The organism is Antrihabitans spumae, assembly GCF_043944905.1.
GTDB classification, from domain to species: domain Bacteria; phylum Actinomycetota; class Actinomycetes; order Mycobacteriales; family Mycobacteriaceae; genus Antrihabitans; species Antrihabitans spumae.
Genome location: NZ_JBIMSN010000002.1, coordinates 57672 through 111236 on the forward strand (window position 1 = coordinate 57672; position 53565 = coordinate 111236).

The following is a 53565-nucleotide window of genomic DNA, read 5'->3' on the forward strand; positions in this document are numbered from 1 at the left end:
CCTCGATCACGTCGTCGAGCCCCGGTGACTTCCTGAAAGCGCCGCCGCGGACCGCAGCGATTCCGGCCGAGGCGGCCATCACGTCGATCAACCGGCACATCCGTTATGCCGAACTCGACTCGCACGGCTACGGCGTCCTCGACGTCACTCCTGCTGCGGCGCAGATGGATTGGTTCTACGTCACCGACGTTGCCGATCCCAACGCGGCCGTCCGGCACGGCGCCTCGCTCGCAACCCAGTCCGGGATCGGCCGACTCCAGTCCCGATCGGCACCCGTACCGCAATAATTGTCGCCGCGGCGAAAACTTTCTCGATATTTCTCTTGCGAGGTTGTCGATTCCCGCGAACCCCGTTCGTCGGTACTGATACGCGGTCCGATCAGCGGGCCCCGAACAAGGAGTCGCAATGTCGCAATATCTCGTCCTCATCTACGAAAACGAAACCGGCTACGCGACGGCAAGCGATGCCGCCATCGGCGAGATCCTGGCTGAACATGTCAAATTCCAGGCCAATGTCGGCGCGGCCGTACAGGGCGGCGGCTGGTTGCAGCCGACGATGACAGCAACCTCGATTCGAACCGACGACGCAGGCGGGTTCGACGTGACCGACGCGCCGTTCGCCGAAGCCAAGGAGGCCCTCGGTGGCTACTACCTGATCGAGGCCGCCGATCTGGACGCGGCGATCGCGATCGCAAAGCAGGTCCCCGCCCGTTTCGGCGGCGTCGAAGTCCGCCCGCTGCGAGCTATGTAGCGAATCGTCCGACCTCCAGACGTGCAGGGCAGCGAGATGGTCGACGTCACGGCTGCTGTAGCGCAGGCGCACCGCCGCGAGTGGGCATACGTGCTCGCCGCGACGGTGCGCCTCACTCGGAACCTCGACCTCGCCGAAGAGTGTGTTCAGGATGCGTACTCGCGCGCACTCACCGACTGGCCGCGCAGCGGTATCCCGTCTAATCCGGCTGCCTGGCTGACAACCGACGCTCACCGCCTTGCCCTGGATGTGCTCCGCCGCGAAATGACCTTGCGGCGTGCGCTGCCGCTGCTCGTCGAGGACGAAGTCGGTTCCGACACAGCTGAACTCGCGCTGGACGCGATCGAGGTTGCACGCAGCATTCCCGACGATCGGCTGCGCCTGATCTGTACCTGCTGCCACCCGGCATTGGCACGCGAAGCTCAGGTCGCGTTGACGCTACGTCTGATGTGCGGAGTTACGACGGCAGAGGTCGCGCGTGCTTTTCTGGTGAGCGAATCGACGATGGCCGCAAGGATCACTCGAGCGAAGAAGAAGATCGCGATCGCACGCATTCCCTATCGGGTGCCGTCCGCCGCCGAACTGCCCGAGCGGGTGGATGCGATCTGCGCTGTGCTGCATCTGCTGTTCACAACCGGCCACACCGCGCCGTCGGGTGACGCGCTCGTCCGAAACGACCTCTGCGATCGCGCTGTGCAGCTCGCTCGCATGATGGCTGCGCTGACTCCCGACAACCCGACCGTGCAGGGTGTGCTTGCGCTGATGTTGCTCACCGATGCCCGCCGGTCGGCGCGGACCGCGCCCGACGGCCGCATGCTCACCCTCGCAGAACAGAATCGTGACGACTGGGATCGCGACGCCATCGCCGAGGGCGTCGCCCTTGTCCGCAGCGCACTTCCGCACGTCGATCGGTACACACTCCAGGCCGCGATCGCCGCCGTACACGCGGAGTCTCCGTCCTTCGACGAGACCGATTGGGTGGAAGTCACCGGTTTGTACGAGTTGCTGATCCGAGTTTGGCCGTCGCCGGTCGTCCACCTCAACCACGCGATCGCCGTCGGCTTCGCTCACGGTGCGGCGCGAGGTCTCGCCCTACTCGACGCGTTGGCAGGGGAACCAGCGCTGGCGGCCTACGGCTACTTCGAGGCGTCGCGGGCGCACTTCCTGTACGAACTCGGGCGCGTCGACGAATCGCAGACGGCGTATCGAACCGCGCTGCTTCTCACGGAGAACGAGGTCGAACGGCGGTACCTGCTCGACAAGCTCGACGGTACCTAGTCCTCCCCTGACCACCGCGAGTCCAGCTCTGCCGCAACACGTTCCGCGAGCGCGGCAAGGTGGCGGTCGCCTGCGGCGCCTGCCGATTCCGACAGCGACGCCCACCTCGACAACAACGCCTCGGACCGAGGCACCGACAGTCCGTGCGCGCGGACGGCGGCGATTCGAGCATGGTTGTCCGGCAGGAACCAATACGTCGACAACCACACCCAGATCAGTTTCGCGTCGAGCATCTTTCTGGCCAAGATCTTGTCTTCGGCCAGGAACGGCCAGATCCCGACGACCTCCGAACGCCACGCTTCGATCATCGCCTGCGCGCGCTCGGCCGACATCTCGAAATGACACAGGCAGCCGGGGTACGAGACGAGTGCGTAGGCGATATCGAGTGACGCGTCGCGATAGCCGCCCCACTCGTAATCGAGGAATCGGACACCGTCGTCGTTGACTATCACGTTGTCCGGGCACAGGTCCGACGGGCTGAACGCGCGTAGGCGGCCGCCACGGAAGAGTCGGAGGCAATGCCTCGACGCGTCGACAACAGCGTCCGACACCGTTATGCCGAGACTGTCGGCGAGCATGCCTGGCAAGCGCTCGACCGCGGTGACGGCCTGCGACGTCACACCGTCCGCGTGATGGGCAACCTCGGCGCGGCGGAGCAGAGCCGTGAAATCGGATTCGCGGCCGACCGTCGTCGAGTGCATACGTCCCAACGCCTGAGCGAACGCCATCAGCGAATTCTCCGCAGCGGCGTCGTCACCGCTTTGCAGTTGCGTCGTGAGGCGCACACCCTCGCCGAGATCGCTGATGATGAGAAGCCGCTCGTCGAGGTCGTGAGCAAGCAGATCGGGACCGGGTCTGTCCTCGATCGCAAGCGCCGTCGCGAACTGGTACGAGACTGCCTCACGGAGAAAAGCAGAGTCGACACTTGCGACGCCCGGCTCGAAACCGGGCCCGAACGTCGTGTCGAAGTCGCGAACTTTCTTGACGATCAGGGTTCGCGGTAGCGAAAAAGCGTTGTCCGCGACGCGGACCCGCAAAACAACGGTTCGCCCGCTACCGCCGAGTTCGGTCGGATCGACAAGTCTGACCGGTGCGCCCATTCGCCGCGCGAGCAGCTTCTCTGCTGCTGCGACGACCCCGGCTGCGCGGTCTGCCACTAATGCGCTCATCGACTTCCAACCTACCTGCCCGACGCGAACGCTGGGTTTCTTCGTTTCGCCCATGACGCCCGACCAGTACCGATACGGATCGGAGCGAAATTTGTGCCGCGTTGTTGTCGCATCGGCGCGTCGTTGTCGACATAGTAGATCGACGAACGTTCCGCCTCAGACAATCCAGACAATTCAGACAAGACTCGCGATCGAAACCCCCCATCGGGAAGGAACACGACATGACCGACTATCCGCCACCTCCGCAGGGTGGCCCCGGTGAAGGACCTGACACGACGAAAAGGTTCCCGCCCGGCAGCGATCCAGCAGGGAGCTATCCACCGCCGCAGTCGGGTGGGTATCCGCCTCCCCCCTCCGGCGGCTACCCGCCCCCTCCCGGCGGGTTCGGGCCTCCTCCCGGCGGTGGCTATCAACAACCTCCGGGTAACTACGGTCAACCCAACTACGCAGCGGATCCTTATCCGGCCGGTGGCGCAGGCTACGGCGGCGGCGTGCAACAGCTCAATGTCGGTGACGCACTGACCTACGGCTGGAACAAGTTCAAGGCGAACGCCGGAGTCTGGATCGGCATCTCGGTCATCGCCTTCGTTATCAGCCTTGTGATTCAGCTACCGACCGGCGGCCTCGCAGGCTTCGGCATCGGACCGGAAACGTCGGTGGCACTCAGCCTGTTCGGGTCATTGCTCAGCTGGATTGTCGGCATGATTCTCCAGGCCGCGTTCATCAACGGAGCGTTGCGCGAGGTCGACGGCAACAAGCCAGCGATCGGAGACTTCTTCCAGTTCCGCAACCTCGGCGCTGTCCTGATCGCCGCAATCCTGGTCGGCATCGTGACCACCATCGGCTTCATCCTCTTGGTCATTCCGGGCATCATCGCGACGTTCCTGCTCTGGTACACCCTGCAGTTCGTCATCGACCGCGATCAGGAACCGGTCGCCGCGATGAAGTCGAGTTTCGAGCTGACGTCGAAGAATGTCGGGCCGCTGCTGCTGCTCGCGCTGGCTTTGGTCGCCATCAACTTCGTCGGAGCCCTGCTGTGCGGACTCGGACTGCTGGTGACGATTCCGGTCACCTTGCTCGCCAGCACGTACGCGTACCGCTTTCTCACGCAGGGACCGATCTCGCCGGCGGTCTAGCTATTTCGATCGTCCCAAGACGTGATGCCGGGCTCTGGCCAACCAGGAATCGTGAGGTTCCGTGGTTGGCCGGAGCGCGAGCACGACAACCCCGGCGACAACGATCCCGACCAGATTCACGGCCAGCTGCCCCGTCGAGAGCAGAGCGATGCGCCACTCGCTGTTGGTCGCAGCGACAACGGCAAACCCAGCAGCCGGAACCGTCGTCACCGAAATGAAGACGCCGACGAGCGCTGCCGACTTCGCGGTGACGAGAGCGAGCATGCCTGCCGCACCGGCGAGCAGTGCAACAACCAGCGAAAACGGTCCGACCTTGTAGATGAAGTCGACCTGATCGAGCGTTTCGACAGAATCCAGCTCGATCCAGCCGATCGCTTCACCGAGCAGAGTTGCCAACCCGGTCGCCACCATCGCAACCGGAAAACCGAACAGCAATGCGATCATCGATCGCCGGGCCAGTGAGTACTTGCGTCGGACCAAGCTGACAGCGAGTGCCGCGAGCGGTCCGAACTCCGGACCCACGACCATGGCGCCGACAATCGTCACCGGCGAATCGGTGACCACACCGACCGCGGCAAGTAGGCACGCGATCGTCAGAAACGCCAGAAATGCACCGTTGAGCGTCGATTCTTCACGGGTGCGCGACAGCAGCTCTTCCCACACGACCGCGTCGGCTGGATCCCCGGGCGCGTCGTGTTCGGCTTTGACCGCCGCGTCGGACAACACCGTTTCCAACGGTTCGAGCGTCAATGCACCCGACTGTTCGAGGCCGAGCTTGCCCAGCTCCGCAAGGACATCGTTCGCGGCCTCGCGAGCGATGTCGGCTTGGACGGCATCGCCGACCGGCTGCACAGCGGCGCCACGAGACACGATGAGGTGTGTGACGCCGACGTGCTCGCGCAGAATCGTGAGCACGGCGTCGGTGTCCTCCGCCGGGCAGATCACGCGCAGGTGCAGCACCGTGAGCCCGCCGGATCAGGCTTTGGTTTCCGGTGTCGCGTCGGGCTCGACTTTCGCTTTCGGCTCGAGCTTCGCGTCGATACCCGATTCCTTGCGCTGCTGCGCTGTGATCGGCGCAGGCGCATCCGTCAGTGGGTCGACCCCGCCGCCGGACTTCGGGAATGCGATCACTTCGCGGATCGAATCAACGCCCGCAAGGAGAGCCGTGATGCGATCCCAGCCGAACGCGATGCCGCCGTGCGGCGGTGCACCGTAGGCGAAAGCGTCCAGCAGGAAGCCGAACTTCTCCTGGGCTTCCTCGTGCGAGATGCCCATCACCGCGAACACCCGCTCCTGGATGTCCTTGCGGTGGATACGGATGCTGCCGCCACCGATTTCGTTGCCGTTGCAGACGATGTCGTAGGCGTAGGCGAGAGCCGAACCCGGATCGGTGTCGAAGGTCTCGAGGGAGTCGGGCTTCGGCGAGGTGAATGCGTGGTGCACCGCGGTCCAGGCACTGTGGCCGAGCGCGACGTCACCACCTGCGACCGCTTCGGACGTCGGCTCGAACATCGGCGCATCGACGATCCAGACGAACGACCACGCCTTCTCGTCGATCAGACCTTGCTTGCGAGCGATCTCACCACGTGCGGCGCCGAGGAGCGCGCGCTGTGCCTTCGTCGGTCCGGCCGCGAAGAACACACAGTCGCCAGGCTTCGCACCGACGTGCGCGGCAAGACCGTCACGCTCGGACTCGGACAGATTCTTTGCAACGGGTCCACCGAGGGTGCCGTCTTCGGCGACGAGGACGTAGGCAAGCCCCTTCGCACCGCGTTGCTTTGCCCAGTCCTGCCACCGATCCAGCTCGCGGCGGGGTTGGTCGGCGCCGCCAGGCATGACCACGGCGCCGACGTAGGGCGCCTGAAACACGCGGAACGGCGTCTGCGCGAAATAGTCGGTGCATTCGACGATCTCGACGCCGAATCGCAGGTCGGGCTTGTCGGAACCGAACCGTCGCATCGCTTCGGCATAGGTCATCCGCTGGATCGACTTCTCGATCTTGTGACCGACCAGTTTCCACAGCGCCCGGAGCAGTTCCTCGGCGAGCAGGATCACGTCGTCCTGAGAAACGAAGCTCATTTCGATGTCGAGCTGAGTGAACTCCGGTTGGCGGTCCGCGCGGAAATCTTCGTCGCGATAGCAACGAGCGATTTGGTAGTACCGCTCGATACCGCCGACCATCAGCAGCTGCTTGAACAGCTGTGGGCTCTGCGGCAGTGCGTAGAAACTGCCGGGCTGCAGCCGAGCGGGCACCAGGAAGTCGCGGGCACCTTCCGGCGTCGACCGTGTCAGTGTCGGGGTCTCGACCTCGACGAATTCGTGGTGCGCGAGGACGGCGCGCGCAGCCGCATTGACCTTGGACCGCAAGCGAATCGTGTGTGCAGGACCTTCGCGTCGCAGGTCGAGGTAGCGGTACTTCAGCCGCGCTTCTTCGCCTGGTGTCTCGTCGAGTTGGAACGGCAGAGGCGCGCTCTCGTTGAGGACTACGAGCTCTTTGACGTCGACCTCGATCGCGCCGGTCTGGATCTCGTGGTTTTCGTTGCCTTGCGGCCGCAGCTCGACGGTGCCGGTGATGCGCACGCAATACTCGGCGCGGAGGCGGTGGGCCTGCTCGGCGGGTGCACCTTCGCGGAAGACCGCCTGCGCCACACCGGACGCGTCGCGGAGGTCGATGAAGATAACGCCACCGTGGTCGCGCCGCCTCGCCACCCAGCCGGTGAGAGTGACGGTGTGACCGGCGTGCTCGCTACGAAGCGAGCCGGCCAGGTGGGTACGCAGCACGATGTTCCCTTTCTCGGACTCGAGGGCGGTGGTCGGAAGAATCAGCTCCCTCGACACAACCGCACGAACGGCGGATGTCGGCAGCAAATCCTCGCAGCGCCGCGATCGTTCATGATGCCAGAGCAGGTCGAGGCTACCGCAGTCGGTTGCCCGCTCGACACCCGTTTTCAGCCCTGTAGTGCTGGTTTGCCAGCGTGCTGCTCGCCCGTCGTTACGACCTGCCGGTGCCAAATTTGCCGACCGCGGGCCACAGTCGCTCACACATGGAAAGGTGTAGCGCGACAGCGGCAATCGCTACGGCCTCCTCTGCAGAAAGAGTGACGACGATGACCTTCAACGAAGGCGCCCAGATCGACTCCGGTCGCGTATCCGTCGGCGGTGGGGGCGGGCCGGGCACCGGCGGCAAACTCGCGATCGGCGGCGGTGCAGGCGGTCTGATCTTGCTCGTCCTCACGCTGCTCTTCGGCGGCGACGCGGGCTCGGTGCTCGGCGATCTCACCGGTGCGCAGAACAGCGGTCAGTCCGGTGGCGGTGCCGCGACCCTGCAGGGGTGTGAAACGGGCGCCGACGCGAACCGGGACGTCAACTGCCGCGTCGCGTTCACAGCCGCAAGCCTCGACGACGTGTGGAACGCACAGTTGGAGATTCAAACCGGAGTTCAGTACATACCGCCCGGCATCACCCTGTTCTCCGGCTCGGTACGCACAGGTTGCGGCGCAGCGTCCAGCGAGGTCGGGCCGTTCTACTGCCCCGCCGATTCCACCGGCTACTTCGACACCAGCTTCTTCCAGCTGCTCGTCGACCGCTTCGGATCCAGCGGCGGGCCACTCGCGCAGGAGTACGTCGTCGCACACGAGGTCGGCCACCACATCCAGAACCAACTCGGCGACATCGGCCGCGCCCAGCAGGACCCGAGGGGCGAAGAGTCCGGTGCCGTCCGCACCGAGTTGCAAGCCGATTGCTACGCAGGAATCTGGGCACACTTCGCCGACAAGCAGCCCGCGCCCGGCGGTGGTCAGCCGCTGCTGGCTCCGTTGACGGACAGAGACATCTCCGACGCGCTCAGTGCCGCCCAGTCTGTCGGTGACGATCGCATCCAGCAGTCGACCAGCGGCCGCGTGAATCCCGAATCTTGGACTCACGGTTCGTCTGTGCAACGGCAGAAGTGGTTCCTTGCCGGCTACAACACCGGCCAGGTCAAGGCGTGCGACACGTACTCCGCGCGCGACCTCGACAACCCGCCCGGGCAGCGTTAGCCACTCCATGGTTCGGGCGCTCCGGCTTGCAGGTGCTGGCGTTGTCGTGTTGTCGTTGGTGTCCTGCACGACCACAACGACCGGCGCCGCGACGGCACCCTGCGTCGACGAGCCCCGGCCGAACAGCACTTCCCCGGGCGACACTCCCCCGCTGTTCACGTTGACCACGACGCCGAACGGCTGGGAAACCCGTATCGATCTCGGTCCGACGCTCGTCGTCTACGCCGATCTCCAAGCAGTCTCGACGCCGGGTGCCGTCGGGTCGGGTGGCGTACCGCCGACACCGCCGGAAAGGTTCGACGGGTATCTACCGAGTTGCACAGTCGAACAGGCAATCGCCGACACCGAAGCGCTACGGACCACCGACTTCGGCGAGCCCGGCATCACCGATCAGGGCGGACAGACCGTCGACTACACACCGCAGACCGGTGACCCCATCAAGCTCTATATCTACGCACCCGGTTTCGACGAATACATCACGGCCGAACAACGTGCAGCTCGAGACAGGTTCGAAGCGCTCAACACGTTGCTCGCAACCGGTTTCGTACCGAATTGACCGGCGCCGCCTAGCCGACAGTCCAGGTCTCGCGGCCGTTCAGCAACGCCTGCAACGCCTGTGACGCCTGTAATGCATCTGGACCCACTGGTCGCTGCGCACTTGCCTGCTGTAGTTGCGCGCGGGCGGCGTCGTCGTAGGTTGTTCGTTGGACACTGCGGAAGATTCCGGTCAGGACGTGTCGCAGGTCCTGATCGGAAAGCCGCGATAGCGCATGCGCATAGTCGGGGTCGTCGGTGTAGGCGTCGTGGACCACGATGTCGGACTCCGCAACCTCGGTGGTCGCGGCAATGTCGAGTCCGAATCCTTTTCGCACGACGCAGAATTCGCCGTCGGCACCGAAGCGAATCGGTGCGCCGTGTACCAACCGGATCAGCCGTTGTTCCGCATCTTCCTTGCGCAGGACGTCGAACGAGCCGTCGTTGAAGATCGGGCAATCCTGCAGGATTTCGACGAACGACGTTCCACGATGCGCGGCGGCCGCGCGCAGCACTTCGGTGAGGCCCTTGCGATCGGAGTCGAGTGCGCGGGCAGCGAAGGTGGCCTCGGCTCCCAGTGCGAGCGAGAGTGTGTTGAACGGGTGGTCGATCGACCCCATCGGCGTCGACTTCGTCACCATTCCGACCTGCGAGGTCGGCGAGTACTGCCCCTTCGTCAGACCGTAGATCCGGTTGTTGAACAGCAGGATCGTCAGGTTGACGTTGCGCCGCAGCGCGTGGATCAAATGGTTGCCACCGATCGAAAGCGCGTCACCGTCACCGGTCACAACCCACACCGACAGGTCGGGGCGAGTGACAGCGAGTCCTGTCGCGATCGCAGGCGCACGACCGTGAATGGAGTGAATGCCGTAGGCATCCAGGTAGTACGGAAACCGGCTCGAACAGCCGATGCCGGACACGAACATGAGGTTTTCGCGACGTAGTCCGAGTTCGGGCAGGAAGCTGCGAACCGTCGCGAGGATGACGTAGTCGCCGCAGCCCGGACACCACCGCACCTCTTGATCCGAGGTGAAGTCCTTGGCCTTCTGCGGGGTGTCGGTCGTCGGGACATCGGCGTAGGACGTCAGTCCCAGATCTGTTCCGACGAGCCGATTTTCGATCGTGGTCACGCCTGAGTCCCCCTGGTGTCGTGATAGGTGGCGCTGGCACGCGCAGCTCTCGATTTCGCCGATTCGAGATCGCCGAGCGAACCGTCCACCGCCGCGTCGATCACCCCGACAAGTTCCTGTGCGGAGAACGCGAGTCCCGCGACCTTGGTCCACGGCTGGACGTCGACGAGGTAGCGCGCCCGCAGCAGCATGGCGAGCTGGCCGAGATTCATTTCCGGTGCAACAACTTTCGGGTACCGCCGCAGCACCGACTCCAAGTTCGCTGGAAACGGATCGAGATGACGCAGGTGCGCGTGTGCGACAGCGATACCTTTGCGTCGCGCCCGACGGCAGGCCTCGCCGATCGGACCGTAGGAACTGCCCCAGCCGACGATCAACAGCTCGGCGGCACCGCTCGGATCGTCGACGATCAGGTCGGGCACAGCGATACCGTCGATCTTGGCCTGCCGAAGCCGAACCATCAGTTCGTGATTGGCGGGTTCGTAGGAGATGTTGCCGCTGCCGTCAGCTTTCTCCAGCCCGCCGATGCGGTGTTCGAGTCCAGGGGTACCTGGCACGGCCAACGGACGGGCAAGCGTCTCGGGGTCGCGGCTGTAAGGCACGAACTGGTGAGCCCCGTCGGGTGCGGGTTCGAAGGCGGCGTCGATAGGAACCAGATCCGCGGTCGACGGGATCGACCAGGGTTCGGAACCGTTCGCGATCGCACCGTCGGACAGCAACAACACCGGCGTCCGATAGGTCAGTGCGATTCGTGCGGCTTCGACGGCCGTATCGAAACAATCCGCAGGTGAACGTGGTGCGAGTACCGCGACCGGCGATTCTCCGTTGCGACCGAACATCGCCTGCAACAGGTCGGCCTGCTCGGTTTTCGTTGGAAGTCCGGTCGAGGGTCCGCCGCGTTGGACGTCGATGACGAGCAGAGGTAGTTCGGTCATCACGGCGAGACCGATCGTTTCGCTCTTCAGCGCGAGCCCCGGACCGGACGTGCTCGTGACACCGAGCGCGCCGCCGAACGACGCGCCGAGCGCAGCACCGATACCCGCGATTTCGTCTTCGGCCTGGAACGTCGTGACACCGAAATTTTTGTGTTTGCTCAACTCGTGCAGGATGTCCGACGCCGGGGTGATCGGGTACGTGCCGACGAAGATCGGCAGGCCGGCGAGTTGTCCCGCCGCGATCACGCCGTATGCGAGAGCGGTGTTGCCGGTGATCTGGCGGTAGGTTCCCGCAGGCAACGTCGCTGGTGCGATTTCGTAGGTGGTCGCGAAGCTTTCCGTCGTTTCGCCGTAGTTCCACCCCGCTTTGAACGCGAGAATGTTGCCTTCACCGATCTCCGGCTTGGTCGCGAACTTCTCCCGCATAAATCGCTCGGTCCCGCCGATCGGGCGGTGATACATCCAGGAAAGCAGTCCGAGCGCGAACATGTTCTTCGCCCGCTGGCCGTCTTTCTTGGCAAGTCCGGCCGGTTCGACGGCGCCGAGGGTCAGGGTCGTCATCGGAACCTGGTGGACCACGAAATCGGTCAACGAGTCGTCGTCGAGCGGATTGATCGTGTACCCGACCTTCGACAGATTCCGTTTGGTGAACTCGTCGGTGTTCACGATGATCGTCGCGTGGCGCGGCAGATCCGCGACGTTCGCCTTGAGCGCGGCCGGGTTCATCGCGACGAGTACGTCGGGCTGATCACCGGCGGTGAGGATGTCGTAGTCCGCGATCTGGATCTGAAACGACGACACTCCCGGCAGGGTGCCCTGTGGTGCGCGAATCTCGGCGGGAAAGTTGGGCTGCGTCGCGAGGTCGTTGCCGAATGCGGCGGCTTCGTGGGTGAAGCGGTCACCGGTCAGCTGCATGCCATCACCCGAGTCGCCCGCAAACCGGATTACGACCCGTTCCAACTTTTCGGCTTCGATGCCAACGGTCATCGACCGTCCACCTTTCGGGGGCCAACATGGTCGAACTACCTATCCGAGCCCACGCTACGTCAGGCCGATCGGCCTCGCCATCCGGGCCTGACCTCGCAGTCCGATCCCCGTCCTGCAACGTGTTTCACCGATCAGAACAGTGTCATCTCCGGCACCCGAACTCCTCCACCGTCGACGACCGCGGTCGCGAGCCCCTCGACACTCTGGCCACGCTCGCGGGCAAGACCGTGTTTGTCGACAAGCGGAGCGATCCGGGCCGCCAGCCAAGTCTTGTACTCCGGCGTCACGTACGCCCCGTGGCCGTAGAGCTGGCGGTACCGACGGACCAACGCGGGATGCTCGGTGGCGAGCCACGACAGAAACCACCCGCGGGTACTCCCGCGCAGGTGCATCGGAAACGCCGTGACGCCAACCGCACCGGCTGCCGCGATGTCACCGATCAGCCCGTCGAGATGCGCAACAGAATCGGTCAGATACGGAATGACCGGTGCAACCATCACATTCACTCCGAATCCCGCGTCGGCGATCGCCCGGATCAGCTCGAGTCGGGCTTTCGGCGACGGCGTTCCTGGCTCGATCTCCTTCTGCAACACCGGATCACCGATTGCAAGGGAGACACCGATGCGGACCCCGACCTCCTGTGCCGCAAGCGTGAGCAACGGAAGATCACGCCGCAGCAGCGTCCCCTTGGTCAGGATCGAGAAGGGAGTTCCTGACTCCGTCAGTGCTCGAATGATGCCTGGCATCAACCGATATCGACCTTCTGCCCGCTGATATGGGTCGGTGTTCGTGCCGAGCGCTACAGGATCGCGTCGCCACGACCGGCGCGCCAATTCCTTGCGAAGAACCGCCGCAACGTTCGTCTTGACAACAATCTGCGAGTCGAAGTCGCGTCCGGCATCGAGGTCCAGATACTCGTGCGTCGACCGCGCAAAGCAGTACCGGCAGGCATGGGAACACCCTCGCATTGGATTGACTGTCCAGTCGAAAGGTAACTTCGACTCCCCCGGCACCTTGTTGAGCGCGCTTTTGCACAAGACCTCGTGAAACGTGATTCCTTCGAATTCGGGTGTCTGGACGCTACGAACGAAGCCTGCGCGCTCGAGGCCAGGAAGCGCGCCGTCCTCGGCATCCAAGGTCTGGCCTTGCCATCGCATTGGCCAAGTCGAACATGCGTTCTATTCAGTGTCAAGCTGGGGGCCTGTGAGTTTCTCCCGACACCTGTCCGACCGGTCCGCTATATTCATCTCTGCGTGGCACAGGGGGTAGGCACAGGGGGTCGAGCCGCCACGCATCGGGGCGGGTCGCAGTGGGTTCGCAGCCGATCATCATTCACGAACGGGGGGTCGTATGACTGCGGTAAATGCCGAATTGGCAGGGATTCGAAACTATGGAAACAGCGCGGCGGAGGTGTCGAGTCGTATTGCGGGTGCAGGCGCGATCGATCTTGCCGCCAACATTGCCGCACTGACACCGGTCTTCGGTGCGATCGGCGCAGACTTTCTTGCGATGTTCGGTGTGGCGCAAGCCAATCACGCGAAATCGGTGCTGCAGCTAGCGGAGCACTACGGTGCGACGGCGGTCGCCGCACACAAGACCGCAGGCGAGTACGAGGGCATCGACGATGCGATCGTTGCCGACCTCGGCCGCGCTGGTGGTGAAACGGCATGAGCGCCAATGCAACTCAACCAGTAGTCACACCAGCTGGCACGGGTGAGCCAACGTCGGCGGCACCTCCGGTGACCGTGCTCGACGCGTTGGAGCAATCGCCGATCGGACCGTTCCTGCACCTACCGCTACCTCAACTGCCACCGCTCCCACAGCTTCCGGCGCTGCCACCGCTACCGCCGCTGCCGCCCAACCCGCTGGACGCCTTGCTCAGCGGTCAGATGCTGCCCGCGCTGCCGGGTGTCGACGAGATGCTGAAGCCGATCACCGATCTGGCAAGCGGCTTCGGTTCCGGAAAGCTGGGGTCGCTCGATCCGACCAAGCTCATCGACGACTCGGTACTGATGCTGAACTCCGCACTCGAAACCGGCATTGCAGCAATGAAGGTCATGGACGAGTTCTGGGGTGGCCAAACCTCCACCAACGCACAGGGACTCGGCACGCAGGCACAGGATGCGGGCACCGGCGTCAGCAACCGCGGTACGCAGATATCGTCGGTGACCCAGGACGCCGCAGCCACCGTCGCACGCGGGAACATGAACCTGATGTCCGTCGCGGAATCGTTCGCGGCCACTGCCATCGCTGCAGCGCCGCTTGCCTTCACACCGCCAGGTCAGGTCGTGCTCATGACGGCTGCAGCCGAGCACCTGGCGATGGCGATCGAAGTGGTGACCGGTACGCGGGCAGAACTCACGACTCACACCGCCCAGATGTCGACGCTCACCGATCCGGTACCCGTCCCAGCCGGACCCGATACCGGCATACCGTCGACACCCTCGGGGAAGTCTCAGTTCGCCTTCGCGGCGGCAATGTTGGAGAACGTCGGAAAACCGCTGATCGAGACTGGCAAAGCCGGAGTTCAGGTCGTCACCGACATCGTCGGTCTCGGAACGGAGGCTCTGCGGACCGACCCTGCGGCAACGGCCACCGATCCGGTGTCACCGAACTCGACCGGTCCGGCACCGAGTACGAACCCGAGCAGTGTCGCGCCCGGACAGCAAAGCGCAACTGCAACAACAGGTTTGCTGACAGGTGCTCCGACGGCCAGCGCACCGCGCCCGCTGACAGCAGCTCTCGGCGGACCCGGCGACATCCCTCCGGCAACGACCATGTCGAGCACGGGTGGGCCGAGCGGTCCCGGCAATACTCACGGACCGACCAGCCCCGCGGGAGCCGGGATGATGCCCATGGCCAACCGCGGTGCAGTCGGCGACAGCGACGCGCCGCGGTCGTCGTATCTGGTCTCCGCGGGAAACCGCACCGAGGTCGTAGGCGACCTCGGCACGGTTGTGGCGCCGGTTATCGGCGCCACCGACACCGACGACGACAGTTAGTCACTGACGTACCCCAGCTCGCGGACCGACTCGTATTCGTGCGCCAGTTCTGCGACCGAGGCGTCGATACGGCTGCGTGAGAAGTCGTTGATCTCGAGGTCGGGCACGATCGTGTACTCGCCGCCTGCGCAGGTGACGGGGAAGGACGAGATGAGCCCTTCCTGCACGCCGTACGAGCCGTCCGAGCACACGGCCATGGAAACCCAGTCGTCGGTGCGGGTGCCGCGAACCCAGTCACGCATGTGATTGATCGCGCCGTTGGCGGCACTCGCAGCCGAGGACGCTCCTCGGGCCTTGATGATCGCTGTACCACGTTCTTGCACAGTGGGTATGAAGTCGTCGACGAGCCAGTTCTCGTCATCGACGACGTCGACGGCCGGTTTTCCGTCGACGAGTGCGTGGAAGATGTCCGGGTACTGGGTGTTCGAGTGGTTGCCCCAGATGCCGACGCGATGAATGTGTGACGCGGGCGTACCGGTCTTCTTGGCGAGTTGAGCGATCGCACGATTGTGGTCGAGGCGTGTCAGTGCCGTGAATCGGGTACGTGGGACGTCGGGAGCGTTGTGCATTGCGATCAGAGCGTTGGTGTTCGCCGGGTTTCCGACGACGAGCACCTTGATATCGTCGGCGGCCGCGGCGTTGATCGCCGACCCGTGTTCGGTGAAGATCGCGCCGTTCGCCGAGAGCAGGTCGGATCGTTCCATGCCCTTCGTGCGGGGCCGCGCGCCGACGAGCATGGCAATGTTGGCGCCCTCGAAGGCAACTCGCGGATCGTCGGTGATGTCGATCGAGGACAGCAGCGGATAGGCGCCGTCTTCCAGTTCCATAGCGACGCCTTCGAGCGATCCGACCGCTGCCGGAATCTCGAGCAGCCGCAGTTTGATCGATGCATCAGCACCGAGCATCGCTCCGCCTGCGATACGGAAGAGCAGCCCGTAGGCGATCTGGCCGGATGCACCGGTGACGGTCACGGTTACTGGAACTGTCACAAATTCTCCTCGTTCGGGGGTGGATGAGACGTTCGGACGAGCGACCTCGCTAGTCGACGAGGCTCGCCACCTCGGCGTCGGTGAGTGTCGTCTGGCCGGACCTGCCTGCATCGAGGGCTACGCGCATCGCTCGGTACAGCGGCCGTTCACCGAGCACGGCGTCGCGCGCCTCGGCCCGGAGTTGTTGCACGAGAACCGATGCCATCGCGGCAGCAGGCACGAGATCGCCCGCAGCAAGGGCGTCGGCAAGCCCACGCTGGCCGCGGGCGTTGAGTTCGCGTCCGGCATCGTCGATGTACATCGCCAATCCGATGGTGGCACTGGAATTTTCGTCGCTGATGCGAAGCAACACGCGGTTGACCCTCGACACCCGGACGAGCAGTTCGACCGATACTGCCTTGGAGGCGTCGACGTGCCGAGATCCGAGCACGCGTCGCACATGGATCACGTTGTCCGTCAATGTGATCCGGACCCGGAGTCCCACGATCGATACGAGTACCAACGGTACCCCGACGATGAGGCCCGTGATGATCGCTGCCGTCGCCGATACGACGAAACTCAGCAGCACCGCAAGCAGCACGCCGACCGCGGTCGAGACGAGAGCGGTCTTCACCAGTCGTGGCGCAATCAGTTCGCGCGCTACGAGATCCAGGGACACAGGCTCATCCGGCAAGGATCGCTCCCGTCACTGCGACGATGTCGTCGATCGGCACCTGCTGCTGCTCCCCCGTACCGAGGTTCTTGACACCGATCGTCTCGTCGGCAAGGTCGCGTTCGCCGAGGACAAGCGCGATTTTCGCGCCCGAACGGTCCGCGGCCTTCATCGCACCCTTCACGCCGCGCCCGCCGTAGGCGAGATCGGTCCGAATGCCCTCGGCGCGTAGCCGTCCCGCGATCTCGACGAGCTTCGCCTTCGCGTCGTCACCGAGCGGGACACCGAAAACGTCGCACCGAGCGGGCACACCTGCCGACTTACCTTCCGCGGCGAGCGCAAGAATCGTGCGGTCGACACCGAGCCCGAACCCGATGCCGGACAATTCCTGACCGCCGAGTTGTGCCATCAGGCCGTCGTAACGACCGCCGCCGCCGATACCAGATTGTGCGCCGAGGCCGTCGTGCACGAACTCGAACGTCGTCTTCGTGTAGTAGTCCAGACCGCGGACCATACGTGGGTTGACGACGTACGGGACCCCGAGCGCATCGAGGTGACGCAGCACTTCGTCGAAGTGCGCCTTCGCCGTATCGGACAGGTGATCGATCATCAGCGGTGCGGCCGCGGTCATCTCCTTGACCTCAGGACGCTTGTCGTCGAGCACCCGCAGTGGGTTCAGCTCGGCACGACGGCGGGTGTCGTCGTCGAGGTCGAGCCCGAACAGGAACTCCTGCAACAGTTCCCGGTACTGCGGTCGGCAGGAATCGTCACCGAGCGAGGTGATCTCCAGCCGGAAACCGTCTAGCCCGAGGCCGCGGAAGCCGGCGTCGGCCACAGCGATGACCTCCGCGTCGAGTGCTGGATCGTCGACGCCGATCGCCTCGACGCCGACCTGCTGCAGTTGCCGGTAGCGCCCGGCCTGCGGTCGCTCGTACCGGAAGAACGGTCCCGCATAACTCAGCTTGACCGGCAGCGCACCCCGATCGAGGCCGTGCTCGATGACCGCCCGCATCACACCGGCCGTGCCCTCGGGTCGCAGTGTCACGCTGCGCTCACCGCGGTCGGCGAAGGTGTACATCTCCTTGCTCACGACATCGGTCGACTCTCCGACGCCACGGGCGAACAGTGCCGTGTCCTCGAACACCGGTAGCTCGATGTGGCTGTAGCCGGCCATTCTCGCAGCGCCAGTCAGTCCGTCGCGTACGGCGACGAACTCCGCGGACGCGGGCGGCACATAGTCGGGCACGCCCTTGGGCGCCGAAAAAGAACTTGGCTTGCTCACGATGGACTACCTTCCCGAATCTGAGGCGACATCGATGATCGCTCCGCAGCTACGCGACCGAGTCCAACGAGAAACGGGTTGCCCGCGCGCTCCCGGCCGATGGTTGTGGTCGTGCCGTGTCCCGGCAGTACGGTCGTCGCGTCGTCGAGGACAAGGAGTTTGGCTGCGATCGAACGCAGCAACTGCTCACCGTCGCCACCGGGCAGATCGCTTCTGCCGATCGAATCGGCGAACAGGGTATCGCCGGTGAAGACGAGGTCGGCCGAGCCGGCGTCGCTGTCGATTCGACTGCGTAGAACCACCGATCCCTGCGTATGGCCAGGGGTGTGGTCGATCCTGAAGGAGATCCCCGCAAGCTCGAGCACGTCGCCGTCTGCGAACTCCTCGACCAGTCGTGGTTCTGCGAACGTCATGCCCGCGATGAACTGCCCCATCTGCGGACCGACACCTGCCGTCGGATCGGCGAGCATGTGCCGGTCGGCTGCGTGAATGTAGGCCGCGACGTCGTGCTCGTCGCAGATTTCCTGTGCACTCCACGTGTGGTCGAGATGACCGTGCGTCAACAGCACCGCGGTCGGCGTGAGTGCCGACGACTCCAGGAATCGACGTAGAGGCTCGGCGGCGTCCTGTCCGGGATCGACGACAACGCATTCGGTTGCGTTGTCGTGCGCGATCACGTAGCAGTTCGTCTGGAACATTCCGGCCGGAAATCCAGTGACAAGCACGGGTGGGAAGCTCCTCGAGGTGGGCAGAGGTGGTTATCGGGGTCGAGCGTGATCCCGCGTTACAGCGTATGCGCAGCGACCCGCCAGGCTCGTCTCAGGTACGGATGGCAGACTCTAACCTCGGCCAGCATGATCAGGGTCGATTCGAAGCAGACACCCCGAAGACCAGGAGGACCGCGGCAGTGCCCACAAACGAACAGCGACGTGAGGCGGCGAAGCGCAAACTGGAGCGACAGCTCGAGCGACGCGCACAACGGGCGCGGAAGCGACAGCTACTCACAATCGCGGGTTCGGTACTTGCCGTCGTACTCGTGGCCGGCGGTGTCGCAGCGGTCTACTTCGTAACCAAGGGCGACGACAGCGCGACCGATACAGCCGCTGCCTGCGCCTACCCTTCGAGTCCCGAGCCCGCCGCCAAGCCGGTCGACCCGCCGAAGGCCGACGGGGTCGAGGCAACCGACGACACGATCACCGCAAGTATCGAGACGAACCAGGGCAATATCGGTCTCACGCTCGACAACTCCAAGTCGCCGTGCACCGTCAACAACTTCTACAGCCTCGCGAGCCAGGGCTACTACGACAACACGACCTGCCACCGAATCGTGAACGGCGCCAGCCTCAAGGTGCTGCAGTGTGGCGACCCGTCGGCAACGGGCGCAGGCGGACCCGGATACACCTTCGCCGACGAGTACCCGACGCCGCCCGGCGGACCCGATCCCACCGCGACGCAGCCGAGCGACCTGTACAAGCGGGGCGTCGTCGCAATGGCCAACGCCGGACCCGGAACCAACGGGAGCCAGTTCTTCCTCGTCTTCGGCGACTCGCAGCTGCCTGCCGCGTACACGATCTTCGGAACGGTCGACGAGACCGGCCTGCAAACCCTCGACAAGATCGCCGCCAACGGGGTCGCACCGCCGCCGAACACTCCGCCGGCACCCGAAGGATCGCCCGACCCCGAAGACGGCACGCCCAAGCAGCCCGTCGAGTTGACGTCGGTAAGGATGGACAACTGATGCGTCGCGCACTCCTCGCCGCCGCCGGCATCGGACTGCTGCTCGCCTCGGTGGGCTGCTCCGACGATTCCGGTTCGGCAACAGCCCAGGATTCTTCGGTCCGATCGACGGCCAAGGCAACGCCGAGCGAGTCTGCCTCGGCGACAACGACCAAGTCGACAACTCCGGGTGCAACCGAATGCGCGTACCCGTCGTCGCGGACGGCGTCGAAGCCTGTCGAGGCCCCGGGTTCCGAGGTCCCGCCTGCCGGCGCTGCGACACTCGTGAATCTCACGACGAGCCAGGGACCCATCGGGTTGACCCTCGATCCGGTCAAGGCACCGTGCACGGTCAACAGCTTCGTGAGCCTCGTCGACCAGCAGTATTTCGATTCGACGTCGTGCCACCGGCTCACCACCGCCGACTCACTGAAGGTGCTCCAATGCGGTGACCCGTCCGGCACCGGCGCAGGCGGACCCGGTTACAGCTTCGCCGACGAGTACCCGGCGACCGATCCAGCGCTGAGCAGCGACTCGACTCTGTACAAGCGCGGAACCCTCGCCATGGCCAATGCTGGACCCAACACGAACGGCAGCCAGTTCTTCCTCGTCTACGCGGACTCGCAGTTGCCGCCCGCCTACACGATCTTCGGCACGATCGACGAAGCTGGGCTTGCGACGCTCGACAAGGTCGCAGCAGCCGGTGTCGAGGCCAGTGCGCGCGGCACCGACGACGGCAAGCCGACCCTGCCTGTCGAGATCACAGCCGCACAAACAGCCTGAGGCCGCAAGCGGCTCGTGAGTCCTTTCGGAGGTTGGAACCTCCGAAAGGACTCACGAGGCGCGAAGGGCCCTACTGCGCTGAGGTGACCCGATAGACGTCGTACACGCCTTCTACATTGCGTACGACGTTGAGCACATGTCCCAGATGCTTCGGATCACCCATCTCGAAGGTGAACTTGCTGATCGCGACGCGGTCCCCCGAGGTTGTCACCGATGCCGACAGGATGTTGACCCGTTCGTCGGCAAGAACCTTGGTGACATCCGACAGCAGGCGGTGACGATCGAGTGCTTCGATCTGGATCGCGACCAGGAACACCGATGACGGCGACGGTGCCCATTCGACGGCGATGAAGCGTTCCTCTTGCTCTTTGAGCGAGCCGGCGTTCGTGCAGTCGGTGCGATGCACACTCACCGCACCGCCCCGTGTGACGAAGCCGAGGATCTCGTCGCCGGGCACCGGCGTGCAACACTTCGCGAGCTTCGCGACCGTTCCGGACGCACCGGGGATCAGCACACCGACATCGCCGGAGGTCCGCGGCCGAACCGGAACGTTCGACGGAGTCGACCGCTCGGCCAACTCCTCCTCGACCGCACCTACACCACCGAGTTGCGCGACGAGTCGCTGCACCACGTGTTGAGCCGAGACGTTCTTCTCACCGATCGCCGTATAGAGCGCGGAGACGTCGATGTATCGAAGTTCGTGCGCGATCGCGGACATCGATTCGGCATTCATCAAGCGCTGCAACGGAAGTCCGACTCTGCGGACCTCCTTGCCGATGGCTTCCTTGCCCGCTTCGAGTGCTTCTTCGCGACGTTCCTTCGCGAACCACTGCCGAATTTTCGCCTTGGCGCGCGGTGAGACGACGAACTGCTGCCAGTCCCTGCTCGGTCCGGCCGTTGCGGCCTTCGAGGTGAACACCTCGACGACCTCACCGTTTTCGAGTTCCCGTTCGAGCGCGACCAGACGACCGTTGACCCGTGCGCCGATACACCGGTGCCCGACCTCGGTGTGGACCGCGTACGCGAAGTCGACCGGCGTCGACCCCGCAGGCAACGTGATCACATCGCCCTTCGGGGTGAACACGAAGATCTCTTTGACCGCGAGATCGAAGCGCAGCGATTCGAGGAACTCCCCCGGATCGGCTGCTTCCCGCTGCCAATCGAGCAACTGTCGCATCCAGGCCATGTCGTCGACTTCGGTGCTGTCGCCGGTGTTCTTGCCTTTGGTTTCCTTGTAGCGCCAGTGCGCGGCAATGCCGAACTCGGCGGTGCGGTGCATGTCCGTCGTTCGGATCTGGACCTCGAGCGGCTTGCCTTCGGGTCCGACGACGGTGGTGTGCAGCGACTGATAAACCCCGTAGCGCGGCTGTGCGATGTAGTCCTTGAATCGGCCTGCCATCGGCTGCCACAGCGAATGCACGACGCCGACAGCGGCGTAGCAGTCACGGATCTCGTCGCACAGGATCCGCACACCGACCAGATCGTGAATGTCGTCGAAGTCGCGGCCCTTGACGATCATCTTCTGATAGATCGACCAGTAGTGCTTCGGGCGACCCTCGACGACCGCGCTGATCCTCGACTGGTTGAGAGTCGAATTGATTTCCGCCCGCACCTTGGCCAGATAGGTATCGCGCGATGGGGCACGGTCGGCGACCAGACGGACGATCTCGTCGTACTTCTTCGGATGCAGGATCGCGAACGACAGATCCTCCAGCTCCCACTTGACCGTCGCCATACCGAGCCTATGCGCGAGCGGCGCAATGACTTCGAGCGTTTCCTTCGCCTTGCGAGCCTGCTTCTCGGGAGGCAGGAACCGCATGGTCCGCATGTTGTGCAACCGGTCGGCAACCTTGATGACGAGAACGCGCGGATCGCGTGCCATCGCGATGATCATCTTGCGAATCGTTTCCGCTTCGGCAGCGTTCCCGAGGTTGACCTTGTCGAGTTTGGTGACGCCGTCGACAAGGTGCGCGACCTCGTCGCCGAAATCCTCGGTCAACTGCTGCAGCGAGTAACCGGTGTCTTCGACGGTGTCGTGAAGCAACGCGGCGACGAGGGTGATCGTGTCCATGCCGAGTTCGGCAAGAATGCTGGCAACCGCAAGAGGATGCGTGATGTACGGGTCGCCCGACTTCCGCATCTGATTCGCGTGCTTGTCGTCGGCGACGTCGTAGGCGCGCTGCAGCAACGCCAGGTTGGCCTTCGGATACAACTCGCGATGGACCGCGACGAGGGGCTCGAGCTGCGGTTTGACAGCGGCATGGCGTTGGGCCGTGATGCGGCGCGCAAGCCGGGCACGGACGCGTCTCGATGCCGAGGTCGGAACGGGTGCAGGCGTGGCAACCTCGGCCGCCGCGGGCTCGGGCGACTCCTTCGGCTCCTTGGTCTCGGCGCGTTCCACATGAGTGTTGTCCACCTCAGTGGTGTCCACGCTTGCGCCATCGAGATGCTGAGTCATGCCTCACCTCCTCATCCGCAGAGTGTTCGACCCCCGGTGCGCGACGACAACATCGCTTCGTTCAACTTTAGTCCCTCAGATCTGGACGAGAGACCGCAGAGGCATCGATGGCAGTTCGCGTTCGACCTTTTCGCGCCCCGCTAGTGCGTTGAGTTCGAGCACGACGGCTAGGGCAACTACTTCGGCACCCGCGTCGGTCAGCAACTCCGCGGCTGCGACGAGGGTGCCGCCGGTGGCGAGGACGTCGTCGAGAAGCAATACCTTGCGGCCGCGAAGATCGACGCCGTCGGCGGGAATTTCGAGCGTCGCCGTGCCGTACTCGAGTGCATATTGCCTGGCGATGACCGGCGGCGGAAGTTTGCCGCTCTTCCGCACGGCGAGTACGCCGCAGCGTTTTGCGACAGCGACCGCTCCACCGATGAGAAAGCCCCGTGCGTCGATGCCTGCGACGACATCTGCATCGGGTGCGAGTTCGGCAAGCGGACGGACTAGAGCATCGAATCCTGCAGCGTCGGCGAACACCGGCGTCAGGTCGGCGAACCGCACGCCCGGCACCGGAAAATCGGGTGCCCAGCGCGTGAGCCGCTCGACCGCCTGCGCCGCGCTCTCGGTCATTTCTTCAGGACCCAGCGATCCATGTTCCAGCCGGCGCCTGCTTTGGTCGGATTGACGACGCCGGACGCCAAACCTTCTGCGAAGGCGAACGTCCGCGGCGAATCGAACAGCGGTATCGACGGCATCTCACTCCACAGCAGTGCTTCTGCCTCGCTGGACAGTCGCATCTGGACGTCGCCTGCGCCGTTGGTCAGCAGTTGGTCGACGAGGTCGTTGTAGCGCGGGTTGTCGAACTTCGAATAGTTGATTCCCGCACCGCTACGCAGCGAAACCAACGCATCGGTGTTGACGCCCGACCCCGCCGGCCCCTCGACCGAGGCGGTTCCGCCGAGCAACGCATCGACCTGACCGTCGCGCAGTGCAAGCGGCGTGAACTGCGGCGACGATACGTCCTGCACCGTGATGCCCGCGTCCCTACATGCCTCTGTGATGACCCGAACCGTTTGCGCTCGACGTTCGTCGGGTGCGGTGTAACCGATTCGGACAGTTGGGTTCTGCTCGCCGGCCGCGGCAAGCGCTGCGGTCGAACCGGGAACGTCTGCGTTGCTGTACTTTCCGCCTTCTGCGGCGGCGACGGGTCCGTAGATCAAAGTGTCGGACTGCACGGTCCGCGAGTTGAGCACCCCCGAGCCGAGGCCCTGGGTCCGGTTGTAGTCGGGGTGACCGAGTTCGTCGAAGAGTTTCTTCCGCGGCACACACAGCGCGAATGCCCTACGCGCATCGACGGATTGGAATACACCCGAGGTCGCGAGCATCAACTGTTCGGAACTGCGGGACGGTTCGTTGGACGCATCGAACCCTGAAAGGTCGAGGTCGCCGACCGACTTCGCGCCGATGTCGAGAACCTCGACGGCGTTGGCCTCGATCTTGGCCTTCACGTCGTTGTTCCTGCCGAACAACACGATTCGTGGCGTCGCCGGCGCGTTACCCCACCAGCGTTCGTTCGCCACGAGCACCAAACCGTCTTCCGCGCTGAAGGATTCGACTCGATACGGACCCGAGGACGGTAGCAGCGACAGATCGAGTGGACCCGGAGTCAGCTTCCAGCCGTTGTTCCAGAAGTCGGCGATCCTGCCGAGCGCGTCGTTGTCACCGGACTGCAACACAGAGACGATGTTCGCGACCCCCGCGACCCGTGTCGCGACGTGCGCGGGCAGCAATTCCGTTGCACCGAAAAGCGACTTCCACTCCGCGAACCCTCTGCCTGGCCGGAAGACGACCTTGGCGTCTTTCGATCCTGGCTGGCAATCGACACGTTCGATATCGGAGTAGCCCGCGGTCGAGGCCGCGTCGAACATCGGCACCAGGTCGCCGTCGTCGTTGGTGCGCGTGAACTTTCCGCTGCGCGCAGCCCACGCCAGTGCCATGTCCTCGCACGAGGTGGGTATGCCGTCTGAGTACACGCCCGCCGGATCGAGGCGGTACTGAATTGTCAGTGCTTCCCCGGGTACGACGCTTGCCGTGCCGTAGTCGGTGTCCATCAACGTCCCACCCTGCGGACCCGTGTAGCTGAAGCCCGTCAGCACCCGCGGAAACGCTTGTGCCGCAGCGCTGAAGGCACCTTCGGCCGTATTTCCGTTGTAGGTGGTGATCACGCTGTCGACCGCGTACCCGATGGACGGAACTTGGCTTTCACTCGAACAACCGGTAACCGTGCCGGCGGCCAGGGCACCGGCAGCGATCAGACTCACGTACGCGCGGCGCATGTCAGTGCCTCTTCTTGTGTCGCTTTCCCGTTGGTCTCGCACCAGGTCGCGGCGACCGCGCCGTCGTCCGGTCGGTGGGTCCGGAGGCGGACGGGGTCGCCTTCGTGATCGTCACCGTGGATCCGGAGCCTGCGACGGAAGTGCCTGCGGTCGCAGCGTTCGGAGTGCCGTTCACGGCAGCTTCCCTACGAGCGAGCACCTTCTTGGTGTGTGCGGCCACAGGTCCCCAGCGCTCCTTAATGGACACCAGCAACGGCGTCGCGAAGAAGATCGACGAATACGCGCCGACGATCATGCCGACGAGTTGGACCAAGGCTAGATCCTTGAGGGTGCCGACACCGAGCAGCCACACCGCAATGACCATCAATCCGACGACAGGCAGCACACCGATCAATGTGGTGTTGATCGATCGCATCAACGTCTGGTTGATCGCGAGGTTGGCTTGTTCGGCATAGGTGCGTTTGTTCAGGTGCAGCACACCTCGGGTGTTTTCTTCGACCTTGTCGAACACGACCACGGAGTCGTAGAGCGAGAAACCGAGAATCGTCAGCAGGCCGATCACCGTCGCGGGTGTCACCTCGAATCCGACGAGCGAATAGAACCCGGCGGTGACGACCATGTCGAAGAACAGCGCAGCCAATGCTGCTGCGGCCATGCCTCGTTCGTAACGCAGCGCGATGTAGGCGGTGACGAGCACGAGGAAGACAGCGAGCGCGATCAAAGCCTTGCGGGTGATCTGGCCACCCCACGTCTCACTGACATCGGAGGTACTGATCTCGTTGATGTTCGGTACGCCGTTGCCGTCTCGGGGCTGGAACGCGTCGAACAACGCTTTCTGCAGTGTGTTCACCTGGTCGAGGTCGAGCGCTTCCGACCGGATCTGGAAGGTTTCGGAGCTGCCCGACCCGACTGTCTGGACCGACACCGGATCGCTTCCGATGACGGTCGAGTACACGTCCTCGACCTGTGAGGTGCTGATGCCATCGCCCGCCGGGAACTGGACCTTGGAACCGCCCTCGAAGTCGATGCCGAGTGTGAATCCGCGGAATACGATGGCCAGCAACGAGATCAAGACGATTGCAGCCGTGATGATGTAGAAGATCCGTCGTCTTCCGACTACCTCGAAAGCACCCGTTCCGGTGTAGAGCCGCGAGAAGAACGAGTGGTGCGGCGCCGCGGTTGTCTTGGGTTCTGTGATCGTCGATTCGCTCATCTCAGAACTCCTTCACTGCGGCGCCGGCTGCGACGGCCTTGCGCTCACGGGCAACCTGCTGAACGGCACCGAGTCCGTTGATCTGCGGTTTCGACCAGAACGTCGAGCGCGACGCCAGATATACGAGCGGCCAGGTTACGAGGAACACGACGGCAACGTCGAGAACCGTTGTCAGGCCGAGGGTGAAGGCGAAGCCCTTGACCTGTCCGGCGGCAAGTACGTAGAGCACAGCAGAGGCGATGAAGCTGACAGCGTTGCCGGACAGAATCGTCCGTTTGGCGCGTTCCCAACCACGTGGCACCGCCGATCTGAAGCTTCTCCCCTCCCTGATCTCGTCCTTTATTCGTTCGAAGAAGACGACGAAGGAGTCGGCGGTCATGCCGATGCCGATGATCAAACCGGCGATGCCGGAGAGGTCGAGGGTGAAGTTCATGTAGCGGCCGAGCAGCACGAGGATGCCGAAGACCATGATTCCGGACGCGATCAGCGACAACGCTGTGAGCAGTCCGAGCATGCGGTAGTAGAACAGGCAGTACAGCAGGACGACCGCGAGACCGATCGCACCGGCAAGCAACCCGGCTCGCAACGACGAGAGTCCGAGCGACGCCGACACCGTCTCCGCTTCCGACGACGAGAACGAGAGCGGCAGCGAGCCGTACTTCAGCGTGTTCGCCAGTTCTTTGGCGGCACTCGGCGTGAAGTCGCCGGTGATCTGTGTCGCGCTGCCCTCAGGTGTCGCACCCTGGATGACCGGTGCGCTGACGACCTTGGAATCCAGCGTGAAAGCTGCGCGCTTCTGCAGGTTCTCCGACGTGAACTTCGCCCACGTCTTGCTGCCTGCCGCATCGAATTCGAGGCTCACGACGTTCCGGGCCTGCTGCTGCTCGTAGTACGAGGAGGCGTCCGCGATGTCCTGGCCGTCGATGATGCTCGGTCCGAGCAGGAACTTCTCGCCCTGCTCACCACAGGTGACCAGCGGCAGGGCTGGGTCGTCGTTACCTTGCAGCGGATCGGGGGCGTTGCAGTCCAGCGCGGCGAAGGCAGCTGCCTGAATTGCGGGATCGAGACTCTGCCGCGCATTTTTGGCGTCGGTGATTTCCTTCGCGGCCTGGTCGGGCCCGGAAAGCGGTGGCGGCTCGTTCGACGCGGTGGTCGGCGGTGCACTGGGGGCTGAGGTCGGTTCGGACCCGTCTGTCGGGGCCGGTACGTCGGTCGGCGGGTCCTGCGCCGGGAACGGACGGCTCTGCGGCTGCTGTTCGGTCGGTGGCGTGGCAGGCACCGGCGCGGAGTCCGCTGGTGCGGGAGGTGTGGCCGCGGGTGGCGCCGCTGCGGCGGGCGGATCGAGCACCGGCCGGATGTAGAGGCGTGCGGTCTGACCGAGTGTGCGGGCTTGCGAACTGTCGTCACCAGGCACCGTAATGACGAGGTTGTCGCCGTCGATGATCACTTCGGAGCCCGAAACGCCGAGTCCGTTGACACGGGTCTCGATGATGGCCTGCGCCTGCTTGAGCGAATCTTGACTCGGTGCGCTGCCGTCGGGCGTTCGTGCGGTCAGCGTGACGCGCGTGCCGCCCTGCAGGTCGATCCCCAGCTTCGGGGTCGGGGACTTGTCGCCGGTGAAGAACACCAGCGCGTAGACGATGCCCATCAGTACGCCGAAAACGATGAGCGAGCGCGCTGGACGCACCGATCCCTGGGGTGCCACGGTTCGTATTTCTCCTCGGTAGCGAGTGATTGGGCTTGTCGAACAACCTCGTGGTCGACGCGGCCTTTACCGGCCGACGGCTATAAGGACAACTGCGGTTGTCGACGATGCGGCACGACGCGGTCGTGCCGTTGCGAGCGTCAGTCCTTGTTGAGGCGCGGGGTCGTGTCCGTCGCCGGGGTTTCCTCGGCGTCCGTCTCGACCTCGGCGACCGCATCCGACTCGTCGTATGCGTCGTCGGACAGCACTTCCCGCACGGCGGAGCGCGTCCACGTCGTGATCACATCTTCGGCGATCTCGAGGTCGATCGATGTCTCGTCGACCTCGACGATGATGCCCTGGATGCCACTGGTCATCAGCACGCGATCGCCGACGGAGAGCTCGGACTGCATTGCAGCTGTCTTCGCCATCTCCTTCTTCTGCCGACGCGTCGCGAGGTACATCGGGACGATCAGGGCAACGAGCAGGAGCGGAAAGAGCAGATTTTCCATTGCGACAGTCAGTCCTCAGCGGTTCGGCAGGCATGCGGTATCGCGGGTCGGATTGACCCACGGCAGTACCCCAGTCTGCCATTACCCTGCCATGATCGCCTCCACGACCCGGGAACGCTGGCGGTTCGAGCCGCCTACTGCGCACGATACGGCCGGCACGACCCGAGCTAGCGGTCTTCGAACAGCTCCAATTGGGGTTCGCTTGCTCGTACTTCGATACCGCCGACGGCGAGGTCCGGAGGCGGGACGAGGCCGAGTTGTTCCCATGCGGCGGCGGTGGCGACGCGGCCACGTGGGGTGCGCGCGATCATGCCTGCACGCACCAGAAACGGCTCGCAGACCTCTTCGACGGTGGCGGGTTCCTCACCGACGGCGACGGCAAGTGTCGAGACACCGACCGGTCCACCGCCGAAACTGCGCACGAGTGCGCTGAGCACCGACCGGTCGAGGCGGTCGAGTCCGAGCCTGTCGACGTCGTAGACCGCAAGCGCGGCTCGTGCGATGTCGCGGGTGATGATGCCGTCAGCCCGCACTTCGGCATAGTCGCGCACTCGTCGCAGCAACCGGTTCGCGATACGTGGTGTGCCACGGGACCGCCCGGCGATTTCCGCAGCGGCGTCCTCCCCCAGCTCGACGCCCAGTATCCGCGCGGACCGCGCCAGGATTCGCTGCAGCTCGGCAGGTTCGTAGAAGTCCATGTGGGCGGTGAAACCGAAGCGGTCGCGTAGGGGTCCGGTCAATGCTCCGGACCGCGTTGTCGCACCGACAAGGGTGAACGGTGCGACCTCGAGCGGAATAGAGGTCGCACCAGGCCCTTTGCCGACGATCACGTCGACGCGGAAGTCTTCCATCGCGAGGTAGAGCATCTCTTCGGCAGGACGCGCGATCCGATGTATCTCGTCGATGAACAGCACGTCGCCTTCGACGAGGTTGCTGAGCATGGCGGCGAGATCACCCGCGCGTTCCAGTGCAGGACCGGAGGTCAGCCGCAGGGATGAGTTCAGTTCGGCAGCGATGATCATCGCCATGCTCGTCTTGCCGAGCCCGGGCGGACCCGACAGGAGAATGTGATCGGGTGTGCCGCCGCGCATCTTCGCGCCACTCAGGACGAGTTGCAGCTGTTCCCGGACCCGCGGCTGACCGATGAAGTCGTCGAGGCTTTTCGGCCGCAGGCTTGCTTCGACGTCGCCGTCGGACGTCAAATAACTTGCGGTGACTTGAGATTCGTCCGAATCCACGGTCATCGGTTCCTACCGAGCAACCCGAGTGCCGACCGTAGCGCGACCGATGTCGTCGCCTCCGGCTCCGCTGCGAGCACCGAATCGGTTGCCTGTTCGGCCTGTTTGGCGGGAAAGCCGAGGCCGGTCAACGCCTCGACGATCTGATCGCGAACGGGTCCAGATCCGGCAACCGGCTGCGAACCGGCCGGACCTGCGTGCACAGGGACTGCTTCGACCTTGTCCCGCAGTTCGACGACGAGACGCTCTGCGCCACGCTTACCGATACCGGGCACGCGCATCAGGGCTGTGTGATTGCCTTCGGCGAGCGCCTTGCGCAGCGCTTCGGGTTCCAGGACTGCGAGCACCGCCATCGCAAGCCTGGGTCCGACACCGGAGACCGTCTGCAACAGACCGAAGAGGTCGCGCGATTCGGTGTCGGAGAAACCGAAAAGAGTCATCGAATCTTCGCGGACGATCATCGCGGTGACAAGACGCGCCTCCGACCCTCGTTGCAGAGTGGCGAGGGTTGCGGGTGTCGCATTGAGGCGATACCCGACACCCGCCGCCTCGATGACGACGTGATCGAGAGCGATTTCGAGAACCTCACCGCGGACGGATGCAATCATCTGGCCTTCGCCTCCTTACGAACCTGCGCCAACCGCGCCTCGTAGCGTTTCTTCTGTTCCGCAGCAGCGGCTTCGGCCTGCGCCATCCGCTCCATCATCGGCGCCCGCCAGCAATGGCAGATCGCGAGCGCGAGCGCATCGGCCGCATCCGCGGGTGTCGGTTTCGTCTGCAAGCCGAGGATGCGGGTGACCATCGCGGTGACCTGGTTCTTGTCCGCGGCACCATTGCCTGTGACCGCCGACTTGACTTGGCTCGGTGTGTGAAAGGTGACCGGAATGTCTCTGCGCGCGGCGGCCAACGCGATGACGCCACCCGCCTGAGCGGTTCCCATCGCGGTCCGTACGTTCTGTTGCGAGAACACCCGCTCGATCGCAACGGCAGTCGGTTTGTGTGTGTCCATCCAGTACTCGGCGGCATTGGCGATCAGCAGCAGCCGGCGCGACAATTCCATATCCGCAGGAGTACGAACAACGTCGATATCCAGCGCGGTGACTTCGCGCCCGCGACCGCTCTCGATCAAGCTCAGGCCACACCGAGTGAGCCCAGGGTCGACACCCATCACCCGCACCCGAACTCCTCTCGCCACTACGAACAGCTGTTCGAGAGCCTAGCGGTCGAAGCCGACAATCTGCGGTTGCGACACAACCGGTCGTCTGAACCATATCGACCGAAGTTCATTCGATTTGCTGACATGCGGTTACACGGCGCGCTGATAGATATGAGTACCCCCCTTATCGAGAGGTAGCCGATGCGCGCTGACACCGTCCCCAACCGACTAGCAGCAGGGTTCGTTCTTGCCGCACTCACGCTTTCGGGATGTTCGGGCCAGGACTCGACAGATGCGGCCACCACGACAACGACAGCGCAGACCACCACGGCGGCAAAGACCACTACGCCCGCGACGTCGACGACGCAGCCTACAAGTTCCGCGACGCGAACGTCAGCGACGAGCGCATCGGTAACCAACGGCACAGCCGCGGCCGGTCCGACGGAAACGTGGGCGACGAATCCGCTCTACGTCGGCAATATCCCGGAGGAACAGTTCGTCAAGGGCGAACCGACCTCCGACGACATCAAGATCAACGGCAAGTCCTACCAGTTCAGCTGGGTATGGGAAGGCGACTACTACTCGCCGGAGAGCTACACCGCCGAATTCAACATCCCGCTCGGCTAAAAATCGCTCGACTTCACTCTCGGCATGACCGACGAGACCTCGATCGACGACGACATAGACGGCGTAGCGTCGCTGACGGTCTACGTCGGCGGCAACGCCGTTTACGGGCCTGCCGAATTCAAGTACACCGACGAGATCCCTGTCAGCATCCCGGTCGATGGCAAGAGTCGGATTCGGGTCGATATCAGCGGTCTCCAGAACAACGAGTTCGCCGCACTCGCCGGCGCCAAGTTCGTCCGCTAGCGACAGCCTCAGTCCTCCAGTTCGGCGAGGACCTCGTCGGAGACGTCGACGTTGGAGTAGACGTTCTGCACGTCGTCGAGGTCTTCGAGTGCGTCGATCAGTTTGAACACCTTGCGCGCGCCGTCGGCATCGACTGCAACACTCACCGACGGCTGAAAGCTTGCTTCAGCGGAGTCGTAGTCGATGCTCGCCTCTTGCAATGCCGACCGTACGGCAACGAGATCGGTTGGCTCGCTGACGATTTCGAAGCTCTCACCAAGGTCGGACACATCCTCTGCGCCGGCCTCGAGTACGGCCGTCAAGATGTCGTCCTCGGTGAGTCCGTTCTTGTCGAGCGTGACGAGACCTTTGCGGGAGAACAGGTAGGCGACGGAACCCGGGTCGGCAAGGTTGCCGCCGTTTCGGGTCATGGCGGTGCGGACCTCGCCTGCGGCACGGTTGCGGTTGTCTGTCAGACATTCGACGAGCAGAGCGACACCGTTGGGTCCGTAGCCCTCGTACATGATCGTCTGCCAGTCGGCGCCGCCCGCTTCCTCACCGGCACCGCGCTTGCGCGCGCGTTCGATGTTGTCGTTGGGGACCGACGTCTTCTTGGCCTTCTGAATCGCGTCGTACAACGTCGGGTTGCCCGACGGGTCACCGCCTCCGGTGCGGGCAGCGACCTCGATGTTCTTGATCAGCTTTGCGAAGGACTTGCCACGCCGGGCGTCGATCACGGCCTTCTTGTGCTTGGTGGTCGCCCATTTGGAGTGGCCGCTCATGCGCTAGTTCCTTCGAGTCGAGTGCCCGGTATCCGCGTGACCGGCTGACAGCTATTTCACTTTACTCGCCGCGTTAACGCGCTTTTCGCACGATATCGACGAACAGGTCGTGGACGCGTAGATCGCCGGTCACTTCCGGATGGAACGACGTTGCCACCACCGCGCCCTGCCTGACAGCGACGATGCGTCCCGCAGCTGGACCGTTCGGCACCGTGGCCAGCACATCGACACCATCGCCGGCACGCTCGACCCACGGCGCTCGAATGAACACCGCGCGCATCTTCTCGCCGTCGATGCCTGCGAAATCGAGATCGGTCTCGAACGAGTCGACTTGACGACCGAATGCGTTGCGTCGCACCGTCATATCGATAGCGTCGAGGTGCTGGGCGTCCGGCCGGGTATCGAGCACTTCCGAGGCAAGCATGATCATGCCTGCGCACGAGCCGAAGGCGGGCAGACCGTCGCCGAGCAGCTCGCGAAGTGGCTCCAGAACCTCGAAAACAGTAAGCAGACGGCTGATCGTCGTCGACTCGCCGCCTGGAATCACCAGACCGTCGATGCTGCGCAACTCGCTGACTCGGCGAACGCCCACAGCGTCGGCCCCGCAGGCGTCCAACGCCGAGAAGTGTTCGCGGACATCACCTTGCAAAGCAAGAACGCCGATCTTGGGTCGAGCAGTAACAGATCGAGAGGTCACGGGTCGTGCAGTCATAGGTTCGGCGCTCAGTCTTCTCGCAGCGTTCGAGTCAGGCCCTCCTGCACGACCGCGGCAACCATATTGCCGGCAGCGTCGAAGATCCGGCCCTGCGTCAGCGCCCGACCGAACCCGGCCGAGGGTGACGACTGGTCGTAGAGCAACCACTCGTCGGCGCGGAACGGCCGCAGGAACCACAGCGCATGGTCGAGCGATGCGTTCATCGTGATCTCGTCGGGGTGAATCACCTTCGCGGACCCGAGCAGCGTCATGTCGCTCATGTAGGCGAGTGTGCAGACGTGGAAGACGGGCTCGTCGGGCAGTTTCTCCCGGTAGCGGAACCACACCTGCTGCTGCGACGCAGCGCCGGGTCGCTTGACGACCATGTCGTCGGGCAGCACTCGAATGTCGTAGTTGGACCATTCACGCAGCACCCACTGCCGATCCGGACTCAGCGTTTCCGCGGAATCGGCAATCTCCTCGGGACCCGGGACGTCAGGCATCTCGTCCTGATGCGCGATGCCTTCCTCGAACACGTGGAAAGACGCCGACATGGTGAAGATCGCCTTGCCGTCCTGCACACCGGTCACGCGACGCGTGCAGAACGAGCGCCCGTCTCGAATGCGGTCGACGAGGTATACCGTCGCCTTCGCTGGGTTGCCCGGTCGCAGAAAGTAGCCGTGCAGGGAGTGGACCTGAAATTCCGGGTCGACCGTTCGGACCGCCGCGACCAGCGCCTGACCTGCGACCTGCCCGCCGAACGTGCGCATCAGTGTCGTCTCGGTCGACGCACCTCGGAAGATGTCTTTTTCGAGCTTCTCGATCTGTAGCGCTTGCTCGATCGTCGCCATGCGCAATCCCCTTCGGTCGTCGGGCTCAGGCTAGCAATTGCAGTACCGGGCAAGATTGAACGGTGCCGACGTACGTACCGATCACCGCTGCCGGGTTGACAGGTCTGCTCACGGATCGAATCCTGGCCGCCCGCAAACCGTATCGTCGTCGCGGTCATCGGTGCGGATGCCGCCGATCCAGTGCCGTTCGCGCACATCGTGTCTCGGGCGTTGCGTGATCGGGGCCGACCCGCGGCCGTCGTCTCGGTGCACGACTACGTGCGTCCCGCATCGATCCGACTGGAGTTCGGCCGCAACGACGAGATGTCTTACCGCACACTATGGTTCGACTACGAGGCACTCGCGAGAGAGGTCGTCGATTCGCTCCGCACGCAGGGCCGCTGGCTCCCGGCGCTGTGGGACGAGAAGGCGGATCGGTCGGCGCGGGCAACCGTCGAAACTGCGACGGACAACACAGTGGTGATCGTCGCGGGTCCGATGCTGCTCGGGCGTGGGCTCGCCTTCGATCTGACCGTCCGGCTTCAGCTCGGCGAAGGCGCACTACGCAGAGCGACGGCGCCCGACCACCTGTGGACCGTCGATGCCCTGCTCGCCCGCGACCGCCTCGTCGCGGAGATCCCGGACATCGATGTGCGCTGGGACCACCGCGACCGACCTGCGATTGCGGAGCGGGGCAACTACCAACCGCGCTGAGCGAGCCTGTGATCGACGGGCAGTTCTTCGACGTTGATGCCGACCATCGCTTCGCCGAGGCCACGCGACACCTTGGCCAGCACGTCGGGGTCGTCGTAGAACGTCGTGGCCTTGACGATCGCCGACGCGCGCTCGGCCGGGTTGCCGGACTTGAAGATGCCGGATCCGACGAAGACGCCTTCGGCGCCGAGCTGCATCATCATCGCAGCGTCGGCGGGAGTTGCGATGCCGCCTGCGGTGAACAGCACGACCGGGAGCTTGCCTGCCTGCGCGATCTCCTTGACGAGGTCGTACGGTGCCTGCAACTCCTTCGCGGCGACGTACAGCTCGTCTTCGGGCAGCGACGTCAGGCGGCGGATCTCGTCGCGAATCTTGCGCATGTGTGTGGTCGCATTGGATACGTCACCGGTGCCCGCTTCACCCTTGGAGCGAATCATGGCCGCGCCCTCGGTGATCCGGCGCAATGCCTCGCCGAGGTTGGTCGCGCCACAGACGAACGGGACGGTGAAGTTCCACTTGTCGATGTGGTTGGCGTAGTCGGCGGGAGTAAGGACCTCGGACTCGTCGACATAGTCGACGCCGAGGCTCTGCAGAATTTGCGCCTCGACGAAGTGTCCGATGCGTGCCTTCGCCATCACGGGGATCGAGACGGCCTCGATGATGCCGTCGATCATGTCGGGATCGCTCATCCGCGAAACGCCGCCCTGAGCGCGGATGTCTGCGGGTACCCGCTCGAGTGCCATCACGGCGACCGCGCCGGCATCTTCGGCGATCTTCGCCTGGTCGGCGGTGACGACGTCCATGATGACCCCGCCCTTGAGCATCTCGGCCATGCCGCGCTTCACGCGGGCTGTGCCGGTCGTCTGGGTGCTATCGGGGGTGCTCACGGCGAACTCCTGGGTAGATGTCTAGGTAGGTGATAGTGCGGCCACAAGCCTAGTCGGGCGCCGAAGCCAACTTCATATCCAGTCCGGTGCCACTGGCCTTGTCGCCCGCGTCACACCAGGGGGTCACACCGTGATCAGCAGTGCCGCGGTAGCTCCGAGGACCACCAGGGGCGCGCCGCAGATCCCGACCAACGCGAGCTTCCCGATCGGCACCTCGACGCCGCGGGCCAGGCACCGTTCACGCCAGAGCAGCGTCGCAAGCGACGCCCACACCGTGATCAGCGGGCCGGTGTTGGTCCCGACGAGAGCCGCGAACAGCTGCGTCGTCTCCCCCGGCGCGATCGCCTGCTCTATGGCCAGGTAGGCGGGCAGATTGTTGACGAGATTCGCAGCGCCGGCGCCGACGATCGAGGCGAGCCACGGCGAATCACCCGCCAGCCGGGCAAGAAGATCGGTCAAGCCGTGGCGCGAGAGTGCGCCGACGACGAGAAACAGTCCTTCGGTGAGGACGACGAGTCGCCATGGAATCAGCGACCACTCGAGCCCGGCACGATCTCGCACGGCGAATACGACGACGGTCGCCAGCGCACAGACCGATGCCGCGACTGCGGGCGCGATGCCGACAAGCACTGCGGGGGCCAGCGCGGCACAGCTGATCGCGCAGAGTCGGTAGGTCCAGCGATCGGGAGGGTCGGTGCGGTCCGGGATGTCGTACCCACCGACGAGGTCACGTCGGTACAACGCTGCGAGAAAGGCGACGGTGATGACCACCGCGGCTAGCTGGGGCAGTGCCATGCGGCGCGCGAACTCCAGCGCATGCAGCATCTCTCGTTGTTGGGCAAGCAAATTGGTCAAGTTCGACACGGGAAGCAACAGGCTGGAGGTGTTCGCGAGCCACAGCACGAGCAACGCGAACGGCCATGGCCGCACACCGAGTCGCAACGTCAGAGCCAGGACTACCGGGGTCAGCAACACGGCGGTCGTGTCGATACCCATCACAACGGTCGTCGCCACGGCAAGCACTGCCACGAGAAGAAACAGTCGAAAGATGCTGCCGCGCGCCGCTCGCGCACACGCAGCCGCGGCAACGTCGAACACTCCGGCACGGTCGGCGAGTTCGGCCAATACCGTCGCCGCAACGAGAAAAGCGAGGACCGGGCCACCGCGGTCGATCGCGATCTCCTCGGCCGCCGAGCCCGGCAACCAACCGGTTGCGATGACGACGGCGCCCGCTACCGCAAGGACTGCCCACACCGCCGACAGCATGCCAGGTTTCGGCAAACGTCACGAAACGGGCTGTTTTGTCCGATTAGCGTTTCGACCGGCGGAAACAGGGTAGATATGAATCGTTCGTGCATCGTTTTGTCTCGGTTCGTCGAAGGAGATCCAAAAAATGTCGAAACACAACGCCCGGCGTACGTCACTGGTCATGGCCGGCGCTTTCGCAGCAGCCGGCGCAGCCATAGCGCTGGCACCGGCAGCAGGAGCGGCACCGACTGCGGATTGTCGCGCCCCCGGTTCCGCAACCGTCACCTCGACCACTTCGGAGCAGGCTTCCTGCTCCGCGACAAGCGTTCCCGGCAGCGCAGCGGCCGCCTTCGGGATGGACGGAACGGCTACGGCGAATTCCGGTCCTCAGGGTCTCGCACTCGCGATCGCAAACGGCGGCGGAACTGCATCGTCGGACGCTCAGAACCTGTCGGCACCCGCGGTTATCGCCATCGGACCTGGCGCATCGGTCACCGCCGAAGGTGTCCGTCCAGGCTTGGCCCTCGGCATCGCAGGGACCAACGGCAAGGTCACGATCGACGGCGTCAACGGCCCGACCTGCAGCGGTGGCCTCGCATTCGCCGGTGACTTCCAGACCCTCAAAGGTTGCTTCTCGATGAGGTAGTCCGCCGGCCGACTCAGGTCAGCGGATCGAGCGGACCTCGGGCTGCACGCCTTTGGCAACGACGGCGCGCGCCTCGTCGAGTAGGTCTGCAAGATCGTACGGATACACGGTCTCACCTGCCTCGTTGAGCTTGCCGATCTCCTCGGCATCGCACCAACGGTGGCCGGTGATCGCGTGTCGCTCGACCTCGGTGAAACCACTTTGGCTCGGCTCGAAATGCGGCACCTGCAGCGCGAAGAACAACTCTTCGGATCTGATGAGTTCGCCGTTGAACGGAAACACCGCGACCCGACGCCACATCGGTCCGCGTAACTCGTCCGGGTCGGCCTTCTTGCCCGTTTCTTCCGCGATCTCGCGGACCGCTGCTGCCCGCAAGGTCTCTCCCCCGAGTACGCCGCCGCCGATCGTGAACCAGAACGACACCTCGGGAACCATCGGATCGTGACCCTGCATCAGCAGGACCTTGCCCGTTTCGTCGAGCAGCACGACGCGCGACGAGGTCCGGTTGGAGTCGAGAGTCAAACCTGTTGCGGCCGAAGGCTTCGCGCGTTCGGTGATCTCGAAGTACGTCGGCAGTGGTGCGGTACCGCCGAGATGGAGAATCCGCACCAGCGGTCGAGAACGGATCGCGAGGGTGTCTCGGACAGCATCGTTGTGGAATCGGCGGGCGATGAGCACCCTGGCCTCGGCGTCGGCCAATTCTGCGACGAGTTGCGGGCGCAGCGTCTCGATGTCGATCGACGACAGCGCGCCGGACAACGCGTTCTCGACAACCTCACGGTCCTCGCGATCCGCGCGTTCGGCATTGTCGGCAAGGATCGTCAGCCGTTGACTCCGTTCGGGGTCCGATGCCATCGACCCGAGAGCAACAGCGCGAACGACCACCGAGCGCCGTGCCAAGGCAGCATCGAGCGCCTGCCAGGACTTGTCGGACCGAACGTGCAACCGGTCGAGGCGATTCGCCGTGGAGTACGCCCAGAGCCCGACCGCCATGAAAACCACGGCAATCAGACCCAGAACCAGGATCGTGAGCGCGGAGAACGTCATCAGCCGGCAACACTGACGCGACTGTCACCGAGGGTCACGGTCTCGTAGACCCGCAAGATCTGCTCGGCGACCACCGGCCAGTCGTAGTCGGCGACTGCGCGAGTTCCCGCTGCAATCAGTGATTCGCGCCGGACGGAGTCGGTCAGCACGATGTCGAGCGCATCGGAAAGGCGGGCCGAATCGCCGATCGGCACGAGCATTCCTGCCGCTCCGTCGCGTAACACACGTCGGAACGCATCCAATTCGCTTGCGACGACCGGCGTTCCAGCAGCCAAAGCTTCCACGAGCACGATGCCGAAACTTTCCCCGCCCATGTTCGGTGCGCAGTAGACGTCGGCGCTACGCAGTGCCGACGCCTTTTCTTCGTCCGTCACCTGTCCGAGCAGGCGCAGATGCTTCGCGTACGGTCCGGCGTCTTTGCGTAGCTTCTCGTCGTCACCGCGTCCGACGACGAGCACCTCGAGGTCCGGGTGGCGCTCGACCAATGCAGGCAACGCCTCGAGGAGAACCGACATGCCCTTGCGTGGTTCGTCGTAGCGTCCGAGGAACAGGACTGTTCCACCTGCACGCGGATAGCCGTCGAGCGGTGCTGCGTTTGCGAATGCCGGGACGTCGACGCCGTTCGGGATCTCGACGGCGTCCGAGCCGAGCGCCTCGACCTGCCAACGCCGAGCGAGCTCGGAGACGGCGATCCGACCGCTTAGCTTCTCGTGATACGGCTTGAGCACACCCTGAAAGGTACTCAGCATCAACGACTTCGTGGTCGACGTGTGAAAAGTCGCGACGATCGGACCTTCCGCGATCTTGAGCGCAAGCATCGACAGACTCGGAGCATTGGGTTCGTGAATGTGCAGCACGTCGAAGTCGTTGTCGTTGATCCAGCGCCGAATTCGCGCGTAGGCCACGGGGCCGAAGGACAATCTGGCGACTGAACCGTTGTACGGAATGGCGACTGCCCGGCCGGCCGAGACGACGAAGTCCGGCAGCACCGTGTCGTCGGAGGCCGGCGCGAGCACGCTGACCCGATGGCCGCGCTCGATGAACACCTCCGCCAACTCGACCACGTGCGCCTGGACGCCGCCGGGAACGTCGAACGAGTACGGGCAGACCATTCCGATGTTCACCGCGTCTCCCCCATACGCGCGAGGCGCGAATCGGAGAGGTCCGCCAGCCACAACGGCTGCAGCATGTGCCAGTCAGCGGGATGCGCGGCGATGTTGGCTTCGAAATGACCTGCGAGCAGCTGAGTTGCCTTCTCGACGCCGCCGCTCGTATCCACGGGCGCCTCGACCGAGAAACCCCAGTCGCCGTCGGTGAACCAGCAGTGCACCGGTAGCAACGCAGCGCCGGTTTCGATCGCCAACTTCGCCGGACCCGCTGGCATCCGGGTCGGTTCGCCGAAGAACGTCACGGGCACACCGTGTTTCGCGAGATCCCGTTCACCGAGCAGGCAGACGATCTTGCCCGATCGCAGTCGCTCCGACAGCACCGCGAACGGCGGTTCCTCCCCGCCGCTGAGCGGAATGATCTCGAAACCGAGGCTTTCGCGGTAGCGGACGAAGCGCCAGAACAACGATTCCGGCTTCAGCCGTTCGGCGACGGTCGCGAAGGTGCCCCAGCGATGCACCGCGTACACACCGGCAAGATCCCAGTTGCCGCTGTGTGGCAACGCGAGAATCGCACCCTTGCCCGTTGCGAGCGCCGCGTCCACGTGCTCGGTGCCGACGATCACCCTGTCGACGGCGGCGGCGAGCTGGTTCGCATCCATCGACGGAAGCCGAAACGCCTCCCGCCAGTACCGCGCGTACGACCGCAGGCTGGCCTGAATCAGCTCGTCGGGCACATCCTCGGGCGCCGTACCGATCACGCGAGCAAGGTTGCGGCGCAACTGATCCGGACCACCGTTGCGGTGTGCGGCGAAGTCGGCGCCGCGGTCGAACAGGCGCGATGCCCCGCGTTCGGGCAAGGCTCGGACGACACGCCACCCAGCTGCATAACCGAGGTCTGCGGCCCGCTCCTTGAATTTCATCGCTCTGCCGCCGCGTCGGGTTCGTCGGACGGCTTGGCCTGAACAGGAATGATGACGCGAGCGCCCTCGGAACCGCGAACTTCGAGGACCCGCTGGAACACCGTGATGACGCTCGCGACCGCAAGGATCCACATCGCGACATGAATCGACCAGTGCAGCCATGCGATATCGAGGTAGCCACCGATCCCGGTGAACCCAGCGCCGACCAGCACGATGACAAGGCGGTCCGGACGTTCGATGAGGCCACCGTCAGCGGAGAGCCCACTCGCCTCCGCACGCGCCTTCGCGTAGGAGATCACCTGCGAGGTCACCAGGCAGATCAGGGTCGCGACCAGCAGATGCTTGCTGTTCTCGTGGTAGACGGCCCACCAAGTCAGGCCTGCAAAGATGGCACCGTCGGCGACGCGATCGCAGGTGGCGTCGAGCACCGCTCCGTACTTGGTGCCACCACCGCGGGCGCGGGCCATCGCACCGTCGAGCATGTCGAACATGACGAACAGCCAGATGACCATCGCGCCCCAGAACAGGTGTCCTGTCGGAAAAAGCGTCACTGCCGCGACGATCGACGCAACCGTGCCGATGACCGTCACAGCGTCCGGCGTCAGACCGGTACTGTTCAGCGCTCTTCCCAGCGGCGCGGTGGCCTTCGAGACCGCTGCTCGACCGAAGAAGCTCAGCACCTGGTGTTCCCCATTCCAGTCATGTTTGTTCGGCCCATGCGTCGGCGAGCAACGCACGGGTGTCGCGCAGCAACTGCGGCATCACCTTCACGCCGCCGACGATCGTGATGAAGTTCGCGTCACCGCCCCAGCGCGGAACGATGTGCTGGTGCAGATGCTCGGCGAGTGAACCGCCTGCCACCCCACCGAGGTTGAGCCCCACGTTGAAGCCCGGCGGGTTGGAGACGCTCTTGATCACACGAATTGCCTTCTGGGTGAACGCCATCAACTCGGCGCTTTCCTCCGGCGTCAGATCCTCGAGGTTGGCAATCCGGCGGTACGGCACGACCATCATGTGCCCCGGGTTGTACGGATAGAGGTTGAGGACGGCGTAGACGAGTTCGCCGCGCGCAACGACAAGGCCGTCTTCGTCGGACATCTTCGGGATGTCGGAGAACGGTTCGCTCGACGCGTTGCTCGGCGTCGTCGCTTCCGCGATGTAGGACATACGGTGCGGCGTCCACAGACGTTGCAATCGGTCGGGATGCCCCGCGCCTCGATCGACGACGGACTCGCCGTTGCCGACGCTCTCGCCCTCGCTCATTCCTGCCGCTCCTGCGCATGAGCTTCGAAGAGCGCTGCCGTCGGCGAGGCGTTTTCGCGCCTGGCGATCCAATCGACAACGGCAGCAACAGCATCGGCGACGCGAACGCCGTTGACCTGGGTCCCGTCCCTGAATCGGAAGCTGACAGCGCCCGCGGCGACGTCACGTTCGCCCGCGAGCAACATAAACGGCACCTTCTGGGCGGTGTGGTTGAAGATCTTCTTCTGCATCCGGTCGTCGCTCGAATCGATTTCGACGCGGATGCCGTTCTTACGCAACAGATCCGCGACGTCGTGCAGATGCTCGACGTACGGTTCGGCGACCGGGATGCCGACCACCTGAACCGGCGAAAGCCAAGCGGGGAACGCGCCTGCGTAATGCTCGGTCAGAACTCCGAAGAAGCGCTCGATCGAGCCGAACAGCGCACGGTGAATCATGACCGGACGCTGCTTGCTGCCGTCGGATCCGGTGTACTCCAACTCGAATCGCTCGGGGGTGTTGAAGTCGAGCTGAATCGTCGACATCTGCCAGGTTCGCCCGAGGGCGTCGCGCGCCTGCACGGAGATCTTCGGACCGTAGAACGCCGCGCCGCCGGGATCGGGGACCAACTCGAGTCCGGATGCCGTCGCAACCTCTTCGAGAACTGCGGTCGACTCTTCCCACACCTCATCGGACCCGACGAACTTCTTCGGGTCCTTGGTCGACAGTTCGAGATAGAAGTCGTCGAGTCCGTAGTCCTTCAGCAGGTCGAGAACGAAGGTCAGGATGCTCGCGAGTTCGTCGCGCATCTGCTCTTTGGTGCAGTAGATGTGCGAGTCGTCCTGAGTCATCCCGCGCACCCGGGTCAGACCGTGGACGACGCCCGACTTCTCGTACCGGTACACCGACCCGAACTCGAACATCCGCAGCGGCAATTCACGGTAGGACCGGCCGCGGGTACGGAAGATCAGGCAGTGCATCGGGCAGTTCATCGGCTTGACGTAGTAGTCCTGCCCCGGCTTGCGCACGGTGCCGTCGTCGTTGTGTTCCGCGTCGAGGTGCATCGACGGGAACATGCCGTCCTTGTACCAGTCGAGGTGGCCCGAGACCTCGAACAGCTTGCCCTTGGTGATGTGTGGTGTGTAAACGAACTCGTAGTCGGCCTCGACGTGTCGCTTACGCGAGTAGTCCTCCATCTCCTGGCGGATGATGCCGCCCTTGGGGTGGAAGACAGGCAGCCCGGAGCCGAGTTCGTCGGGGAAGCTGAAGAGGTCCAGTTCCGAACCGAGCTTGCGATGATCGCGACGCTCGGCCTCGGCCAGCAGTTCGAGGTGGCGGTCGAGCGCCTCCTGCGATTCCCACGCGGTGCCGTAGATCCGCTGCAGGTCCTCACGACTCTGGTCACCGCGCCAATACGCGGCGGAGCTGCGGGTGAGCTTGAACGCCGGAATGTGCTTTGTGGTCGGGATGTGCGGACCACGGCACAGGTCGGACCAGACCCGTTCGCCCGAACGCGGATCGAGGTTGTCGTAGATCGTCAGTTCTTTACCGCCGACCTCCATGACCTCGGGGTCGTCGATGCCCGACTTGTCGTCGATCAGTTCCAGCTTGAACGGTTCGTTCGCGAGTTCGGTGCGGGCATCCTCGATGTTATCGACGACTCGACGCGAAAAGCGTTGCGAGCCTTTGACGATCTTCTTCATCCGGGCTTCGAGCTTGACGAGGTCTTCCGGAGTGAACGGCTTGTCGACGCGGAAGTCGTAGTAGAAGCCGTCCTTGATCGGCGGACCGATGCCGAGCTTGGCGGTCGGGAACTCCTGCTGGACCGCCTGAGCGAGGACGTGGGCCGCGGAGTGCCTGATGACGTTACGTCCGTCGGCGGTGTCCGCACCGACGGCTTCGACCTCGACATCGGTGTCCGGGATCCAGCCGAGATCCTTGAGTTGGCCTTCGCTGTCGCGTACGACGACGATCGCGTCCGGACCCTTACCCGGCAGCCCTGCCTCGCGTACCGCGGCGCCTGCCGTCGTCCCAGCCGGAACCCGGACGAGGGTTTCTGGCGATGACGAGGCTGGCATGCTCACGGCGATGTACTCCTGAGGTTGGGTGGTGTGCTGCCGGAAGAGTTCGTCTCCGGCGGACCTATGTTATCGGCCACGACGCGCGACAGCAGCCAGCAGCCCTGCGCGATCGGTCGGCGTTCGACGCGGGCAGCTCGAGCATTTGTCGGCTCGCTCGGTTTCGTAGATGAGACAGCACGATGCCCGACGCACGAACGGGCTGTTGCCGATGCGGACGAAACGTGGTGTCGGCAGCTCGGTTCCGATTGCCGTTGCGAGTTGAATCGCCAGGTCGGGGCCTTTTTCGCGGCTCCCGTCCAGCGCGCGGTTGCCGAGCGCGTCGGTGGCAACGGCCCACAACGACGGTGTCGGGGCGTCGCTCGCGGTTGTCAGGGCACCGATCACGGACGTCAACGTGTCGCGGATCGCCGCCGCGAACGCCGCGGAACCGTCGACCGTCGACGCGAATGTCACGTTCTCGAGCGAGCCGTCGGGTCTGATCGTGCACGTCGTGCTCGCCAAGGTCGGGTCCGCAGGTGGTCGACCGTGAACCAGGTCGCGCAGCGGCTGCTCCAGCAATGTCGAGCTGGCCATGTACCACCACAACGTCCCGATGACCCGGCGATCCTCACAGCGCCAGGTTCGCGCCAGCGCCGACAACTGCGTTGCCAACCAGGTCGGGTCGGCGAGCGCAGTGCCAGGCACTATCTGCGAAGTCTCGGTTATAGCGGACTCTCCAGCCAACTCGACTCGAGCCCGATCCAGCCTCCGACCAGCGCAAAGGTGCCGAGCACCCACAGCGTCACAACCACGATGGCAGCGGTCAGCAGCACGCCGAGTCCCTTGACCCACACCGACTGCGTCGCGAACCAGCCCATAAAACGGTCGTAGCGCTCCTTGACCCATTCCAGAGCCTTGTGCGCCCACTCGAACTCGGAAGCGAGTATGCCGAGACCTGCGAAGACGATCAGCCAACCCGGGCCCGGGTACGGGATGGCGAGGATCCCGAGAACCAGGACGGCGGCGCCCACGACGCCGACGACGATTCTGTAGGTCAGATTGAGTGCGGGGTTCGCGGCGATCTTGGCGCGCCGCTGACCCCACGGGCCGAGTTCGCGGTCGCTTTTGTCAGCCTGCTTCACTGTTGCCTCGTCGTTCACATCGCTACCTTATGTGCGTTCACAGCGACTTGACAGTTTCGCGTGACCGGAATGCCAGTTATGCCGCTTACGTTGGCTCGGGTCAGCTCCTGAATCGAGAACAACGGAAGGCCCGACACGTGGTGGACGACAAGCAAACTCCGGATCCGAACGAACCGGTGACGGAGCGCATCGCACAGCCGGTTGCCCAACCCGATCCGCAGCCCGCAGCCGTTGCACCGCCAGCGACTCCGAGTGCGCCGCGTGAATCCGTCGCGGCCCGCTGGCGGGCATCGCTTGCAGCCCAGATCGTCACAGCCGCAATCGCTGTCCTGCTGATCGGCGGGATCGGCTTCGCGCTCGGCTATGTCGTCGGCGACGGCAACGACGGCCATCATCGCCACGGCGGGCACCACATGATGTTCCGCGACGGTGCCGGACCCGGCGGACCTGGAGGACCAGGCGGACCGCCGTGGATGGAACGAATGGAACGTCCCGCGCCCGGTGGGCCGGGCGGACCGATGCGCGGTGAGCAGCCGACGCCTCCTGCGCCGCCTACTGGAACCCCGACGGCTCCTCCCGCGGCTCCCCCTGCTGCTCCGTAGGGCTGTTCGGTCGAGAGCCGTGCGAGGCGGGATTCGTATCAGTAGCCTTGGTTGATCAACATTCGTATGGATCGGCCGCCGGACGTATTCACGATCCGAGAGGTTGACTGGGATGACGCCGACGCAGTGGGTCTGCGCGATTCGCTTTCGGCCGAAGTCCCGTCACGACCTCTGATCAACTCGCCGAGATTGTCGGTAGACGCGCCCGCGTCGGTGCCAGCTCGGTGATCTCGAAACGGAAGAACTCACCCTCCCACCGATCTGTGCCGTACGCCTTGGCGCGTCGACATCTTGCGAACGCTCACATAGGAATTCGGGCGACAATGATCGGGCACTCAGCCGTGTGCAGCAGAGCCCGACTGGTGGAACCGAGCAGCATCCCCGTAAAACCACCACGCCCGTGACTGCCTACGACCAGCAACTGCGCGGTCGCGGATTCCTCGAGGAGTTGCCGAACAGGTCTGTCTTTCACCAGAACTCGGCGAACCCCGACATCGGGATACTGGCCGTGCCAGCCCGCGAGACTTTCGGAAAATACTGCGGCCTCGGTGTCTTCTGCAATCTGCCCACCGACGCCCTCCAGAGCGAACTGGCTGGTGTCCATCCACGCGTGGACTGCGACGAGTTCCACACCGCGCTTGGATGCCTGGTCGAAGGCGATTCCGATGGCATGAACGCTGGTGGCAGAGCCGTCGATCCCAACGACCACCGAACCTGCGTCGGGGGTCGCGCCGACCCTCGCATCGCGAATCACTGCAACCGGGCAATGGGCATGCATCGCGAGTGCGGTGCTGACCGAACCGAGCAGGCTGGAACGAAACGCACCGAGCCCTCGGCTACCGATAGCGAGCATGCGGGCATCCTTGGACCTGTCGAGAAGTGTCTGGATCGCTGAACCAGTCACGAACTCGGTCTGGACGTCGACGCTGCTGGCAGTGCCCTCTGCAAGCAGCTTCGCTTCGGCAAGCGTGGCCCGTCCCGCAATGGCTTGTTTGTCGATCTCGGTCTGATAGAACCCATTTCCGGGAAGATAGCCGAGTGGTATCACATCGGCCAGGATGAGCAGCAGTGGTGCGTGCTGCCTGGTGGCCTCCTGCGCCGCCCAGCGAACTGCTTCGTTCGAGGACGGCGAACCGTCTACGCCGACGATGATGGGCGCATTGTGAGCCATTAGCTACTCCTGGTTGGTTCGGGTTCGGCTGGGGCTGTCCGCTCGGCGGTACCGGTCGGCCCGATGAGGGCACCGACGCCGATGAACGCCACGGTCATCGACTTGCGTGGCTTGGTCGCCACCAGTCCCACCGCGGCTGCAATCGCCAAGATCATTGCGATCAACGGGAAGCCGTCCAACTTCGACTCCAGTCCATTCGATCGCGCATGAGCCCCCGAAACGGACCATACGCCTATGTTCTTGGCTCTGCGCCATGCAACAGTCCACGCAGCCTGACTTCGGCTCTGCTCCTCCGACCGAATGGTGGATCAGGGCGGCTTGGGACCAAAGCCTCCAGCGAGGCCGACTCGTTGCGACAGATACCCCCCTGGGTATATGTTCAACCTGGCTCAACCGAACACCGACCTCGTGGAGGCGTCAATGTGTCACCCGATCACCTGCTCCGATTGCGGCCAATCAACGTGGGACGGATGCCATGCGATCGCATAACGTCACGGCAACACGCCGCAGGCCCCCGAGCACTTCTGCCTCGGCCTCGGCCGGCGCACTCGGCCGACTCGGTTCTGCAATGGTGGACCGCCCTACCTCCGAAAGAAATGGGCATCATCCTCGGCGTTGCCGCCCTACTGGACGCCGTGCTGATCCGACTCATCCTGCTGCCGGTGTTGCTTCGACTCACCGGACACGGAGCGTGGTGGTCTCCGGCCTGGCTGACCAAGGTGCTTCCATCGATCACGTTCACGCACTGACCTACAGAAACGGAAACCAAATGAATATCGCTCTGTCCACACAGCTCGACAACACCGATTTCGATGCAGCAGTCGCCGACACGAAGGCAGCTTTGTCCGAGCAAGGTTTCGGTGTGCTCACCGAGATCGACATGCAGGCCACCTTGAAAGCGAAGCTCGGCGAGGACATGGAGCGCTACCTCATCCTCGGCGCCTGCAATCCGACACTCGCGCATCGCGCCGTCGGGGTGATGCCGCAGATCGGCTTGCTGTTGCCGTGCAACGTCGTCGTTCGCGCCGACATATCGACTCCTGGCTCCACGTCGATAATCGTCGAAGCTATGAATCCTCAGATCATGGTCGAGGTCACCGGCGAACCCGAATTGGCAGCGGTCGCAAACGAAGCCACTGCCAAACTACGTGCCGCCATCGGCGCTCTCGGTGGACGCACAACCGAGAGCAAGTGACAGTCACGGACCGGAACCCGATGCCCCCGGGGGTACCATTGTCGCTACCATCCGCTTGAATGAGGAGACTCCATGGTCGGCGACGAAGACAGCATCGCACTGGTACTGAACCGGCTGCGCCGTGCACACGGACAACTTGCCGGTGTCATCGGAATGATCGAGAACGGCCGCGACTGCAAAGACGTCGTCACCCAGCTCGCAGCCGTATCGAAGGCTCTCGACAGAGCTGGCTTCAAGATCGTCGCCACCGGCCTTCGCGAATGCATGACAGGTGACACAGCGGACAACAAACAACCCATGACCGAGGCCGAACTCGAGAAGCTCTTCCTCGCGCTGGCTTGACTGCAAGGGCCACGCGTTTGGGCGGTCGCTGGAACTGCAGTTCGAATCGGACAGGTTGCTCTGCAACTGAATCGGACTAGATCGTCGGCTTGACCTCGTCGCCCCAGGCGATGCGCTTGGGTTCGCCGTGGCACTCGACGATCGCAGCGTGATCACGATCGAAGTAGTCCCATGCCCAGGACATAAATGCGTCGATCTTGCTGTGCGCGCCGCTGAGCAGCGCCGCATGCACACCGAGCCACGCAGCGTATGCGAGCGGACCTTCCACCTGATGACGGTGCGCGCCGACCTCGGCGATCGCGGCACCGCGGCCGATCATCGCCATGATGCCTTTGTCCTTGTAATGAAACGGCTTTCGGTCGTGACCCGCGATGTCACGCCGAATGTTGTGTGCCGCCCACAATCCCGATTGCTGTGCAACCGAGCCCAATTGCGGAAGCGTCTTGCCGTCGGCATCCGGAATGTTCGCGACGTCGCCGACGGCGTAGACGGCTGGGAAGTTTTCGACAGTGAGGTCTGCTGTCGCGTCGATACGACCACCGCGGCCGGGCGCGGCGCCGCAGCCGCTCGCCACCTCCGACGCCGATTCACCGCCTGCCCAGACAGCGGTGCGCGTCGCCAACGTGGTTCCGTCGCTGAGGTGAACGACGTCGGGCTCGATTCGGCTCACTCCCACACCGAGTTTCAACTTCGCGCCGTGGGCGAGGAGTTTGTCGTGCGCGTACTTGTGCGATCGTTCGCTGAAAGGCGCGAGCAAGTCCTTGCCGTGGTTGACGAGGTAGACGTCGGCATCGCCGCCGCGATGCTTCATCGTGCGAAGTGCGGCAAACAGTTCGGCGAATGCGCCTGCCGTCTCGACGCCGGTCGGTCCCCCGCCGACGACGACCACATCCAGTGGGCCGCCGCTGGATTCGAGCATGGACCGCACGTGCAGCCGGAGCCGTTCGGCGTCGACGACGGAATACAGCGGAAACGAATGTTCCGGCGCGCCACTGGTTCCGAAGTAGTTCGCGCGCGCTCCAGCCGCCAACACCAGGTAGTCGGCGGAGGTCGAGGTCCCGTCAGCGGTGACGGCAGTGCGAGTCGCGAAGTCGAGGTCGGTGATTTCCGACTGGACCACACGCACATTCGGGTGCTTGGCGAAGATCGCGGCCAGCGGGCGCGCGATATCCTGGGCCGGCAGCTGCGAGGTCGCAACTTGATAGAGGAGCGGCTGAAATTGGTGATAGTCGTTGCGGTCGATCAGTGTGACATCGACGTGGTGCTTGGCGAGTTCGTATGCGCAGGCAACACCGGCAAGACCGGCGCCCGCTATCAAGACATGAGTCATGTTGCCTCAGTACGATGTTCGATGTTGGTAGTCGACCACACGGCCGTCCGCGGCGAGGTCGACCCAGTACAGATTGCCGAAGTCCGTTTCGGATATCGGCGCCACCTCGCATCCGCACAAGCTGGCAACTATCGACGACGCCGTCTCGCTGTGGCCGACGATCAGCACGACACCCGTCGGATGATCGGTGCGTACCTTTGCGACGAACGGCGCCGGATCTCTCGCCGGTTCGTAGGTGGTGACGTCGAGCTTCCATTCCTTCGCAGTAGGTGCCGCTGTCTGCTGAGTTCGTTTGTACGGCGTCGCGTACACCGCCACTCCGGGATCAGGCGCGAGTTCCGCGGCCAGCCGATTGGCTCGGTCGGTGCCGTCGGTTGTCAGGTCGGGATCGGCGTCGGAGCCCGCGCGTTCCGCATGCCGCACAACGACAACCCTGGATACAGCGCCCGACTCCGTGGAAAAGTCTCCGACAGACGTTTCGGTGGCTACGTCATCACCCGCGCTGTCCTGCGACGAGCAGCCGGTCATGGCCGTAAACATCGCGACAACGGTCAGCAGCCCGAATACGTGACGCATGCCTGACACTGTAAGCGCGCTAGCCTCGTGCAGGTGACACGTTGGCGATTCGAAGGACAGATATACGGAGTCGGAACTGCATCCGGAACGCGAATCGTGATCGGCAATTGGCAGCGGTCGCCGCTGGGCAGTTTCGCCGACGTCATGATCGAGTTTCCCGACGGCAACCGACTGTTGCTTGCCCCATCCGAAACGGTCCGCGACTTTGTCACGGCCACCTACACGTTCGACGAAACGGCGATCGTTCCTTTTGCCTTGACGACGTCGGGTCGCGTACACGAACTGTCGGCGGGTGAACTGCGCGCGCGTATCGACGTCGGTGCGCCGACTGTGCTGGGACGACTGCTGCAGTTGGTCCCCCGAGCGTTGGCAACTGCGCCGTGGTTCAGTGCGATCACGGATCCGATCGCTCGCGTCGTCCTACGTGGGGTCCGCACGCGGGGCACGGCAGGCGGGGGTCGACGTGAGTACTACGGAGCGAGCGCGCAGCACCGAGTCGACGGGGTGTCCGCGTCGTGGCGCGGCGACGATCTAGGCGAATTGCGACCGATCGAGCCGCCGGTGCGGTTCGGCTTCGGGTCCGTACCCACTGCGCCGTCGGTTACGACGATCACAACGACAATCGACGCCGACTCGATTTAGCTCAGTTTCTGCACACCCGAATTCGCCAGTTCGAGAACGACATTGCGGACGTCAGGGATCTGACCGAGGTCGTCGTTGATTCTGATACTGAACGCTGTGTCCCCTACCCGGACGTGGAGTAGGTCGGCGCCTTCGATCCAGAATGCGTCGTCGCCAAGTCCTTCGACGGTTCCCGAGGAAGCACCGGCGTCACGGAAGGCCGAGAAATCGTCCTCGTTGGTGACGTACGTGTTGATCGTGACGTTGGGGTCGCCGCTGAATCGGCATGCGGATCCACCGTCTTCAGCCATTTGCTCGTCGCCGTCTTCGAGCTCTGCCCCGGTAGCGGTCTGCAGCTCTTCCTTGGAGAAGAACGTGCACGCGTCGGGCGCGACACTACCGCTGGACTCCTCGCCCGCCGAGGCGGCGGACGTTTCCGCGGCAACCGTGGCTGTCGCACCACTGTCCTTGTCGTCGCTGCCGCCGCACGCAGACATCGCGACTGCGACAAACAGTGCAAGAACACCAATCCGGACGGACTTCAAAACATCGCGTGACATGCGGTTAATTTACGCTTGAAGGGTCTCCTCGGTCGTGGTTTCCGGCTTCGCGAACCAGAACGGAGGTCCCGCGTCGTCGAGGCGTTTGCTCACGATGGCGAGGTGTTCGCGGTAGCGGTCTCGGAGGTAGGGATCGTGGTCGGACAGGGTTGCAGGGTGGTCAATGTCGGCGAAGGTTTCCCACCAGGTGGGTTCGTAGAGCAGTTCGTTGGCTTCGTAAGCGGTGAGTGGGTCGGCGTAGCTCACGGGGACTGCAGTTTGCGTTGCGGGTTTCGGCGGCTCGGGTTGTGGTGCGCCGACGATGGCGTGGTGGGCCGGCAGCGTGATGTGGGGGGTGTGGGTGGGGCTGGTCCAGAGGATGGCGCCGCCGGCGAGGGCGGTGCAGGTCCACAGTTGCCATGTTTTGATGTCGTGATGCCGTTTGCACAGCGGTTGGAGGTTGTCGAAGATGGTCCAGCCACCCGCTGCGGGGTTGGGGTGGCGGAACGGGACGCGGTGGTCGAGTTCGCATTTGCGGGACGGCACGGTGCAGTGCGGGAATACACATGTCGGGTAGGCGGCGCGGACCAACTCGGCGACTTCGGCGCGGGGTCGGTAGATCAACGCTCCCGGTGGAGGTTCGAGGTGTCCGCCGTGTCCGTCGGGATAGACCCCGCGGCGCAGGGATGCGTCCTCGGCGATGGCGGCAAGGATCTCGTCGACGACTTTTCCGACGCTGCGGACCCGTTTCAGGCAGGGCGGTGCCGTCGTCGTGGGGTGGGCTATGGCGCCGGGTCGGTGTTTTCGGCCGCGGCGGAGGTAGTGCAGGTATTCGACCTCGTCGGGTGATGAATCCGGTTCGGGGTCAACATCTTCGGGGTCGAGGTCCGATCCGTTGTCGTCGGCGATCGGATCGGCGAGATCGTCGCCGATTGCGCCGTCGGCAGTACGGCTCGAATCCGGTTCTGCCGCTGGCAGGACTGGCTCGGTGGTTGGTTCGATGTCGCCGTTGAGCGAATCCGGTTCGGCCGCTACATCTTCGGATCCGGCCGCTGCCATCGCCGCGGACCGTAGTTCGACCAGGATGGCTTGCCAGGTCGCGTCGGCGGCGAGGATGCGGGCCAGGTCCGCATCGATCGGTGTCCCGTCACCGAGGTGTGCTGGATCAGCGCTGAGGCCGAGGAGAGTTTTCGCGTCGATGACGATCTGGGCGAGATGCCCGCGCCGCGGGGCGAGGTCGATGTCGCGGGTCGGGCAATCAGTCGATCGGCAGTCACACCGCAACGACCGCTCACCGTGCAGCAGGGCCATCAGTCCGTCGGCGCGGCGGACGTTACGGCTGCGGGAGTCTTCGGGGCAGACGGTGTCGGCGATTTCGTCGAGGAGTTGATCGGCTTCGACACCTTCGAGGTCGGTGATGCAGGCACTGAGCCACGACAACCCCGCAGTGCCTTTCCGCACATAGGCGGTGCGATCAGTCTTCGTCGACTGCGCTCGAGCTTCGGCCGCTTCTTTCGGGTCGGCTTGCATCCACAGTCGCCAGATCTCACGTCGCAGCGGGCCGGGGCTGAGGATTTTCGCCGCGCACAAGGCGAGGAATTCGATCTTCTCGATCGTCGTCGTGCTGGCTTCTGTGAGGGTGGTGCAGACGACTTTGACGCGGGCGTAGTCGAGTCGGCCGTCGTCGAAGGCGGTGTAGAAGCGGGGGAATCGGGAGTTGAGTTCGATGCCGACGTCGACCATGGTGTGTGCGGTGGTGGCCGAGCAGCCCAGGGCGGCACCGATTTCGGCGAAAACGGAATTGCCGACTGCCACTTTAGCGCCGGCGGCGACGAGGTCGGATTCGGTGCGCATCCGGGTCCACCAGATGTCGGTTGCGGCCATCACTTTGGAGCAGGCGTTGACGTTTTCGTTGACGCGGTAGCGCTCCAAGAGCGCGAACTCGTCAGCGACACTGATTTGTAGTGGGTAGGTCCGGACCTCCTCCGGACCTTCGGTGTCTGCACTTCCCCCTGAGTAGAACATACATACTGCTTATCTGCTTAAGTGGACCTATG

Annotated in this window: 57 protein-coding genes (1 of these 57 cut by a window edge); 20 read left to right on the plus strand and 37 right to left on the minus strand. The window is 64.1% G+C overall.

What is annotated here, in order from left to right; all coding sequences use genetic code 11:
* The 3 genes from ACHIRB_RS00340 to ACHIRB_RS00350 form a co-directional block, all read left to right on the plus strand.
* Nucleotides 1-287, plus strand: partial view of an alkaline phosphatase D family protein gene (locus ACHIRB_RS00340; RefSeq protein WP_395115853.1) — the final stretch only. It extends 1360 nt beyond the left edge of the window; only the last 287 of its 1647 coding nucleotides appear in the window; its start codon lies beyond the left edge, outside the window; it ends in the stop codon at nucleotides 285-287.
* A gap of 118 nt (nucleotides 288-405) precedes the next feature.
* A complete protein-coding gene (locus ACHIRB_RS00345; RefSeq protein ID WP_395124466.1) occupies nucleotides 406-750 on the plus strand; it encodes a YciI family protein in 345 nt (114 codons plus the stop codon).
* Between the two features lie 21 nt (nucleotides 751-771).
* Entirely contained in the window at nucleotides 772-2028 is a 1257-nt protein-coding gene (locus ACHIRB_RS00350; RefSeq protein WP_395115675.1) for an RNA polymerase sigma factor, read from the plus strand.
* Here ACHIRB_RS00350 and ACHIRB_RS00355 read toward each other — a convergent pair.
* Nucleotides 2025-3197, minus strand: coding sequence for a phosphotransferase family protein (locus tag ACHIRB_RS00355; RefSeq protein WP_395115676.1), 1173 nt, complete (start codon nucleotides 3195-3197; stop codon nucleotides 2025-2027). The genes ACHIRB_RS00350 and ACHIRB_RS00355 overlap by 4 nt on opposite strands.
* Before the next feature lie 221 nt (nucleotides 3198-3418).
* Between ACHIRB_RS00355 and ACHIRB_RS00360 the strand changes: the two genes are divergently transcribed.
* The gene (locus tag ACHIRB_RS00360; protein ID WP_395115677.1) at nucleotides 3419-4333 is read left to right on the plus strand and encodes a hypothetical protein; all 915 of its coding nucleotides are present in this window, start codon (nucleotides 3419-3421) and stop codon (nucleotides 4331-4333) included.
* On the opposite strand, the gene ACHIRB_RS00365 is transcribed toward ACHIRB_RS00360, so the two are convergent.
* Both ACHIRB_RS00365 and aspS read right to left on the minus strand, forming a co-directional pair.
* Nucleotides 4334-5293: a DUF389 domain-containing protein gene (locus ACHIRB_RS00365; RefSeq protein ID WP_395124467.1), complete on the minus strand. Its 960-nt coding sequence runs from the start codon at nucleotides 5291-5293 to the stop codon at nucleotides 4334-4336.
* Between the two features lie 15 nt (nucleotides 5294-5308).
* A complete protein-coding gene (aspS, locus tag ACHIRB_RS00370; RefSeq protein ID WP_395124468.1) occupies nucleotides 5309-7114 on the minus strand; it encodes an aspartate--tRNA ligase in 1806 nt (601 codons plus the stop codon).
* A gap of 326 nt (nucleotides 7115-7440) precedes the next feature.
* Here aspS and ypfJ point away from each other — a divergent pair, with 326 nt between their 5' ends.
* Together ypfJ and ACHIRB_RS00380 are read left to right on the plus strand one after the other, a co-directional pair.
* Complete coding sequence (gene ypfJ, locus ACHIRB_RS00375) at nucleotides 7441-8370, plus strand: KPN_02809 family neutral zinc metallopeptidase (RefSeq protein WP_395115679.1); 930 nt, start codon at nucleotides 7441-7443, stop codon at nucleotides 8368-8370.
* A 7-nt stretch (nucleotides 8371-8377) separates the two neighbouring features.
* Nucleotides 8378-8926, plus strand: coding sequence for a hypothetical protein (locus ACHIRB_RS00380; protein WP_395115680.1), 549 nt, complete (start codon nucleotides 8378-8380; stop codon nucleotides 8924-8926).
* A gap of 10 nt (nucleotides 8927-8936) precedes the next feature.
* Here ACHIRB_RS00380 and ACHIRB_RS00385 read toward each other — a convergent pair whose 3' ends face one another.
* The 3 genes from ACHIRB_RS00385 to ACHIRB_RS00395 all read right to left on the minus strand — a co-directional run bounded on the left by ACHIRB_RS00385 (nucleotide 8937) and on the right by ACHIRB_RS00395 (nucleotide 13113).
* Nucleotides 8937-10034, minus strand: coding sequence for a 2-oxoacid:ferredoxin oxidoreductase subunit beta (locus ACHIRB_RS00385; RefSeq protein ID WP_395115681.1), 1098 nt, complete (start codon nucleotides 10032-10034; stop codon nucleotides 8937-8939).
* The gene (locus ACHIRB_RS00390; RefSeq protein ID WP_395124469.1) at nucleotides 10031-11956 is read right to left on the minus strand and encodes a 2-oxoacid:acceptor oxidoreductase subunit alpha; all 1926 of its coding nucleotides are present in this window, start codon (nucleotides 11954-11956) and stop codon (nucleotides 10031-10033) included. Before ACHIRB_RS00390 ends, ACHIRB_RS00385 begins: the two co-directional genes overlap by 4 nt.
* A 131-nt stretch (nucleotides 11957-12087) precedes the next feature.
* Nucleotides 12088-13113: an Rv2578c family radical SAM protein gene (locus ACHIRB_RS00395; RefSeq protein WP_395124470.1), complete on the minus strand. Its 1026-nt coding sequence runs from the start codon at nucleotides 13111-13113 to the stop codon at nucleotides 12088-12090.
* Nucleotides 13114-13306: 193 nt separating this feature from the next.
* Here ACHIRB_RS00395 and ACHIRB_RS00400 point away from each other — a divergent pair, with 193 nt between their 5' ends.
* Both ACHIRB_RS00400 and ACHIRB_RS00405 read left to right on the plus strand, forming a co-directional pair.
* On the plus strand, nucleotides 13307-13627 hold the full coding sequence (locus ACHIRB_RS00400) for a type VII secretion target (RefSeq protein ID WP_199701011.1): 321 nt from the start codon (nucleotides 13307-13309) through the stop codon (nucleotides 13625-13627).
* A complete protein-coding gene (locus ACHIRB_RS00405) occupies nucleotides 13624-14958 on the plus strand; it encodes a RodZ family helix-turn-helix domain-containing protein (protein ID WP_395124471.1) in 1335 nt (444 codons plus the stop codon). Before ACHIRB_RS00400 ends, ACHIRB_RS00405 begins: the two co-directional genes overlap by 4 nt.
* Here the strand turns inward: ACHIRB_RS00405 and ACHIRB_RS00410 are convergent.
* The 4 genes from ACHIRB_RS00410 to ACHIRB_RS00425 are packed head-to-tail and all read right to left on the minus strand — an operon-like array spanning nucleotide 14955 to nucleotide 18606.
* Nucleotides 14955-15947: a malate dehydrogenase gene (locus ACHIRB_RS00410; RefSeq protein ID WP_199701009.1), complete on the minus strand. Its 993-nt coding sequence runs from the start codon at nucleotides 15945-15947 to the stop codon at nucleotides 14955-14957. The genes ACHIRB_RS00405 and ACHIRB_RS00410 overlap by 4 nt on opposite strands.
* A 49-nt stretch (nucleotides 15948-15996) precedes the next feature.
* A complete protein-coding gene (locus ACHIRB_RS00415) occupies nucleotides 15997-16605 on the minus strand; it encodes a hypothetical protein (protein WP_395115686.1) in 609 nt (202 codons plus the stop codon).
* A gap of 4 nt (nucleotides 16606-16609) precedes the next feature.
* Nucleotides 16610-17881 (minus strand): histidine--tRNA ligase, encoded by a 1272-nt coding sequence (gene hisS, locus ACHIRB_RS00420; protein ID WP_395115687.1) that lies wholly within the window; start codon nucleotides 17879-17881, stop codon nucleotides 16610-16612.
* A complete protein-coding gene (locus tag ACHIRB_RS00425; protein WP_395115688.1) occupies nucleotides 17878-18606 on the minus strand; it encodes an MBL fold metallo-hydrolase in 729 nt (242 codons plus the stop codon). The genes hisS and ACHIRB_RS00425 overlap by 4 nt, the downstream gene beginning before the upstream one ends.
* Before the next feature lie 182 nt (nucleotides 18607-18788).
* On the opposite strand from ACHIRB_RS00425, the gene ACHIRB_RS00430 reads away from it, so the two are divergent.
* Together ACHIRB_RS00430 and ACHIRB_RS00435 are read left to right on the plus strand one after the other, a co-directional pair.
* A complete protein-coding gene (locus ACHIRB_RS00430) occupies nucleotides 18789-19619 on the plus strand; it encodes a peptidylprolyl isomerase (protein WP_395115689.1) in 831 nt (276 codons plus the stop codon).
* Nucleotides 19619-20380, plus strand: coding sequence for a peptidylprolyl isomerase (locus tag ACHIRB_RS00435; protein ID WP_395115690.1), 762 nt, complete (start codon nucleotides 19619-19621; stop codon nucleotides 20378-20380). Before ACHIRB_RS00430 ends, ACHIRB_RS00435 begins: the two co-directional genes overlap by 1 nt.
* 70 nt (nucleotides 20381-20450) lie before the next feature.
* Here ACHIRB_RS00435 and ACHIRB_RS00440 read toward each other — a convergent pair whose 3' ends face one another.
* The 9 genes from ACHIRB_RS00440 to ruvC all read right to left on the minus strand — a co-directional run bounded on the left by ACHIRB_RS00440 (nucleotide 20451) and on the right by ruvC (nucleotide 30983).
* A complete protein-coding gene (locus ACHIRB_RS00440) occupies nucleotides 20451-22838 on the minus strand; it encodes a RelA/SpoT family protein (RefSeq protein WP_395124472.1) in 2388 nt (795 codons plus the stop codon).
* A 75-nt stretch (nucleotides 22839-22913) separates the two neighbouring features.
* Nucleotides 22914-23453: an adenine phosphoribosyltransferase gene (locus ACHIRB_RS00445; RefSeq protein WP_395115692.1), complete on the minus strand. Its 540-nt coding sequence runs from the start codon at nucleotides 23451-23453 to the stop codon at nucleotides 22914-22916.
* The gene (locus ACHIRB_RS00450) at nucleotides 23450-25159 is read right to left on the minus strand and encodes an ABC transporter substrate-binding protein (protein ID WP_395124473.1); all 1710 of its coding nucleotides are present in this window, start codon (nucleotides 25157-25159) and stop codon (nucleotides 23450-23452) included. Before ACHIRB_RS00450 ends, ACHIRB_RS00445 begins: the two co-directional genes overlap by 4 nt.
* A 1-nt stretch (nucleotide 25160) precedes the next feature.
* Nucleotides 25161-26372, minus strand: a complete 1212-nt coding sequence (gene secF, locus ACHIRB_RS00455) for a protein translocase subunit SecF (RefSeq protein WP_395124474.1) — start codon at nucleotides 26370-26372, stop codon at nucleotides 25161-25163.
* 1 nt (nucleotide 26373) lies between these two features.
* Entirely contained in the window at nucleotides 26374-28077 is a 1704-nt protein-coding gene (secD, locus tag ACHIRB_RS00460; protein WP_395124475.1) for a protein translocase subunit SecD, read from the minus strand.
* Between the two features lie 140 nt (nucleotides 28078-28217).
* Nucleotides 28218-28568: a preprotein translocase subunit YajC gene (gene yajC / locus ACHIRB_RS00465; protein WP_395124476.1), complete on the minus strand. Its 351-nt coding sequence runs from the start codon at nucleotides 28566-28568 to the stop codon at nucleotides 28218-28220.
* Between the two features lie 167 nt (nucleotides 28569-28735).
* Complete coding sequence (gene ruvB, locus ACHIRB_RS00470) at nucleotides 28736-29812, minus strand: Holliday junction branch migration DNA helicase RuvB (protein WP_395115697.1); 1077 nt, start codon at nucleotides 29810-29812, stop codon at nucleotides 28736-28738.
* Complete coding sequence (ruvA, locus tag ACHIRB_RS00475; protein ID WP_395124477.1) at nucleotides 29809-30414, minus strand: Holliday junction branch migration protein RuvA; 606 nt, start codon at nucleotides 30412-30414, stop codon at nucleotides 29809-29811. The genes ruvB and ruvA overlap by 4 nt, the downstream gene beginning before the upstream one ends.
* Complete coding sequence (ruvC, locus tag ACHIRB_RS00480) at nucleotides 30411-30983, minus strand: crossover junction endodeoxyribonuclease RuvC (RefSeq protein ID WP_199700984.1); 573 nt, start codon at nucleotides 30981-30983, stop codon at nucleotides 30411-30413. Before ruvC ends, ruvA begins: the two co-directional genes overlap by 4 nt.
* Nucleotides 30984-31163: 180 nt before the next feature.
* On the opposite strand from ruvC, the gene ACHIRB_RS00485 reads away from it, so the two are divergent.
* Nucleotides 31164-31589 carry a hypothetical protein gene (locus ACHIRB_RS00485; RefSeq protein ID WP_395124478.1) on the plus strand — a complete coding sequence of 142 codons (426 nt, stop codon included), beginning with the start codon at nucleotides 31164-31166 and terminating at the stop codon, nucleotides 31587-31589.
* A 24-nt stretch (nucleotides 31590-31613) separates the two neighbouring features.
* On the plus strand, nucleotides 31614-31832 hold the full coding sequence (locus tag ACHIRB_RS00490) for a hypothetical protein (RefSeq protein WP_395124479.1): 219 nt from the start codon (nucleotides 31614-31616) through the stop codon (nucleotides 31830-31832).
* An 8-nt stretch (nucleotides 31833-31840) separates the two neighbouring features.
* On the opposite strand, the gene ACHIRB_RS00495 is transcribed toward ACHIRB_RS00490, so the two are convergent.
* The 3 genes from ACHIRB_RS00495 to ACHIRB_RS00505 form a co-directional block, all read right to left on the minus strand.
* Nucleotides 31841-32593, minus strand: coding sequence for a YebC/PmpR family DNA-binding transcriptional regulator (locus ACHIRB_RS00495; protein ID WP_395115700.1), 753 nt, complete (start codon nucleotides 32591-32593; stop codon nucleotides 31841-31843).
* 73 nt (nucleotides 32594-32666) lie between these two features.
* Nucleotides 32667-33290, minus strand: a complete 624-nt coding sequence (gene pdxT, locus ACHIRB_RS00500; protein WP_395124480.1) for a pyridoxal 5'-phosphate synthase glutaminase subunit PdxT — start codon at nucleotides 33288-33290, stop codon at nucleotides 32667-32669.
* A 26-nt stretch (nucleotides 33291-33316) separates the two neighbouring features.
* Nucleotides 33317-34138 (minus strand): acyl-CoA thioesterase, encoded by an 822-nt coding sequence (locus ACHIRB_RS00505; protein WP_395124481.1) that lies wholly within the window; start codon nucleotides 34136-34138, stop codon nucleotides 33317-33319.
* A gap of 180 nt (nucleotides 34139-34318) precedes the next feature.
* On the opposite strand from ACHIRB_RS00505, the gene ACHIRB_RS00510 reads away from it, so the two are divergent.
* Entirely contained in the window at nucleotides 34319-34831 is a 513-nt protein-coding gene (locus ACHIRB_RS00510; protein ID WP_395124482.1) for a nucleoside/nucleotide kinase family protein, read from the plus strand.
* Here the strand turns inward: ACHIRB_RS00510 and pdxS are convergent.
* Nucleotides 34816-35718, minus strand: a complete 903-nt coding sequence (pdxS, locus tag ACHIRB_RS00515; protein ID WP_199700977.1) for a pyridoxal 5'-phosphate synthase lyase subunit PdxS — start codon at nucleotides 35716-35718, stop codon at nucleotides 34816-34818. The genes ACHIRB_RS00510 and pdxS overlap by 16 nt on opposite strands.
* Nucleotides 35719-35841: 123 nt before the next feature.
* Nucleotides 35842-36984 carry an SLC13 family permease gene (locus ACHIRB_RS00520; RefSeq protein WP_395124483.1) on the minus strand — a complete coding sequence of 381 codons (1143 nt, stop codon included), beginning with the start codon at nucleotides 36982-36984 and terminating at the stop codon, nucleotides 35842-35844.
* Between the two features lie 127 nt (nucleotides 36985-37111).
* On the opposite strand from ACHIRB_RS00520, the gene ACHIRB_RS00525 reads away from it, so the two are divergent.
* Nucleotides 37112-37612 (plus strand): DUF6764 family protein, encoded by a 501-nt coding sequence (locus ACHIRB_RS00525; RefSeq protein ID WP_199700974.1) that lies wholly within the window; start codon nucleotides 37112-37114, stop codon nucleotides 37610-37612.
* 18 nt (nucleotides 37613-37630) lie between these two features.
* Here the strand turns inward: ACHIRB_RS00525 and ACHIRB_RS00530 are convergent, their stop codons facing one another.
* The 8 genes from ACHIRB_RS00530 to ACHIRB_RS00565 all read right to left on the minus strand — a co-directional run bounded on the left by ACHIRB_RS00530 (nucleotide 37631) and on the right by ACHIRB_RS00565 (nucleotide 45132).
* Nucleotides 37631-38659, minus strand: coding sequence for an NUDIX hydrolase (locus ACHIRB_RS00530; RefSeq protein WP_395124484.1), 1029 nt, complete (start codon nucleotides 38657-38659; stop codon nucleotides 37631-37633).
* The gene (locus tag ACHIRB_RS00535) at nucleotides 38659-39783 is read right to left on the minus strand and encodes a glycosyltransferase family 4 protein (protein ID WP_395124486.1); all 1125 of its coding nucleotides are present in this window, start codon (nucleotides 39781-39783) and stop codon (nucleotides 38659-38661) included. The genes ACHIRB_RS00530 and ACHIRB_RS00535 overlap by 1 nt, the downstream gene beginning before the upstream one ends.
* Entirely contained in the window at nucleotides 39780-40688 is a 909-nt protein-coding gene (locus ACHIRB_RS00540; RefSeq protein ID WP_395124487.1) for a phosphatidylinositol mannoside acyltransferase, read from the minus strand. The genes ACHIRB_RS00535 and ACHIRB_RS00540 overlap by 4 nt, the downstream gene beginning before the upstream one ends.
* Nucleotides 40685-41368: a phosphatidylinositol phosphate synthase gene (pgsA, locus tag ACHIRB_RS00545; protein ID WP_395127584.1), complete on the minus strand. Its 684-nt coding sequence runs from the start codon at nucleotides 41366-41368 to the stop codon at nucleotides 40685-40687. Before pgsA ends, ACHIRB_RS00540 begins: the two co-directional genes overlap by 4 nt.
* Before the next feature lie 19 nt (nucleotides 41369-41387).
* Nucleotides 41388-41951, minus strand: coding sequence for an ATP adenylyltransferase (locus ACHIRB_RS00550; RefSeq protein ID WP_395124489.1), 564 nt, complete (start codon nucleotides 41949-41951; stop codon nucleotides 41388-41390).
* Entirely contained in the window at nucleotides 41948-44008 is a 2061-nt protein-coding gene (gene thrS / locus ACHIRB_RS00555) for a threonine--tRNA ligase (protein ID WP_395124504.1), read from the minus strand. Before thrS ends, ACHIRB_RS00550 begins: the two co-directional genes overlap by 4 nt.
* A gap of 69 nt (nucleotides 44009-44077) precedes the next feature.
* Nucleotides 44078-44695 (minus strand): (2Fe-2S)-binding protein, encoded by a 618-nt coding sequence (locus ACHIRB_RS00560; protein WP_395124490.1) that lies wholly within the window; start codon nucleotides 44693-44695, stop codon nucleotides 44078-44080.
* A gap of 17 nt (nucleotides 44696-44712) precedes the next feature.
* Nucleotides 44713-45132 (minus strand): TIGR02611 family protein, encoded by a 420-nt coding sequence (locus ACHIRB_RS00565; protein ID WP_395115855.1) that lies wholly within the window; start codon nucleotides 45130-45132, stop codon nucleotides 44713-44715.
* Between the two features lie 137 nt (nucleotides 45133-45269).
* On the opposite strand from ACHIRB_RS00565, the gene ACHIRB_RS00570 reads away from it, so the two are divergent.
* Nucleotides 45270-45734: a hypothetical protein gene (locus ACHIRB_RS00570; protein ID WP_395124491.1), complete on the plus strand. Its 465-nt coding sequence runs from the start codon at nucleotides 45270-45272 to the stop codon at nucleotides 45732-45734.
* 301 nt (nucleotides 45735-46035) lie between these two features.
* Here the strand turns inward: ACHIRB_RS00570 and ACHIRB_RS00575 are convergent, their stop codons facing one another.
* Complete coding sequence (locus ACHIRB_RS00575; RefSeq protein ID WP_395124492.1) at nucleotides 46036-46905, minus strand: universal stress protein; 870 nt, start codon at nucleotides 46903-46905, stop codon at nucleotides 46036-46038.
* Between the two features lie 63 nt (nucleotides 46906-46968).
* On the opposite strand from ACHIRB_RS00575, the gene ACHIRB_RS00580 reads away from it, so the two are divergent.
* The 4 genes from ACHIRB_RS00580 (at nucleotide 46969) to ACHIRB_RS00595 (ending at nucleotide 48442) form a co-directional block, all read left to right on the plus strand.
* Entirely contained in the window at nucleotides 46969-47115 is a 147-nt protein-coding gene (locus tag ACHIRB_RS00580; RefSeq protein WP_395124493.1) for a hypothetical protein, read from the plus strand.
* 260 nt (nucleotides 47116-47375) lie between these two features.
* The gene (locus tag ACHIRB_RS00585; RefSeq protein WP_395124505.1) at nucleotides 47376-47654 is read left to right on the plus strand and encodes a hypothetical protein; all 279 of its coding nucleotides are present in this window, start codon (nucleotides 47376-47378) and stop codon (nucleotides 47652-47654) included.
* Nucleotides 47655-47674: 20 nt separating this feature from the next.
* The gene (locus ACHIRB_RS00590) at nucleotides 47675-48100 is read left to right on the plus strand and encodes a DUF302 domain-containing protein (RefSeq protein ID WP_395124494.1); all 426 of its coding nucleotides are present in this window, start codon (nucleotides 47675-47677) and stop codon (nucleotides 48098-48100) included.
* Between the two features lie 72 nt (nucleotides 48101-48172).
* Nucleotides 48173-48442: a metal-sensitive transcriptional regulator gene (locus ACHIRB_RS00595; RefSeq protein WP_395115716.1), complete on the plus strand. Its 270-nt coding sequence runs from the start codon at nucleotides 48173-48175 to the stop codon at nucleotides 48440-48442.
* Nucleotides 48443-48518: 76 nt separating this feature from the next.
* On the opposite strand, the gene ACHIRB_RS00600 is transcribed toward ACHIRB_RS00595, so the two are convergent.
* Nucleotides 48519-49772 carry an NAD(P)/FAD-dependent oxidoreductase gene (locus ACHIRB_RS00600; protein ID WP_395124495.1) on the minus strand — a complete coding sequence of 418 codons (1254 nt, stop codon included), beginning with the start codon at nucleotides 49770-49772 and terminating at the stop codon, nucleotides 48519-48521.
* Nucleotides 49773-49778: 6 nt separating this feature from the next.
* Entirely contained in the window at nucleotides 49779-50348 is a 570-nt protein-coding gene (locus ACHIRB_RS00605) for a phosphoglycerate mutase family protein (RefSeq protein ID WP_395124496.1), read from the minus strand.
* Nucleotides 50349-50381: 33 nt separating this feature from the next.
* On the opposite strand from ACHIRB_RS00605, the gene ACHIRB_RS00610 reads away from it, so the two are divergent.
* Nucleotides 50382-50990, plus strand: a complete 609-nt coding sequence (locus ACHIRB_RS00610) for a hypothetical protein (RefSeq protein ID WP_395124497.1) — start codon at nucleotides 50382-50384, stop codon at nucleotides 50988-50990.
* On the opposite strand, the gene ACHIRB_RS00615 is transcribed toward ACHIRB_RS00610, so the two are convergent.
* On the minus strand, nucleotides 50987-51529 hold the full coding sequence (locus ACHIRB_RS00615; protein ID WP_395124498.1) for a DUF1190 domain-containing protein: 543 nt from the start codon (nucleotides 51527-51529) through the stop codon (nucleotides 50987-50989). The genes ACHIRB_RS00610 and ACHIRB_RS00615 overlap by 4 nt on opposite strands.
* A 9-nt stretch (nucleotides 51530-51538) precedes the next feature.
* Nucleotides 51539-53533 (minus strand): HNH endonuclease signature motif containing protein, encoded by a 1995-nt coding sequence (locus tag ACHIRB_RS00620; protein WP_395127585.1) that lies wholly within the window; start codon nucleotides 53531-53533, stop codon nucleotides 51539-51541.
* Nucleotides 53534-53565: the final 32 nt, after the last annotated feature.

Bases quoted from the DNA above. Each gene is read 5' to 3' on its own strand.
- ACHIRB_RS00345 (WP_395124466.1), top strand. From the start codon at position 406: ATGTCGCAATATCTCGTCCTCATCTACGAAAACGAAACCGGCTACGCG.
- ACHIRB_RS00355 (WP_395115676.1), bottom strand. From the start codon at position 3,197: ATGAGCGCATTAGTGGCAGACCGCGCAGCCGGGGTCGTCGCAGCAGCA.
- ACHIRB_RS00360 (WP_395115677.1), top strand. From the start codon at position 3,419: ATGACCGACTATCCGCCACCTCCGCAGGGTGGCCCCGGTGAAGGACCT.
- ypfJ (WP_395115679.1), top strand. From the start codon at position 7,441: ATGACCTTCAACGAAGGCGCCCAGATCGACTCCGGTCGCGTATCCGTC.
- ACHIRB_RS00380 (WP_395115680.1), top strand. From the start codon at position 8,378: ATGGTTCGGGCGCTCCGGCTTGCAGGTGCTGGCGTTGTCGTGTTGTCG.
- ACHIRB_RS00390 (WP_395124469.1), bottom strand. From the start codon at position 11,956: ATGACCGTTGGCATCGAAGCCGAAAAGTTGGAACGGGTCGTAATCCGG.
- ACHIRB_RS00395 (WP_395124470.1), bottom strand. From the start codon at position 13,113: ATGCGATGGCAAGGCCAGACCTTGGATGCCGAGGACGGCGCGCTTCCT.
- ACHIRB_RS00400 (WP_199701011.1), top strand. From the start codon at position 13,307: ATGACTGCGGTAAATGCCGAATTGGCAGGGATTCGAAACTATGGAAAC.
- ACHIRB_RS00405 (WP_395124471.1), top strand. From the start codon at position 13,624: ATGAGCGCCAATGCAACTCAACCAGTAGTCACACCAGCTGGCACGGGT.
- ACHIRB_RS00435 (WP_395115690.1), top strand. From the start codon at position 19,619: ATGCGTCGCGCACTCCTCGCCGCCGCCGGCATCGGACTGCTGCTCGCC.
- ACHIRB_RS00440 (WP_395124472.1), bottom strand. From the start codon at position 22,838: ATGACTCAGCATCTCGATGGCGCAAGCGTGGACACCACTGAGGTGGAC.
- ACHIRB_RS00445 (WP_395115692.1), bottom strand. From the start codon at position 23,453: ATGACCGAGAGCGCGGCGCAGGCGGTCGAGCGGCTCACGCGCTGGGCA.
- ACHIRB_RS00450 (WP_395124473.1), bottom strand. From the start codon at position 25,159: ATGCGCCGCGCGTACGTGAGTCTGATCGCTGCCGGTGCCCTGGCCGCC.
- secF (WP_395124474.1), bottom strand. From the start codon at position 26,372: ATGAGCGAATCGACGATCACAGAACCCAAGACAACCGCGGCGCCGCAC.
- yajC (WP_395124476.1), bottom strand. From the start codon at position 28,568: ATGGAAAATCTGCTCTTTCCGCTCCTGCTCGTTGCCCTGATCGTCCCG.
- ruvB (WP_395115697.1), bottom strand. From the start codon at position 29,812: ATGACCGTGGATTCGGACGAATCTCAAGTCACCGCAAGTTATTTGACG.
- ruvA (WP_395124477.1), bottom strand. From the start codon at position 30,414: ATGATTGCATCCGTCCGCGGTGAGGTTCTCGAAATCGCTCTCGATCAC.
- ACHIRB_RS00485 (WP_395124478.1), top strand. From the start codon at position 31,164: ATGCGCGCTGACACCGTCCCCAACCGACTAGCAGCAGGGTTCGTTCTT.
- ACHIRB_RS00490 (WP_395124479.1), top strand. From the start codon at position 31,614: ATGACCGACGAGACCTCGATCGACGACGACATAGACGGCGTAGCGTCG.
- ACHIRB_RS00495 (WP_395115700.1), bottom strand. From the start codon at position 32,593: ATGAGCGGCCACTCCAAATGGGCGACCACCAAGCACAAGAAGGCCGTG.
- ACHIRB_RS00505 (WP_395124481.1), bottom strand. From the start codon at position 34,138: ATGGCGACGATCGAGCAAGCGCTACAGATCGAGAAGCTCGAAAAAGAC.
- ACHIRB_RS00520 (WP_395124483.1), bottom strand. From the start codon at position 36,984: ATGCTGTCGGCGGTGTGGGCAGTCCTTGCGGTAGCGGGCGCCGTCGTC.
- ACHIRB_RS00525 (WP_199700974.1), top strand. From the start codon at position 37,112: ATGTCGAAACACAACGCCCGGCGTACGTCACTGGTCATGGCCGGCGCT.
- ACHIRB_RS00530 (WP_395124484.1), bottom strand. From the start codon at position 38,659: ATGACGTTCTCCGCGCTCACGATCCTGGTTCTGGGTCTGATTGCCGTG.
- ACHIRB_RS00540 (WP_395124487.1), bottom strand. From the start codon at position 40,688: ATGAAATTCAAGGAGCGGGCCGCAGACCTCGGTTATGCAGCTGGGTGG.
- ACHIRB_RS00550 (WP_395124489.1), bottom strand. From the start codon at position 41,951: ATGAGCGAGGGCGAGAGCGTCGGCAACGGCGAGTCCGTCGTCGATCGA.
- thrS (WP_395124504.1), bottom strand. From the start codon at position 44,008: ATGCCAGCCTCGTCATCGCCAGAAACCCTCGTCCGGGTTCCGGCTGGG.
- ACHIRB_RS00575 (WP_395124492.1), bottom strand. From the start codon at position 46,905: ATGGCTCACAATGCGCCCATCATCGTCGGCGTAGACGGTTCGCCGTCC.
- ACHIRB_RS00580 (WP_395124493.1), top strand. From the start codon at position 46,969: ATGAGGGCACCGACGCCGATGAACGCCACGGTCATCGACTTGCGTGGC.
- ACHIRB_RS00585 (WP_395124505.1), top strand. From the start codon at position 47,376: ATGCCATGCGATCGCATAACGTCACGGCAACACGCCGCAGGCCCCCGA.
- ACHIRB_RS00590 (WP_395124494.1), top strand. From the start codon at position 47,675: ATGAATATCGCTCTGTCCACACAGCTCGACAACACCGATTTCGATGCA.
- ACHIRB_RS00595 (WP_395115716.1), top strand. From the start codon at position 48,173: ATGGTCGGCGACGAAGACAGCATCGCACTGGTACTGAACCGGCTGCGC.
- ACHIRB_RS00600 (WP_395124495.1), bottom strand. From the start codon at position 49,772: ATGACTCATGTCTTGATAGCGGGCGCCGGTCTTGCCGGTGTTGCCTGC.
- ACHIRB_RS00605 (WP_395124496.1), bottom strand. From the start codon at position 50,348: ATGCGTCACGTATTCGGGCTGCTGACCGTTGTCGCGATGTTTACGGCC.
- ACHIRB_RS00615 (WP_395124498.1), bottom strand. From the start codon at position 51,529: ATGTCACGCGATGTTTTGAAGTCCGTCCGGATTGGTGTTCTTGCACTG.
- ACHIRB_RS00620 (WP_395127585.1), bottom strand. From the start codon at position 53,533: ATGTTCTACTCAGGGGGAAGTGCAGACACCGAAGGTCCGGAGGAGGTC.